Annotated in this window: 56 protein-coding genes, 1 tRNA gene and 2 pseudogenes; 22 read left to right on the top strand and 37 right to left on the bottom strand. The window is 71.8% G+C overall.

What is annotated here, in order from left to right; translation table 11 throughout:
- The first annotated feature begins 125 nt into the window (after positions 1-125).
- Complete coding sequence (locus OG373_RS21990; RefSeq protein ID WP_405439828.1) at positions 126-644, top strand: GNAT family N-acetyltransferase; 519 nt, start codon at positions 126-128, stop codon at positions 642-644.
- 51 nt (positions 645-695) lie between these two features.
- Here the strand turns inward: OG373_RS21990 and OG373_RS21985 are convergent, their stop codons facing one another.
- Together OG373_RS21985 and OG373_RS21980 are read right to left on the bottom strand one after the other, a co-directional pair.
- Entirely contained in the window at positions 696-2,108 is a 1,413-nt protein-coding gene (locus tag OG373_RS21985) for a M1 family metallopeptidase (protein ID WP_405439826.1), read from the bottom strand.
- Positions 2,109-2,140: 32 nt separating this feature from the next.
- On the bottom strand, positions 2,141-2,698 hold the full coding sequence (locus OG373_RS21980) for a heme-binding protein (RefSeq protein ID WP_405439824.1): 558 nt from the start codon (positions 2,696-2,698) through the stop codon (positions 2,141-2,143).
- Positions 2,699-2,967: 269 nt separating this feature from the next.
- Here OG373_RS21980 and OG373_RS21975 point away from each other — a divergent pair, with 269 nt between their 5' ends.
- The 3 genes from OG373_RS21975 to OG373_RS21965 are packed head-to-tail and all read left to right on the top strand — an operon-like array spanning position 2,968 to position 5,329.
- A complete protein-coding gene (locus OG373_RS21975; protein ID WP_405439822.1) occupies positions 2,968-4,164 on the top strand; it encodes a sensor histidine kinase in 1,197 nt (398 codons plus the stop codon).
- Positions 4,161-4,781 (top strand): response regulator, encoded by a 621-nt coding sequence (locus OG373_RS21970; RefSeq protein WP_405439821.1) that lies wholly within the window; start codon positions 4,161-4,163, stop codon positions 4,779-4,781. Before OG373_RS21975 ends, OG373_RS21970 begins: the two co-directional genes overlap by 4 nt.
- A 44-nt stretch (positions 4,782-4,825) precedes the next feature.
- Positions 4,826-5,329 carry a hypothetical protein gene (locus tag OG373_RS21965; RefSeq protein WP_405444150.1) on the top strand — a complete coding sequence of 168 codons (504 nt, stop codon included), beginning with the start codon at positions 4,826-4,828 and terminating at the stop codon, positions 5,327-5,329.
- Positions 5,330-5,338: 9 nt separating this feature from the next.
- Here OG373_RS21965 and OG373_RS21960 read toward each other — a convergent pair.
- Positions 5,339-6,364: pseudogene (locus OG373_RS21960) on the bottom strand (glycoside hydrolase family 26 protein); the annotation flags it as partial.
- Positions 6,365-6,682: 318 nt separating this feature from the next.
- Positions 6,683-7,330: a pentapeptide repeat-containing protein gene (locus tag OG373_RS21955; protein ID WP_405444149.1), complete on the bottom strand. Its 648-nt coding sequence runs from the start codon at positions 7,328-7,330 to the stop codon at positions 6,683-6,685.
- 131 nt (positions 7,331-7,461) lie between these two features.
- Here OG373_RS21955 and OG373_RS21950 point away from each other — a divergent pair, with 131 nt between their 5' ends.
- The 5 genes from OG373_RS21950 (at position 7,462) to OG373_RS21930 (ending at position 10,684) form a co-directional block, all read left to right on the top strand.
- Entirely contained in the window at positions 7,462-8,454 is a 993-nt protein-coding gene (locus OG373_RS21950; protein WP_405444148.1) for a zinc-binding dehydrogenase, read from the top strand.
- A 269-nt stretch (positions 8,455-8,723) separates the two neighbouring features.
- Positions 8,724-9,035 (top strand): DUF6879 family protein, encoded by a 312-nt coding sequence (locus OG373_RS21945; protein ID WP_405439819.1) that lies wholly within the window; start codon positions 8,724-8,726, stop codon positions 9,033-9,035.
- Positions 9,032-9,874: a helix-turn-helix domain-containing protein gene (locus OG373_RS21940; RefSeq protein WP_405439817.1), complete on the top strand. Its 843-nt coding sequence runs from the start codon at positions 9,032-9,034 to the stop codon at positions 9,872-9,874. The genes OG373_RS21945 and OG373_RS21940 overlap by 4 nt, the downstream gene beginning before the upstream one ends.
- An 87-nt stretch (positions 9,875-9,961) precedes the next feature.
- Positions 9,962-10,165, top strand: coding sequence for a hypothetical protein (locus OG373_RS21935; RefSeq protein WP_405439816.1), 204 nt, complete (start codon positions 9,962-9,964; stop codon positions 10,163-10,165).
- A gap of 372 nt (positions 10,166-10,537) precedes the next feature.
- Positions 10,538-10,684: a hypothetical protein gene (locus tag OG373_RS21930; RefSeq protein ID WP_190344470.1), complete on the top strand. Its 147-nt coding sequence runs from the start codon at positions 10,538-10,540 to the stop codon at positions 10,682-10,684.
- 388 nt (positions 10,685-11,072) lie between these two features.
- On the opposite strand, the gene OG373_RS21925 is transcribed toward OG373_RS21930, so the two are convergent.
- Together OG373_RS21925 and OG373_RS21920 are read right to left on the bottom strand one after the other, a co-directional pair.
- Positions 11,073-11,549: a GNAT family N-acetyltransferase gene (locus tag OG373_RS21925; RefSeq protein WP_405439814.1), complete on the bottom strand. Its 477-nt coding sequence runs from the start codon at positions 11,547-11,549 to the stop codon at positions 11,073-11,075.
- A 25-nt stretch (positions 11,550-11,574) separates the two neighbouring features.
- On the bottom strand, positions 11,575-12,471 hold the full coding sequence (locus OG373_RS21920; protein WP_405439812.1) for an aminoglycoside phosphotransferase family protein: 897 nt from the start codon (positions 12,469-12,471) through the stop codon (positions 11,575-11,577).
- Between the two features lie 615 nt (positions 12,472-13,086).
- Between OG373_RS21920 and OG373_RS21915 the strand changes: the two genes are divergently transcribed.
- The gene (locus OG373_RS21915; protein WP_405439810.1) at positions 13,087-14,472 is read left to right on the top strand and encodes an NAD(P)/FAD-dependent oxidoreductase; all 1,386 of its coding nucleotides are present in this window, start codon (positions 13,087-13,089) and stop codon (positions 14,470-14,472) included.
- Between the two features lie 714 nt (positions 14,473-15,186).
- Here OG373_RS21915 and OG373_RS21910 read toward each other — a convergent pair.
- Complete coding sequence (locus OG373_RS21910) at positions 15,187-16,611, bottom strand: beta-propeller fold lactonase family protein (RefSeq protein WP_405439809.1); 1,425 nt, start codon at positions 16,609-16,611, stop codon at positions 15,187-15,189.
- A gap of 187 nt (positions 16,612-16,798) precedes the next feature.
- Between OG373_RS21910 and OG373_RS21905 the strand changes: the two are divergent.
- Positions 16,799-17,875, top strand: a pseudogene (locus OG373_RS21905) (tyrosine-type recombinase/integrase); the annotation flags it as partial.
- Between the two features lie 16 nt (positions 17,876-17,891).
- Here OG373_RS21905 and OG373_RS21900 read toward each other — a convergent pair.
- Positions 17,892-17,966: transfer RNA gene (locus OG373_RS21900), tRNA-Thr, on the bottom strand.
- A 223-nt stretch (positions 17,967-18,189) separates the two neighbouring features.
- Between OG373_RS21900 and OG373_RS21895 the strand changes: the two genes are divergently transcribed.
- The 3 genes from OG373_RS21895 (at position 18,190) to OG373_RS21885 (ending at position 20,702) form a co-directional block, all read left to right on the top strand.
- Positions 18,190-19,278, top strand: a complete 1,089-nt coding sequence (locus OG373_RS21895) for an ABC transporter ATP-binding protein (RefSeq protein ID WP_405439807.1) — start codon at positions 18,190-18,192, stop codon at positions 19,276-19,278.
- 214 nt (positions 19,279-19,492) lie between these two features.
- On the top strand, positions 19,493-19,906 hold the full coding sequence (locus OG373_RS21890; protein WP_030387294.1) for a hypothetical protein: 414 nt from the start codon (positions 19,493-19,495) through the stop codon (positions 19,904-19,906).
- Positions 19,907-19,934: 28 nt separating this feature from the next.
- Positions 19,935-20,702: an NDP-sugar synthase gene (locus OG373_RS21885; RefSeq protein ID WP_397737005.1), complete on the top strand. Its 768-nt coding sequence runs from the start codon at positions 19,935-19,937 to the stop codon at positions 20,700-20,702.
- A 156-nt stretch (positions 20,703-20,858) separates the two neighbouring features.
- Here OG373_RS21885 and OG373_RS21880 read toward each other — a convergent pair whose 3' ends face one another.
- From OG373_RS21880 to OG373_RS21855, 6 genes are all read right to left on the bottom strand, one after another.
- Entirely contained in the window at positions 20,859-22,367 is a 1,509-nt protein-coding gene (locus tag OG373_RS21880) for a DoxX family membrane protein (protein WP_405439805.1), read from the bottom strand.
- 149 nt (positions 22,368-22,516) lie between these two features.
- Entirely contained in the window at positions 22,517-23,488 is a 972-nt protein-coding gene (rlmB, locus tag OG373_RS21875) for a 23S rRNA (guanosine(2251)-2'-O)-methyltransferase RlmB (RefSeq protein WP_189973141.1), read from the bottom strand.
- A 112-nt stretch (positions 23,489-23,600) separates the two neighbouring features.
- A complete protein-coding gene (gene cysS, locus OG373_RS21870) occupies positions 23,601-25,007 on the bottom strand; it encodes a cysteine--tRNA ligase (protein ID WP_405439804.1) in 1,407 nt (468 codons plus the stop codon).
- A 93-nt stretch (positions 25,008-25,100) separates the two neighbouring features.
- Positions 25,101-25,622 (bottom strand): 2-C-methyl-D-erythritol 2,4-cyclodiphosphate synthase, encoded by a 522-nt coding sequence (ispF, locus tag OG373_RS21865; RefSeq protein WP_405439803.1) that lies wholly within the window; start codon positions 25,620-25,622, stop codon positions 25,101-25,103.
- The gene (gene ispD / locus OG373_RS21860; RefSeq protein ID WP_405439801.1) at positions 25,612-26,358 is read right to left on the bottom strand and encodes a 2-C-methyl-D-erythritol 4-phosphate cytidylyltransferase; all 747 of its coding nucleotides are present in this window, start codon (positions 26,356-26,358) and stop codon (positions 25,612-25,614) included. The genes ispF and ispD overlap by 11 nt, the downstream gene beginning before the upstream one ends.
- 279 nt (positions 26,359-26,637) lie before the next feature.
- On the bottom strand, positions 26,638-27,120 hold the full coding sequence (locus tag OG373_RS21855) for a CarD family transcriptional regulator (protein WP_003953493.1): 483 nt from the start codon (positions 27,118-27,120) through the stop codon (positions 26,638-26,640).
- A gap of 613 nt (positions 27,121-27,733) precedes the next feature.
- Between OG373_RS21855 and OG373_RS21850 the strand changes: the two genes are divergently transcribed.
- The gene (locus OG373_RS21850) at positions 27,734-28,435 is read left to right on the top strand and encodes a DUF461 domain-containing protein (RefSeq protein WP_405439799.1); all 702 of its coding nucleotides are present in this window, start codon (positions 27,734-27,736) and stop codon (positions 28,433-28,435) included.
- 262 nt (positions 28,436-28,697) lie between these two features.
- On the opposite strand, the gene OG373_RS21845 is transcribed toward OG373_RS21850, so the two are convergent.
- Together OG373_RS21845 and OG373_RS21840 are read right to left on the bottom strand one after the other, a co-directional pair.
- Positions 28,698-29,378: a response regulator transcription factor gene (locus tag OG373_RS21845; protein WP_030387286.1), complete on the bottom strand. Its 681-nt coding sequence runs from the start codon at positions 29,376-29,378 to the stop codon at positions 28,698-28,700.
- Between the two features lie 40 nt (positions 29,379-29,418).
- The gene (locus OG373_RS21840) at positions 29,419-30,621 is read right to left on the bottom strand and encodes a sensor histidine kinase (RefSeq protein WP_397737020.1); all 1,203 of its coding nucleotides are present in this window, start codon (positions 30,619-30,621) and stop codon (positions 29,419-29,421) included.
- A gap of 225 nt (positions 30,622-30,846) precedes the next feature.
- Here OG373_RS21840 and phoU point away from each other — a divergent pair, with 225 nt between their 5' ends.
- Positions 30,847-31,524 (top strand): phosphate signaling complex protein PhoU, encoded by a 678-nt coding sequence (phoU, locus tag OG373_RS21835; protein ID WP_030387284.1) that lies wholly within the window; start codon positions 30,847-30,849, stop codon positions 31,522-31,524.
- Between the two features lie 128 nt (positions 31,525-31,652).
- The gene (locus OG373_RS21830) at positions 31,653-31,802 is read left to right on the top strand and encodes a hypothetical protein (RefSeq protein ID WP_184791560.1); all 150 of its coding nucleotides are present in this window, start codon (positions 31,653-31,655) and stop codon (positions 31,800-31,802) included.
- A gap of 157 nt (positions 31,803-31,959) precedes the next feature.
- Here the strand turns inward: OG373_RS21830 and OG373_RS21825 are convergent, their stop codons facing one another.
- Entirely contained in the window at positions 31,960-33,729 is a 1,770-nt protein-coding gene (locus OG373_RS21825) for a hypothetical protein (RefSeq protein WP_405439797.1), read from the bottom strand.
- A gap of 122 nt (positions 33,730-33,851) precedes the next feature.
- Positions 33,852-34,613, bottom strand: coding sequence for a phosphoglyceromutase (locus OG373_RS21820; protein WP_030012610.1), 762 nt, complete (start codon positions 34,611-34,613; stop codon positions 33,852-33,854).
- A gap of 161 nt (positions 34,614-34,774) precedes the next feature.
- Between OG373_RS21820 and OG373_RS21815 the strand changes: the two genes are divergently transcribed.
- Entirely contained in the window at positions 34,775-36,058 is a 1,284-nt protein-coding gene (locus OG373_RS21815; protein ID WP_405439796.1) for an MDR family MFS transporter, read from the top strand.
- A 58-nt stretch (positions 36,059-36,116) separates the two neighbouring features.
- Here OG373_RS21815 and OG373_RS21810 read toward each other — a convergent pair whose 3' ends face one another.
- Together OG373_RS21810 and mshA are read right to left on the bottom strand one after the other, a co-directional pair.
- The gene (locus OG373_RS21810; protein ID WP_189973148.1) at positions 36,117-36,602 is read right to left on the bottom strand and encodes a YbjN domain-containing protein; all 486 of its coding nucleotides are present in this window, start codon (positions 36,600-36,602) and stop codon (positions 36,117-36,119) included.
- Complete coding sequence (mshA, locus tag OG373_RS21805; protein ID WP_405439794.1) at positions 36,595-37,965, bottom strand: D-inositol-3-phosphate glycosyltransferase; 1,371 nt, start codon at positions 37,963-37,965, stop codon at positions 36,595-36,597. The genes OG373_RS21810 and mshA overlap by 8 nt, the downstream gene beginning before the upstream one ends.
- A 216-nt stretch (positions 37,966-38,181) precedes the next feature.
- Between mshA and OG373_RS21800 the strand changes: the two genes are divergently transcribed.
- The 3 genes from OG373_RS21800 to OG373_RS21790 all read left to right on the top strand — a co-directional run bounded on the left by OG373_RS21800 (position 38,182) and on the right by OG373_RS21790 (position 42,117).
- The gene (locus OG373_RS21800) at positions 38,182-39,003 is read left to right on the top strand and encodes a class I SAM-dependent methyltransferase (protein WP_405439792.1); all 822 of its coding nucleotides are present in this window, start codon (positions 38,182-38,184) and stop codon (positions 39,001-39,003) included.
- Positions 39,004-39,266: 263 nt separating this feature from the next.
- Positions 39,267-40,316, top strand: a complete 1,050-nt coding sequence (locus tag OG373_RS21795) for an NlpC/P60 family protein (protein ID WP_405439791.1) — start codon at positions 39,267-39,269, stop codon at positions 40,314-40,316.
- 385 nt (positions 40,317-40,701) lie between these two features.
- On the top strand, positions 40,702-42,117 hold the full coding sequence (locus OG373_RS21790; protein ID WP_405439789.1) for a PP2C family protein-serine/threonine phosphatase: 1,416 nt from the start codon (positions 40,702-40,704) through the stop codon (positions 42,115-42,117).
- 18 nt (positions 42,118-42,135) lie between these two features.
- Here OG373_RS21790 and OG373_RS21785 read toward each other — a convergent pair whose 3' ends face one another.
- The 7 genes from OG373_RS21785 to OG373_RS21755 form a co-directional block, all read right to left on the bottom strand.
- A complete protein-coding gene (locus OG373_RS21785; RefSeq protein ID WP_397738802.1) occupies positions 42,136-42,480 on the bottom strand; it encodes a DUF2516 family protein in 345 nt (114 codons plus the stop codon).
- A 141-nt stretch (positions 42,481-42,621) separates the two neighbouring features.
- Positions 42,622-43,164, bottom strand: a complete 543-nt coding sequence (locus tag OG373_RS21780) for a hypothetical protein (RefSeq protein WP_397738804.1) — start codon at positions 43,162-43,164, stop codon at positions 42,622-42,624.
- Between the two features lie 24 nt (positions 43,165-43,188).
- Complete coding sequence (locus tag OG373_RS21775; protein ID WP_052875667.1) at positions 43,189-43,572, bottom strand: helix-turn-helix domain-containing protein; 384 nt, start codon at positions 43,570-43,572, stop codon at positions 43,189-43,191.
- A 122-nt stretch (positions 43,573-43,694) separates the two neighbouring features.
- On the bottom strand, positions 43,695-44,042 hold the full coding sequence (locus OG373_RS21770) for a DoxX family protein (RefSeq protein ID WP_397738806.1): 348 nt from the start codon (positions 44,040-44,042) through the stop codon (positions 43,695-43,697).
- A gap of 139 nt (positions 44,043-44,181) precedes the next feature.
- A complete protein-coding gene (locus OG373_RS21765; RefSeq protein ID WP_405444147.1) occupies positions 44,182-44,952 on the bottom strand; it encodes a putative protein N(5)-glutamine methyltransferase in 771 nt (256 codons plus the stop codon).
- A 63-nt stretch (positions 44,953-45,015) separates the two neighbouring features.
- Complete coding sequence (locus OG373_RS21760) at positions 45,016-46,260, bottom strand: GNAT family N-acetyltransferase (protein WP_405439786.1); 1,245 nt, start codon at positions 46,258-46,260, stop codon at positions 45,016-45,018.
- A 45-nt stretch (positions 46,261-46,305) separates the two neighbouring features.
- Positions 46,306-46,905: an AmfC protein gene (locus OG373_RS21755; protein ID WP_405439784.1), complete on the bottom strand. Its 600-nt coding sequence runs from the start codon at positions 46,903-46,905 to the stop codon at positions 46,306-46,308.
- A 136-nt stretch (positions 46,906-47,041) separates the two neighbouring features.
- On the opposite strand from OG373_RS21755, the gene dtd reads away from it, so the two are divergent.
- Positions 47,042-47,467: a D-aminoacyl-tRNA deacylase gene (gene dtd, locus OG373_RS21750; RefSeq protein ID WP_030387269.1), complete on the top strand. Its 426-nt coding sequence runs from the start codon at positions 47,042-47,044 to the stop codon at positions 47,465-47,467.
- 58 nt (positions 47,468-47,525) lie between these two features.
- Here the strand turns inward: dtd and OG373_RS21745 are convergent, their stop codons facing one another.
- The 10 genes from OG373_RS21745 to OG373_RS21700 form a co-directional block, all read right to left on the bottom strand.
- A complete protein-coding gene (locus OG373_RS21745) occupies positions 47,526-48,494 on the bottom strand; it encodes a YgfZ/GcvT domain-containing protein (protein WP_405439782.1) in 969 nt (322 codons plus the stop codon).
- Between the two features lie 21 nt (positions 48,495-48,515).
- Positions 48,516-48,971 carry a Fur family transcriptional regulator gene (locus OG373_RS21740; RefSeq protein WP_397738816.1) on the bottom strand — a complete coding sequence of 152 codons (456 nt, stop codon included), beginning with the start codon at positions 48,969-48,971 and terminating at the stop codon, positions 48,516-48,518.
- Positions 48,972-49,040: 69 nt separating this feature from the next.
- Positions 49,041-49,613 (bottom strand): FABP family protein, encoded by a 573-nt coding sequence (locus OG373_RS21735; protein ID WP_037924640.1) that lies wholly within the window; start codon positions 49,611-49,613, stop codon positions 49,041-49,043.
- A 283-nt stretch (positions 49,614-49,896) separates the two neighbouring features.
- Positions 49,897-50,913, bottom strand: a complete 1,017-nt coding sequence (locus tag OG373_RS21730; RefSeq protein WP_405439779.1) for a hypothetical protein — start codon at positions 50,911-50,913, stop codon at positions 49,897-49,899.
- Positions 50,910-51,863 (bottom strand): hypothetical protein, encoded by a 954-nt coding sequence (locus tag OG373_RS21725; protein ID WP_405439777.1) that lies wholly within the window; start codon positions 51,861-51,863, stop codon positions 50,910-50,912. The genes OG373_RS21730 and OG373_RS21725 overlap by 4 nt, the downstream gene beginning before the upstream one ends.
- Positions 51,860-52,651 carry a hypothetical protein gene (locus OG373_RS21720; RefSeq protein ID WP_405439776.1) on the bottom strand — a complete coding sequence of 264 codons (792 nt, stop codon included), beginning with the start codon at positions 52,649-52,651 and terminating at the stop codon, positions 51,860-51,862. The genes OG373_RS21725 and OG373_RS21720 overlap by 4 nt, the downstream gene beginning before the upstream one ends.
- Before the next feature lie 113 nt (positions 52,652-52,764).
- Complete coding sequence (locus tag OG373_RS21715) at positions 52,765-53,028, bottom strand: DUF3099 domain-containing protein (protein ID WP_189973161.1); 264 nt, start codon at positions 53,026-53,028, stop codon at positions 52,765-52,767.
- A gap of 113 nt (positions 53,029-53,141) precedes the next feature.
- A complete protein-coding gene (locus OG373_RS21710; protein ID WP_030011783.1) occupies positions 53,142-53,432 on the bottom strand; it encodes a DUF1416 domain-containing protein in 291 nt (96 codons plus the stop codon).
- Between the two features lie 64 nt (positions 53,433-53,496).
- A complete protein-coding gene (locus tag OG373_RS21705; protein WP_397738826.1) occupies positions 53,497-54,342 on the bottom strand; it encodes a sulfurtransferase in 846 nt (281 codons plus the stop codon).
- Between the two features lie 176 nt (positions 54,343-54,518).
- Positions 54,519-54,602 (bottom strand): putative leader peptide, encoded by an 84-nt coding sequence (locus OG373_RS21700; protein ID WP_350206375.1) that lies wholly within the window; start codon positions 54,600-54,602, stop codon positions 54,519-54,521.
- Positions 54,603-54,712: the final 110 nt, after the last annotated feature.

The following is a 54,712-nucleotide window of genomic DNA, read 5'->3' as shown; positions in this document are numbered from 1 at the left end:
ACTCCACGGTGAGTCCGCGGCCGGGTCGGGCAGGTCCGGCACCGCCGGGACCTGCCGGGCGCCAGCGCCGGCGAAGCCCCCTCCCGGCCGTCCGGGGAGGGGGCTTCTTCGCTACCGTTCGACGGGTGATCCTGCAACTGCTCGTCCCCGTCGACGGTGCCCTCCCCGGCCCGGTCCTCACCGAGATCGCCGCCCTCTACTCGACGAACCACGCGTTCTTCGAACTCAGCGGCGACTTCCCCGACCCGGACCGCATCACGGTCGAACAGGTCGCCGCAGCGCTCGCCGGCGAACTGGCCCACGACAGCGCCGAGGTACTCCTCGCCCGCTCGGCCGGCCGCCTCGTCGGCCTGGCCGCCACCCTCGCGCAGGCACCCGCCGCCGACGACCCGGACCCGTGGATCGGCCTGCTGCTCATCGACGCCACCGCCCACCGGGAGGGGTACGGGCGGGCCGTCGCCACCCTGGTCGAGGACCGCTTCCGCACCGCCGGACGCGCGGGCGTGCGGATCGCCGTACTGGACAACAACCCCGAGGCCCTGGCCTTCTGGCAGTCCCGGGGGTACGTCCCGCTGCGCAAGGCCGAGGACCGCAAAATGGGCCGCGCCTGCACCGTGCTGCGCAAGCCGCTCGAAGCCCCGTAGCGGAGCGGAGCGCAGCCGCGCGGGACAGTGGCGCGACGCAGCGGCGCGGCGCTACTCGGAGCGGTCCTTCCCGTACAGCCACACGTCCCAGACCTGCTTCAGGTCGTGCCCCGTCTTCTTCTCGGCGTAGGCGGTGAAATCGGCCGTGCTCGCGTTCCCGTGGCGGTGGTCGGCGACCCAGCCGCGCACCAGGGCGAAGAACTTCTCGTCGCCCACCTCCTGGCGGATCCGGTGCAGGACCATCGCGCCGCCGTAGTACACCGGCTCCGCCGAAATGTCCTCGGGCCCCGGCGGAGCGGCCGGCGGGAAGGCCCGCCAGTCGACGTCGGCGTCCCGGTCGACGTCCGTGTCACCCGTCCGGAAGGCCTCGAAGTACTCCTGCGCCGTGGGCCCGTTGTGTTCCTCGGCCCACAGCCACTCGGCGTAGGTCGCGAATCCCTCGTTGAGCCACATGTCCTTCCAGGACTTCGGCGACACCGAGTTGCCGAACCACTGGTGGGCGAGCTCGTGCACGACGAGCTCCTCCTCGGTCGGCGCTCCGGGGAAGACGGGCCGGCCCTGGGTCTCCAGCGCGTAGCCGAGGGTCCCCGCGGGCACCACGATCGCGCCCGCCGTCGCGAAGGGGTACGGACCGAACCGGCCGCTGCCCCACTCCACCATCTCCGGCAGCCGCGCGAGCGGCCCCGAACCGGCGGCCCCCTCCCCCGGCGCCACGGCGCTGTAGAGGCCGATCCCCGAGGGCGTCCGCCCCGTCGTCACCTTGTACGGCCCGATCACGGCGGTCGCCAGATAGCTCGCCATCGGCTCCGGGCTGTGCCACGCGAAGGCGGTCCGCCCGTCCGCGTCCTCGGTACGGGAACGCAACTCGCCGTTCGACACGGCCTCGTAGCCGCGCGGAACGGTCAGCGTGATGTCGTACGCGGCCTTGTCGCTGGGGTGGTGATTGCCGGGGAACCAGGTCATCGAACCGACCGGCTCGCCGACGGCGACCGCGCCGCCCTCGGTGGTGATCCAGCCCTCCCTGGAACCGTCCGGATCCACGAGGGGCTTCGGCTTCCCGCTGTAGTCGACCTCCGTACGGAAGACCTCGCCCTTCTTCAGGTCCTCGGCGGGGCGCACGGTCAGCTCGTTGCCGGTCCGGTTGTAGCGGGCCCCCGCCCCCTGGACGGTCACGCCCTCGACGTTCAGACCGCTGAAGTCCAGGTTGAAGGAGCTGAGCCCCTGCTCGGCGCGGGCGGTGATCACGGCCGTACCGTGCAGCTGCCCGTCGGCGGGGTCGTAGTCCAGGTCCAGCGCGTAGTGGTCGACCTGGTAGCCGCCGTTCCCGGCCCGCGGGAAGTACGGATCGCGCAGCCCCGACGCACCCGGCCGCCCCTGCACGGTGTCGCCCGTACACCCCGTGGTGAGGGCGAGCAGGGCGGCGACGGCGGGGGCGGCGAGGCGGGAGAGAGCACGGTGTTCCACGCACTCGATCCTAGGGCGGGCGATCGCGCGGGCTACTTGTTCAGCGCGTCCACGCCGGCCTTGGCGAACTTCTCGTCCAGGTCACCGCTCGGGGCGCCGGCCACACCGATGCCCGCAACGGGCGCGCCGTCCGCCTGGACCGGGGTGCCGCCACCGAGGAAGAGGGTGCCGGGGATGTCCTTCAGGTTCGGGGTCTGGGCGAGCCGGCCCACGAGCACCGAGGTCGGGGCGTTCCAGGACACGGCGGTGAAGGCCTTGCGCTGGGCCGACTCGTAGGACTGCGGGCCGGCGCCGTCGCCGCGGAGGGTGACGATGGTGTTGCCGTTGCGGTCGACGACGGCGACGGTCACCTTCTGATTCTCGGACTCGGCGGCCTTCAGCGCGGCCTGGGCGGCGCGGGTCGCGGCGTCGACGGTGAGGTGCGTCGTCGTGGTGAAGTTCTTGCCGCCCGGGCCGTCCTTCTTCCCGGCCACGGAGACCTGGGCGGTCTCGGCGGTGGTAGTCGCGCTGGCGCTCACGGCACCGAAGGCTCCGGCGCCCAGGGCGACGGCGAGGGCGGTACCGGTGAGAACGCGGGTGCGGGTCTTCATCTCTGCTCCTGAGAACGGTGCCGCGGTGACGGCTTCGAGTCGGTCGGGGCCGGGCCGGTGGGACCGGCTCCTGCACTGCTCCAAGCCTCGGCCCGAAACCCCCCGCGCCCCGTCCCCGTACCGGCTCGCCCCACCCACCGGACCGGCTGACCCGAGGGTCATCCGATCGGTCGATGCGCACCGCCTCCGGCGACGGAACCATCAGCCTGGCCGGCGTTCGAGGCGCGGGATCCGGAGCGGCGCCCCGACGGCAGCGCCCGCGGGCGACAATGAACGCACCCTTCGCAAACCAGGAGCAACCGGTGAGCCACCCCGCCAGCAGGCCGGACACCCGAACACTGGCCACGGTCGCCCACACCGCCTTCTTCCTGCTCCTCGGCGCCTCCGTGGTCCGCTTCCTGCTGCGCCACCCCGGCGAACCCCGCACCCCGTGGATCATCGCCCTCAGCATCACCCTGGCCCTGCTCTACGTCCTCGGCCCCGCGCTCGGCGCCGCCCCCACCGCCCGGCGGCTCCTGTGGCTCGGCCTGGTCGTCACCACCTGGATGGTCCTGGTCGTCCTCGCGCCGAGCTTCGCCTGGTGCGCCGTACCGCTGTTCTTCACCGCCCTGCGCACCCTGCCGCCGCGCGCCGCCATCGTTCTCGTGGCCCTCCTCACCACCTTCGTGGTGATCGCCCAGCTCCAGCTGGCCAAGTCCTTCGACCCCAACCTGCTGCTGGCACCGCCCGCCGTCGCCGCCCTCGCCACCGCCGTCTTCGTCCACATGGAACGCCAGGCCCAGGCCCAGCGCACCCTGATCGACGACCTGATCCGCACCCGCCGGGAGCTGGCCGCCACCGAGCGCCGCGAAGGCACCCTCGCCGAGCGGCAGAGGCTGTCCATGGAGATCCACGACACCCTCGCCCAGAACCTCTCCAGCCAGCAGATGCTGCTCCAGGCCGCGGACCGCACCTGGGAGACCGACCCGGCCACCGCCCGCGCGCATGTCCGTACCGCCACCGGCATCGCCGCACACGGCCTCTCCGAGGCCCGCCGGCTCGTCCACGACCTGGCCCCGCCCGAGCTCGCCGACGGCGCCGGCCTCGCCGACGCCCTGCGCTCCCTGGACGCCGGCCCGGACATCGAGGTCCGCTTCCACCTCGAAGGCACGCCGACCCCGCTCCCCGACCGGGTCCAGTCCGCCCTGCTGCGCATAGCCCAGGGCGCGCTGGCCAACGTCCGCGAGCACTCCGGCGCCCGTACGGCCGCACTCACCCTGAGCTTCCTGGGCGACCAGGTCGTCCTGGACATCGCCGACGACGGCCACGGCTTCACCGCACCCCGCACCGACGCCGCCGAGCGCGGGCACGGGCTCCCGGCCATGCGCGCCCGCGTCCGCCAGCTCGGTGGCACCCTGACGATCGAATCCACGCCGGGCGAGGGCACCGTGCTCTCCGCGGCCATCCCCCTGGAGCCGGCCCCATGACGACGATCCTCCTCTGCGACGACCACGTCGTGGTCCGCGCCGGACTGCTGGCCCTGCTCGGCAGCGAGCCCGACATCGAGGTCCTCGGCGAGGCGGGCAGCGGTGAGGAGGCGGTCGCCCTCGCCGCGAAGCTCCACCCCGACGTGGTCCTGATGGACCTCCAGCTGGGCGAGGGCATCGACGGGGTCGAGGCCACCCGCCGCATCACCGTGCTCCCACGGCCCCCGCACGTCCTGGTCCTCACCACCTACGACACGGACGCGGACATCACCCGGGCGATCGGCGCGGGCGCCACCGGTTACCTCCTCAAGGCCGAACGCCCGGAGGAGCTCTTCGCCGCGATCCACTCCGCGGCCCAGGGCCGCACCACCCTGTCCGCGCCGGTGGCCAGCCGGGTGATGGCCCACATGCGCGGCACCCGCCCCACCCTGACCGACCGCGAACTGGACATCCTCGGCCAGCTGGCCCGGGGCCTGGGCAACCGCGACATCGCCCGCGCCCTGTTCATCAGCGAGGCCACGGTCAAGACCCACCTGGGCCGCATCTACGACAAGCTCGGCGTCGACACCCGCGCGGGCGCGGTCTCCGTGGCCAAGGAACAGCGCCTGCTGCCCTGACACCGGAGGTGAGCGGCCCCGGCGCGCGTGACACCATCAGCTACGTGCTCGACATCGGCTACTCCCTCTCCCGGCGCTTCCCCGACCCCCCGCAGACCGACTACCGCTCCGCGGACGTCCACACCCTGCGGCACGACCTGTTCTGCGGGGACGTGTACCTCGCCGACACCAACGCCGACCGGGAAGTGTCCACAGCCTGGGGATGGGTGCCCGTGCTGGACTTCGCCTGGGCCCTGTGCGACATCGTCGAACAGCTCGACAAGGACCCCCGCGGCAACCGCTCCGCCAACCGGCAGTACGCCGAGCTCGACTTCACCGAGTCCGCGGACCGGATGCTCTTCGAACGCCGCTTCGGCTGGGTCGACGTCGAGGCCGACTGGATGCCGGCCGAGGAGGCTCCGCTGACCTTCAGCCACCGCCTGCTGCGCCGCGAGGCCCGCGACTTCCTGCACGACCTCATCGCGGACCTGATCGACATGCACGACGGCCTGGCCGACAACCCGGCCATCTGGACCCTTCAGGCCCGTTTCCCCCGCGTCCCGGCGTAGACCGCCTCAGGGCCGCGGTTCGCCGCCCGGTCCGGCGGACAGGAACTCCCGGAACACCTGCGTGGAACGCGGGTTCTGCCCGCACTGCCACACGCCGTGCGGGCAGTAGTCGGTGATGCTGTGGTAGACCGGCTCGTGCTCCGCGAACCAGGCCAGCATGCGCCGCATGTACTCGGGATTGTCGCCGTGCCGGAACAGCCCCCATTCGGGGTACGAGATCCGCTTGCCGTGCGCCTTCGCGAAGTCGACCTGCTGCTGGAGTCCGTAGGGCTGGGTGACCTGCTCGTCGAAGGTGGCGCCGGGCTCCTGGTCGTAGGAATCCATCCCGACGATGTCGACCACGTCGTCGCCGGGATAGCAGCTGGTCCAGGCGATCGCGTCACCCCCGCGGTTGGGGGCGTAGTCGAAACGGAACCGCTGCCCCTCCACCGAACGCATGGAGGCCACGATGCGCCGCCAGTACGTCTTCCAGTTCTCGGGGTCGGGGCGACAGCGGTGGGTGTAGTTGAAGCCGTTCATCTCCCAGCCGAGCACGATCACCGTGTCCGGCACCCCGAGGTCGACCAGACGCCTGGCCAACTGCCGGAAGTGATGGTCGTTCGCGCCCTGTGCGCCGGAGCGGATCAGCTCTGCGACCCGGCCGTCGGGGACACCGGCCTCGTTGCGCTCCTGCATGGGCACGTTCAGGACGAACAGCCGATCGGCCCTCTCGTTGCGCCACCGTGCCCAGGTGCGCAGGGAATCGGGGGCGCCCTCGATGTTCGACCAGGTGTCGCCCGGCAGATAGGTGTGCCCGGCGCGCAGCTCGGTACCGCCGAGCCAGCGCGAGAGCTCCTGCATCCGCTCGACGCCGGGCGAGCCGTAGTGGAGGTAGGCGCCCACGGCGGCCTCGCCGAACTCGCCGGCCTCGGTCCCCGCGCTGCCCCCGGACCCTTGCCGCGGCGGCGGTGTGCCGAGGATGCCCCCCAGGAGGAGCAGGCCGACGGCGACCGTACTCGCGCAGGCGCCCGCCAGGCGGCGGCCCCGATCGGACATGACACCTCCACAGGCCTCGTGCACCGGTGTATCTGCCTGCGACGTTAGGCACCTAGTCCGAGGACTGCCCGTCCAGGTACCCGGATGCTCAGCCATTCGCCGCAGCCACCCGTCTCCGCCCGCCCCGGCTCCCTCGCCCCCGCGGCATGCGAAGCACGGGTCCGGGCCGACGCCCGGCAGGTCCGGGCCGACGCCCGGCAGGTCCGGGCCGACGCCCGGCAGGTCCGGGGCAGCGCCCGGCAGGTCCGGGGCAGCGCCCGGCAGGTCCGGGGCAGCGCCCGGCAGGTCCGGGGCAGCGCCCGGCAAACGGCGCCGAGGCTACGGAACCACCCGCACCCCCAGCTGCGCGGCCATCGCCGGAGCCAGCTCGAACAGCTGCCCCGGACTGATCACCGCCCCACCCAGCGCCTCCACCCCCCGCGCGATCTCCAGCACCGAAACGCCCCGCAGATCCACATCCGCCATCCGGACCCCGCTGAAGTCCACCCCCCGCAGCCCGCAGTCCCGGAACTCCACGCGCTCCAGCACCGCCCCCGCGAAGTCCGGCTCCACCAGCACGCACCCCTCGAAGACCACGTCCTTGAGCCGCGCCTTCCGCAGGTTCAGGTAGTCGATCTTGCCCCCGCGCACCACCACCCGCTCCAGCACGGCCCCGTGCATCTGCACGCCGCCCATCCGCGCGTCCACCAGCTCCACGTCCCGCAACGAAGCCCCCGACAGGTCGGTCCCCACCCCCCGGACCCCCTCCAGCACCGAATCCAGGATCCGCGCCTTCGCCAGCCCCGCCTCGTCCAGCGCACACCGCCGCAGCGCGCAGTCCATGAACCGGGCCCCGATCCCCTCCTGCCCCGCAAGGTCCAGGTCCGCGAACTCCAGGCCGTCGTAGTCCCCGTCCGGCTCCAGCTCGCCCCCGTCCCACGCGGTCAGCTCCGGCAGCCGCAGCTCCGGCCGCCGCGCCGCCTTCACCGTCTGCTGCTGCCCCTGCTGTCCTTTGCGCACCATCCCCCCATCGTGAACCAGCCCACTGACAACGGCCGCCAACGGCCGCCCTTGACCTCAACCCCGCTCGAGGTCGCACCGTGGTCGCCATGCCCACCATGCGCGCCATCCGCCTCCACGCCTTCGGCCCCGCCGAGAACCTCTCCTACGAGCGCACGGACATCCCCGTCCCCGCCCCCGGCCAGGTCCGCATCGCCGTTGCCGCCGCCGGTGTCCACCTCCTCGACACCAGCCTCCGCCGGGGCATCCAGGGCCCGCCCGCCCCGCTCCCCGAGCTCCCCACCGTCCCCGGCCGCGAGGTCGCCGGCACCGTCGACGCGCTCGGCCCCGGCACCGACCCCGCCTGGCTCGGCCGCGCCGTCGTCGTCCACCTCGGCTTCGCCCCCGGCGGCTACGCCGAGTACGCCGTCGCCGACGCCGACCGCCTGCACCCCGTACCGCCCGGCCTGGACCCCGCCGAGGCCGTCGCCATGATCGGCACCGGCCGCACCGCCCTCGGGATCCTGCAGTTCGCCGACCTCGGCCCGGACTCCGTCGCCCTGGTGCCCGCCGCCGCGGGAGGCATCGGCACCCTGCTCGTCCAGGCCGCGGTGAACGCCGGCGCCACCGTCATCGCCCTCGCCGGCGGCTCCGCCAAGACCGCCCGGGCCGCCGCGGGCGGCGCCCACCTCGCCCTCGACTACACCGACCCCGGCTGGGCCGACGCCGTACGCGCCCACCACCCCGGCGGCGCCACCGTCCTCTTCGACTCCGTCGGCGGCGAAACCGCCCGCACCGCCCTCGGCCTGCTGGCCCCCGGCGCCCGCCACCTCGTCTTCGGCTGGTCCGGCGGCCCCCTCGACCTCACCGACGCCGAACGCGCCGACCTCGCCGCCCGCTCCATCACCACCCGCGGCGTCCTCGGCCCGGCCATGCTCCAGCAGGTCGGCGCCCCCGACCCACTGCGCGTCCTGGAGACCCGCGCCCTCACCGAAGCCGCCACCGGCCGCCTCCGCCCGGCCCTCACCCGCTACCCACTCGCCGAAGCCGCCGCGGCCCACCACGCCCTGGAAACCCGCGCCACCACGGGCAAGGTCGTCCTGGAACCCTGAAGGAGGGACCCGAGCCGAAGGGGACGGGCCGGCTAGGCCTCTGGCCTGCGAATACTCGCTCTCGAAGGGGCCGCGCCCCCTCTCCGACAAACCACCATTTCGGCTCACCGTTCGCCGCAACCAACCCGGCCCCCACTCCTCGGCATGTGCCAGGGAGCTGGGGGCCTTTTTGCGTCGGTCCCGAGAATCATTGCGAATCACGCAGGACAGGGAGGCTGCGCCCGTCCCATCCTGGTCGGGACTTGTCCGCTGGTGGGAGGGGAACGGCAATGGCACGGCGACTCCGGTTCATCGGTACCAACTCCGGCAACGACGGATGCCCGACCCTGTACGAGGACCTGGACACCGGGGAGGTCCTGGTCCAGGGCGACGCGGTGACCGACCCCCAGGACGTGGCGCAGCTCCGGAACGTCAAGGATGGGGAGGGGTTCGTCCACTTCGATGACGACGACGTGATGACCGGCGTCGAGCTGGTCACGAACCCCGTCGAGGTGGCCCGCGCGTGCCAGGTCCGGGACGCCGCGTGGCACCACGCCGTCCCGTACGAGACCTTCGCGGAACAGGTGCCGTCCGCCGAGTGAGCACCGACTTCCAACAAGCAAGGGTTGCCCTCGGTGCGCGGCTGCGCGAGCTGCGCACCGATCGGCGGCTCACCGGCCGCCAGTTGGCGGTCCTGCTCGGCTGGACCCAGTCCAAGATCAGCAAGCTGGAGACCGGCCGCCAGACCGCGACGTCGGACGACCTGCTGGCGTGGGCGGACGCCACCGGCCATCCGCAGGCGGCGGAGGAGCTGATCACCCGGCTCGGGAGCCTGGAGTCCCGGTCCCGCGCGTGGCGCAGACAGCTCGCGGCGGGCCACAAGCCGGTACAGGACACGCTGACGGCCGAGTACGAACGCACGAGGACGTTCCACGTCTGGCAGAGCTCCACGGTCGTGGGCATGCTCCAGACCGCCGAGTACGCCCGTCACGTCTTCACCCGCTACGCCGACCTCCACCAGTCCGTCCGGGACACCGAGGAAGCCGTACGCGCCCGCGTGAAGCGTCAGGAGATGCTGTACGAGCCGGGGCGCACGTTCCACATCGTGATGTGGGAGGCCGCGCTCCGGGCGCTCGTATGCCCTCCTCCCGTACTGGCCGGCCAGCTCGACCGCCTGACGGGCGTCCTCGGGCTGGACACCGTCTCCCTGGGCATCGTCCCCTTCGGCGCTTCCCTGAAGATCCCGCCGGCCAACGGCTTCTGGCTGTACGACGACCGCCTGGTGATCGCGGAGGACTGGCACGCGGAACTCTGGCTGGACGACGCGGACAGCGTGGGCGTGTACCGGAATGTCTGGCAGGCACTCTCCGATTCCGCGGTCTACGGGGCGGACGCCCACCGCGTGATCGCCCGCGCCCGGCGGGCTCTCGACACCGCCTGAGAATCCACCGGAAGATCACGGATCAGCCCGAGAATCCCGGCGAATCAGCCCCGACAGGACCGGGCACCCGGCCCTAGCGTCCCTCTCATGGACAGCTCGCACGAACTGGAGACAGTGACCCCGAGCACGGTCGTGGAGTCGCTGCGCGAATCGCTGATGGCCGCCGGAATCGTTCTTCCCTCGCTGGGCATCGACCCGGCACCGCCCGGACCGGGGCTGGTGAGGCTGGGCAGTGTCCGCCCCGACGTCGCCATGAAGCTGGCGCAGGTCGTGAAGCGGGGGACCGGATGAGCGCACGCGACAGCCATCCGGACGGTACGGAACCCGGTTGGGCACGGTTCGAGGGCCCGGACCTGAGTCCCGGCAACGCCTTGAAGTGGCGTCCGTGCGAGTGCGGCCGACCGTTCTGTCCCGACTCCGCCCGGCCACCGGCAGCACCCAGCGGCTGAACGCCAAGGTGACCTGACCCTGGGAAGTCTCCTTCTGGAGTTCCTGGCAGAGGCCGGAGAACGGCAGATGCAGGCCCGGCCGCAGCGCACTCCCAGGGCCCTCACCCCAAGGTCCGACTGACCCCACCCCTCAGACTCCGCCCCGGTGACCGATCCACCGTTCAGCCGGGGCGGCCCACAGCACCACTCATCCATCACGAGAAGGAGCACGTTCATGGGCGGACAGCACGGCGGAGGCACTGGCTCGGGCCAGGGCGGAAGCCAGCAGGACGACGGCCAGTCGGGCGCCGGTCACGGCGGAGGCGGCTCGGAGGGCCAGGACTCCGGTCACAGCGACACGAAGGGCAGCGGCACCAAGTGACCGAACGCGCCACGCCGGAGGCCGGCCCCCAGGGGTTGGCCTCCCGGCTCATGGATGCCGGTGCCCTGACCTCCGACTGGCTCCCCGCCTACCAAGCCGTGCTCCGGGAGTCGTTCCTGGGCGTCGATCGACTTCGTACCCGACGCGGAGGAGTTCGAGGTCTACCAGTCCGGTCCGCGGGAGCTGTGGAGCGAACTCACGGCCGCCCACGCCTGGTGGGACGACCAGGGCCGTGCGGACTTCGAGCGGTTCGGACTCACCGTGAAACCCGACGGTACCGCCTGGGCCTGGCTCGACTCCCCGGAGCACCCGGTCCCGGCCGTCGGATAGACGTACAGCCAACCCGCCCGGTGCCGCCTTCTCACGGTCCCGGGCGGGCGTCCGGCGGCTACTCCGCCCCGCCCAGCTTTCGAAGCGCGTCGTCCGTCAGGCGGTTCACCGTCCACTCGTCCATGGACACCGCTCCAACTGATCGATAGAAGTCGATGGCAGACAAATTCCAGTCGAGGACCGACCACTCCAGCCGCTCGTAGCCCCGCTCCACGCACGTGCGCGCCAGCTCCCGCAGCAGCGCCTTGCCGTGACCGCCGCCGCGCACGCCCGGCCGTACGTACAGGTCCTCCAGGTAGATCCCGTGCACCCCGCGCCACGTCGAGAAGGACAGGAACCACATCGCGAAGCCGACGACCTCCCCCTCCTCCGTCTCCGCGACGTGCGCGAACACCGCCGGGTGCGCCCCGAACAGCGCCTCCCGCAGCTGCTCCTCGGTGGCCCGCGCCTCGTGCGGCACCTTCTCGTACTCCGCGAGCTCGCGGATCATCGTCTGAAGGGCGGGGACGTCGGTGACTTCAGCACTACGGATCATGCCCGCAGCCTAGAACGGCGGCCGATCAGCGCTCCAGCAGCACCTCGGCGACCGTCAACTGGTCCTCGTCCAGGCGCTCTTCCCCGTCCGCCACGTCCCACAGGCAGTTCTGGAGCACCCGGCCCAGCGTCCAGGCCCGCGCCCGTTCCCGGTCCCGCTCCAGCCCGACCGCCTCCGCCAGCAGGTCGAACCGCCACCGCACGTCCCCGGCGCGGAAGTTGTTGACGATCGCCGGCAGCAGCTCGAAACCCGGATCGCCCGCCAGCGGCTTCGGGTCGATCGCCAGCCACGGCTCCCGGCCGCCCGCCAGCACGTTGCCGTAGTGCAGGTCCCAGTGCAGCAGCCGGTCCCCCGGCTCCCCGGCGACCTCCGCCACCGCCGCCGCGCAGTCCGCCAGCACCCGCCGTTCCCGCTCCTCCACCAACCGCCCCAGCGCCTGCGGCACCTCCTCCAGCATCCCGGCGGCCATCTCCCCGAGCTCCCGCAGCCCGGCCGGGGCCGGCACCGCCGTCAGCCGCGCCAGCAACTCCCCGACCACCGCCACCGCCCGCCGCGCGTCGGTCCGCGCGAGCGCCGCCAGGTCCCGCCCCTCGTCCAGCCGTTCCAGCAGCAGAGTGCCGGTGTCCACGTCGTGCGCCAGCAGCCGTACGCAGCCCCGCCCGGCCCACGCGCGCAGCGCGACCGGCTCCCCCGCGCTCTCCTCGTCCACCGCCACCAGCTTCAGCACGGCCGCGCTCCCGTCGGCCCGCACCACCGGCAGCACCAGGGCCGTCATCCCGTGCATCGCGGGCCCGGCGCGCCGCAGGCCCCACTGCTCCAGAAAGCGCGCTGCCCGCGCGGGCAACTCGGCGATGAACTCCCGCCCGGCATCACCGTTGTACGGAATCTGCGCCTCGATGAGCCCATCCGGAATCTCGACCATCCCCCGACGGTAACCATTGCGGGCGGCCCGGCGGTGCGGCTGTCCCTGCCCGGGGCGGGCGCCTCAATCGCCGGCGAGGCTCAAAGAGCGGGCCGGTGCCCCGCGCGGGGTGCCCTGCGGGCCGCTCGGGCTGTGGGTCGGGGCCCCGCACGAGGGTCTCCTCGGCTCGGCGCGCGCGGGCACGGTCCAGCCGTACGGGGTGGTCGCGCCTCGTCCTGCGGGGACCCTCCTGCGTGTCCCCGCCCCACGCCCGGGCTTCGGCAGTACTGGGCATCCCCGACACCGCGGCTGGGACGGCGGAGGGGAGTGGGGACGTGCCGGGGTGTCCCCGCAGGACGAGGCGCGACCACCCCGTACAGCCCGGGAGATGCCCGCGCGCGCCGAGCCGAGGAGACACCCCGGCACGGCCCCACGCACCGACCCCCACCGACCCCGCCGCACCATCCAGCCTCGCCGGCGATTGAGGCGCGGGTCCGGGCAGAACCCGGCACACAGTGCGAGCCAGCACGAGCCACACCACCGCGGCCGCATCAACCATCCCGCCACCCAAACGGCCCGTAGCCGCGACATCCCGTCCCTGGACACCCTTCCGGAACGAGGTGTACCAACTCCCCCATGACGATCAACGGCGGTATTTCCTTCTGGTACGCGTCCGAGCGAGGCGGCACCCCGCCCGCCCCACCCCGCGCACCCCTCACCGGTGACGCCACCGCCGACGTCGTCGTCATCGGCGGCGGCTACACCGGCCTGTGGACGGCCTATTACCTGAAGAGCGCCGCCCCCGACCTCCGCGTCACCGTGCTGGAACAGAAGTTCTGCGGCTACGGCGCCTCCGGCCGCAACGGCGGCTGGCTCTACAACGGCATCGCCGGCCGCGACCGCTACGCCGCCCTCCACAGCCCCCACGCCGCCCGCCGCCTCCAGCACGCCATGAACGAGACCGTCACCGAGGTCATCGACGTCGCCGCCAAGGAGGGCATCGACGCCGACATCCACCGCGGCGGCGTCCTCGAAGTGGCCCGCACCCCCGCCCAACTCGCCCGTCTGAAGGCCTTCCACGCCCACGAGGTCGACTTCGGCGAGAGCGACCGCGAACTCCTCGACGCCCCCGCCACCCGCGCCCGCATCGACATCGCCGACGCCGTCGGCTCCAGCTGGAGCCCGCACGGCGCCCGCATCCACCCCCTGAAGCTGGTCAGGGGCCTGGCCGCCGCCGTCGAGGCCCTCGGGGTGGTCATCCACGAGTCCACGCCGGTCACCGAGATCGCCCCGCGCCGCGCCGTCACTCCGTACGGCACGGTCCGTGCCCCCTACGTACTGCGCTGCACCGAGGGCTTCACCGCCGCCCTCAAGGGCCAGAAGCGCTCCTGGCTCCCGATGAACTCCTCGATGATCGTGACGGCCCCCCTCCCGCCCGAGACCTGGTCCCGGCTGGGCTGGTCGGACAGCACGCTCCTCGGCGACATGGCCCACGCGTACATGTATGCCCAGCGCACCGCCGACGACCGGATCGCGATCGGCGGGCGCGGGGTCCCGTACCGCTTCGGCTCCCGCACCGACAACGACGGCCGCACCCAGCCGGCCACCGTCTCCGCGCTGACCGCCCTCCTGACCTCCTTCTTCCCGCAGCTCGCCGGTACGGAGATCAGCCACGCCTGGTCGGGCGTGCTCGGCGTGCCCCGCGACTGGTGCGCCACCGTCACCCTGGACCGCGCCTCGGGCCTGGGCTGGGCGGGCGGCTACGTCGGCTCGGGCGTCGCCACCGCCAACCTCGCGGCCCGCACCCTGCGCGACCTGGTCCTCGGCGAATCCACCGAACTGACCACCCTCCCCTGGGTGAACCACCGCGTCCGCCGCTGGGAGCCGGAGCCCTTGCGCTGGCTCGGCGTCCAGGCCCTCTACGCCGCCTACCGCGAAGCGGACCGCCGCGAGACCGCCGGCCACACCCCGACGACCGCCCCCCTGGCCCGCCTGGCCGACCGCATCTCGGGCCGCCACTGACCCCGGGAACGCGAAAACCCCGGCTCACGGATCTGAGCCGGGGTTCCGATGGGGCCCCCTGTCGGATTCGAACCGACGACCTACGCATTACAAGCTGTCCGGGCTTGTTCCACGACGGTCCGGGGGTGTCCAGGAGGGGGCTCGCCTCGCAGGTCAAGTGATGTGGCGGACGTTCGTGGACGGGTACAGACCACGTCGGATCAGGTAGCAATCGAGACTAGAACTGAGACTGACCCATGTGCGGCCGCCGTTGCGTCACGGCCCGCGGACGGCCCAGCACGGCGAGTGCCCCGGGAAGCGCCCGAAACCGAATCGGTCTGCCGGCGTGCCGACGGACTGCCCCTACGACCTCTTCGTGCCGAACGCGATGAGGCCCTACGCGACCTTGGTTCGGCGCGCTGTGCTCCGTGTGTTCACTCCGCGGCAGTCCACTGGCGTCCGGGATGGTCCCTGCCCGGCTTCACTGTTTGGCCCCCCGTTTGGCCCCCACGGCGAAGGTCGGTAGATCTACCTGAGCCGGCCGGGTTCTCTCCGCCCCGTTCGGGGGCGGCTGCTGGGTTGCGGTACTTCACTGCTGAACGCCTGCCGCTGGACTTGGCTCCGCGTGCGAGCAGGCTTACTTGCCTCGGATGGACAAAGCGTTGATGCGGGCCCCGTGCGTCGGTCGCCGTTGCGGCGGGGGACGTGCCGGGGCCCGCTTCTGGTGATCGTTGGTCAGGTGTTGCAGCCGGGTCCGGTGGTGGGGTTGGTGCAGCTGTTGTGGCCGGGTCCGCCGTCGTTGGTGTTGGTCCCGGAACCGCCGTTGAGGGCGTCGTTGCCGGGGCCGCCGTCGTTGGCGTCGTTGCCGGCGCCGCCGGACAGGGAGTCGTTGCCGTTGCCGCCGATGAGGTTGTCGTTGCCGTTGCCGCCGGTGAGGGTGTCGTTGCCGTTGGCCCCCTCGACGCGGTCGTTTCCGTCACCGCCGGTGAGGGTGTCGTTGCCGTCGGCGCCGCAGATCAGGTCGTTGCCGCCGCGTCCGTCGACCACGTCGTTCCCGGCAAGGGCGAAGATTACGTCGTCGCCGGGGGTGCCGGTCAGGACGTCGTTGCGGTTGGTGCCGGTGATGGTGGCCGTGGCGGTCGCGCAGGTCAGCGCCGGCGCCGGCACGATCCCGATCGCCACCCCGAACGGGAGGTCGCCGACGGGGACGGTGGCCACGACGGTGTTGGTGGCGGTGTTGATCACGGACACCGTGTCGGCGTTGGCGTTGGTGACGTAGGCGCGGGTGCCGTCCGGCGACACCGCCACCTCTCGAGGTGCATCGCCGACGGGGATGGTGGCGACGACCGTGTTCGTCGCCGTGTTGATCACGGACACCGTGTCGGCGTCGGCGTTGACGGCGTAGGCGCGGGTGCCGTCCCGCGACACCGCCACCCCCTGGGGCACATCGCCGACGGGGATGGTGGCGACGACCGTGTTCGTCGCCGTGTTGATCACGGACACCGTGTCGGCGTCGGAATTGGTGACGTAGGCGCGGGTGCCGTCCGGCGACACCGCCACCCCGAACGGGAAGTCGCCGACGGGGATGGTGGCGACTACCGTGTCGGTGGCGGTGTTGATCACGGACACCGTGTTGGCGCTGAAGTTGGTGACGTAGGCGCGGGTGCCGTTCGGGGACACTGCCACCCCGAGGGGAGCATCGCCGACGGGGATGGTGGCGACGACGGTGTTGGTGGCGGTGTTGATCACGGACACCGTGTCGTCTCCGCCGTTGGTGACGTAGGCGCGGGTGCCGTCCGGCGACACCGCCACCCCCAGGGGCTCAAGGCCGACGGGGACGGTGGCGACGACCGTGTCGGTCGCGGTGTTGATCACGGACACCGTGGCATCGGCGCGGTTGGTGACGTAGGCGCGGGTGCCGTCCGGCGACACCGCCACTCCCCACGGCGTATCGCCGACGGGAACCGTGACCACCACCGTGTTCGTCGCTGTGTCGATCACCGACACCGTGGCATTTTGGAAGTTGGCGACGTAGGCGTAGGTGCCGGGCGGCACGGCCTGGGCAGGCTGCGGGGCCACCATGGGCAGGGCCAGCCCGGCCACCAGGACGAGACCTGCCACCAGCGCCCGCAGCAACCCACCCCACCACGAGCGACGCACTCGAGGACCAGGCGGCGCCGACGACGGGAGGGCCTCCTGCGCGCCCACCCCCCTCACGGTTTGACAGATGGTCACAGCAATCCTCTCGACCGGGCTGACAGAATGGGACGTATTATGACATTTCGTCACATTCGGTATGGCGGAGACGCGCGGTCGCCCCGACCATGGGCCGGGGCGGCCGCCCGGCCCCGAGCACCTGGAGCAGATGTACGGGGCCATGCTCGATGCCGGGCACGCGCCGTCCCACGTGGTCAACGTGCACCGCAACCTGTCGCGGGCCCTGAGGATTGCCCACCGCCGCCGGATGATCGGCGAGAACGTCGCCACGCTGGTCGACCCGCCCGGCATCGACGAGACCGAGACGAACCCGTTCACCCAGGAAGAGGCGAAAGCGTTCCCGGAAGCGGCGGCCAAGCGGCCCACGTTCATGCGGTGGATCGTCGGCGTCGGCATGGGGTTCCGGCAGGGCGAGACCCTCGGTCTGCGGTGGCCGTACGTCGACCTACAGGCCGAGCTGTTCCACCCTCGGTGGCAGCTACAGCGGCTCACGTGGCGGCATGGTTGTGGCGACGCGCACGCCTGTGGGGCGCGCCTGCACCGCTTCGAGCACTGTCCGCCGGACTGCGCCACGCACCGGAGCTACAAGCGGGGCTGCCCAAAGCCGTGCACTGCGACCTGCGTCAAGCACGCGAGCATCTGACCCGACCGCAAGGGCGGAGGTCTGGCCTTCACTCGCCCCAAGACCAAGAAGAGCACGAACCCCGTGCCGATCCCGCCCGCGTTCATCCCCTATCTGATCGCGCACAAGGCGCAGCAGGACGAACTACGAGAGGCCGCCGGCGAACTCTGTCAGGAGCACCGGGCCGTGTTCACGCGGCCTGATGGCCGCCCCATCGACCCCCGCGACGACCGGGAGGAGTTCAAGGACCTACTTGCGGAGGCGGGCATCGGTGACCGTCGCCTCTACGACGGGAGCCGCCACACGGCGGGCACGATCCTGAACGAGCTGGGGGTGGACATGCCCACGATCATGGAGATCCTTCGGCACACCCAGATCAGTCAGACGCGCCGCTACGTCAAAGGCCGCTCGCATCTCTCGAAGGACGCCATGCGCCGCATGGGAGACACCTTCCTGCCCGCCCCGCAGCTGGCCCCTGAGCCCGCGACTGAGACTAGAACTGAGACCGGAGACCGTCGCGCGGCCCGCTCCCGCGCCCGCCGCCGCATCCGCCAAAAACAAAGGCCCAGCTCAGACGATGTCTGAGCTGGGCCTGACGTTGGGCCCCCTGTCGGATTCGAACCGACGACCTACGCATTACAAGTGCGTTGCTCTGGCCGGACTGAGCTAAGGAGGCACGGCACGCCCGTGTGTACTGCGCGCGAAGCCGCCATCACTCTACACAGCGCGCGAATCCCCGGGCCATCGCATTGAACGCGCCCACGTGAGCACCGACGCACGCCCCGGGTACTGACAGAAACCGTTCCGGCAGGTAGCGTCGTGCGGAAGTCCGATTACTGGACTAGACCTTCCACTCGGATCGTCCGGCACGTTCCTGCCGGTAGAAGGGATTCATCACCATGGCTTCTGTCACTTTCGACAAGGCGACCCGGCTGTACCCCGGCGGCGACAAGCCCGCCGTCGACCAGCTGGAGCTGGAGATCCACGACGGCGAGTTCCTCGTCCTCGTCGGCCCGTCCGGCTGCGGCAAGTCCACCTCGCTGCGCATGCTCGCCGGCCTGGAGGACGTCAACGGCGGCGCCATCCGCATCGGTGACCGCGACGTCACGCACCTGCCGCCCAAGGACCGGGACATCGCGATGGTGTTCCAGAACTACGCGCTGTACCCGCACATGACCGTCGCCGACAACATGGGCTTCGCGCTCAAGATCGCCGGTGAGGACAAGGCCACCATCCGCAAGAAGGTGGAGGACGCGGCGAAGATGCTCGACCTCACCCAGTACCTCGACCGGAAGCCGAAGGCGCTCTCGGGCGGTCAGCGCCAGCGCGTCGCCATGGGCCGCGCCATCGTGCGCAAGCCGCAGGTGTTCCTCATGGACGAGCCGCTGTCGAACCTCGACGCCAAGCTCCGCGTCTCCACCCGCACCCAGATCGCCGCGCTCCAGCGCGACCTCGGCATCACCACCGTCTACGTCACCCACGACCAGGTCGAGGCCATGACCATGGGCGACCGCGTGGCCGTGCTCAAGGACGGGCTGCTGCAGCAGGTCGACACCCCGCGCAACATGTACGACCGCCCGGCGAACCTCTTCGTCGCCGGCTTCATCGGCTCCCCGGCCATGAACCTGGTCGAGGTCCCGATCACCGACGGCGGCGTGAAGTTCGGCGACAGCGTCGTCCCGGTGTCGCGCGAGGCGCTGTCCGCCGCCGCCGACGCGGGCGACCGCACCGTCACGGTCGGCGTCCGCCCCGAGCACTTCGACGTCGCCGAGACCGGCGGTCTGACCATCGTCGTGAACGTCGTCGAGGAACTCGGCGCCGACGGCTACGTCTACGGCTCCACCGCGACCGCCGAGGGCTCGCAGGACCTCGTGGTCCGCGTGGGCGGCCGCCAGGTCCCGGAGAAGGGCTCCAGCCTCCACGTGGTGCCGCGCGCGGACGAGATCCACGTCTTCTCGACCTCCTCCGGCGAGCGGCTGTCCAAGTAGCAGCTCCCGCGGGGTTCAGCAGGTTTGGAGGGGCGTCCCGTCAAGGGGCGCCCCTTCGGCGTCCGTTGCCCGGTGTCCGCGGCGGCCGGAACCCCGGCAGACCGGGCCATTCGGCCCCAACCGTCAACCCCCAATTCGAAAAACCACGTCGAACCATCCCCCGACAGGGTGACTAAATGTCGCCAAATCTTCACCGAGCGCTACTCTCGCCCTCGTGACCCACACTGCCCGCCGTATCGGCCGTTCCCTCGCCCTGGTCCTGCCCGTCGTCCTGGTGCTGTCCGGGACCCTCGCGGTCACCATGGTCCCTTGGGCGGACACCTCGTCCTCCCAGGTCCTGACCGCCTCCGCCGAGGACGTCTCCGTCCCCGCGAAGCCGCGCGCCGCGCACGAGGTGCTGCGCGAGCAGCTCGTCGGCGAACTGCAGCAGGGCGGCCGGCCGGACGACGTCCTCACCCACCTCCAGCAGGAGGTGAACAAGCGGCCCTCGCTCGCCGAGCACTGCGTGGGGATCGCGCGGGCGCTGGGGCGGGCCGCCGTCGACGCGTACGGCCCGACGAAGGCCCAGTCCTTCGCCCGTCCCGTCTGCGACACCTCGTACGCCTCCGGCGTCGCCTCCATGGGCTGACCCGCGCCACCTCCCTACGCTGGCCGCCATGACCGACGACCACCGATCCGACCCGCCCGCCCCCTCCGCAGCCGCGTTCCCCGCCGCCCCCACCCAGGCCGTCGTCCTGGCGGGCGGCCAGGGTTCGCGGCTGCGCCCGTACACGGACGACCGTCCGAAGCCGATGGTCGAGATCCCCGGGACGGGCGTGCCGATCATCGGGCACCAGCTGGCCTGGCTGGCCTCCGAGGGCGTCACGGACGCCGTGGTCTCCTGCGGACACCTCGCCGAGGTGCTCCAGGAGTGGCTGGCCGGGGCCCGGTTGCCGCTCCGGGTGACCACGGTGGTCGAGGAGGAGCCGCTGGGCCGCGGCGGCGGCCTCAAGTACGCCGCGCGCCGTCTCCCGCACCCCGACCGGCCCTGGTACGCGACCAACGGCGACGTGTGGACCCGCTTCTCGCTCCGCGAGATGGCCGCCTTCCACGCCGAGCGGGACGCGGTGGCCACGCTGGCGCTGGCCCGGCCGCGGATCCCGTGGGGCGTCGTGGAGACCAATGAGTTCGGGCACGTACTGGACTTCATCGAGGCCCCGCCGTCGCCCTACCTCGTCAACGCCGGGGTGTACGTCTTCAGCGCCGAATTCGCCTCGCTGCTCCCGGACTTGGGCGACCACGAGCGTACGACCTTCCCGCGGCTGGCCCGTGAGCGGCGCCTCGCGGGCTTCCCGCTGCCGCAGGGGGCCTACTGGCGGGCGATCGACACGGCGAAGGACCTCACCGAAGCCGCACGGGAGTTGGCGGCGCAGACGGGCCCCTGAAGCCCTTCCCGGCCGCACCCCACCGCCCCCGCCCCGCCGCCCGTACGCGGCCTCGCGCGCCCGGCACACGCGGAGAAGCACGCGCGGAGGTCCCGGCACACGCGAAGGGGCCCGGCACGCTCCTGCGTGCCGGGCCCGCTCTCCCCGTACCCGGCGTCAGCCGATGAGGCCGCCGATCAGGCCCGGCTGCTTCGGCGCCGGAGCCCCGCCACCCGTGCTGCTGCCCGCGGAGGAGGACGGCTGCCGCGGCGAGGAGGACTGCCGCGGGGCGCTGCGCGGGGTCTGCTTGCCGGTGGTGCCCCGCGTCGCGGCGGGCGACTCGGAGCGCGTCCCCGAGGTCCCCTTGGTGGGGCTGCCGGAGGCCGTCTTCCCGGACTTCGCGGCGGGCTCGGTCGCGCTCGCCGAGGGCGACGCCGACTTGGTCGGCGGCTGCGAGGACTGCTGCTGTCCCGGCTTCTGCCGGGCCGGCTCCTGCGGCAGCGGGCGGCCCGGCAGGTAGTTGCTGGGGGCCTCGCCCGGCCCGGGCACGGTGACCACGGTGGAGGAACGGACGGCCCCGCCGAGGAGCGAGCCGATGAGCAGGGTCAGCCCGCACACCACGCTGGCCATGACCGCCCCGCGGCGCAGCACGCGCCGCCGCAGCCGCCAGATCTCGGAACGCGGCCCGAGGGTCCGCCAGGCCTCGCCGGCGAGCCGCCCGTCGAGGGAGTAGACCGGGGCGCCCGCGATGATCAGCGGGCTCCAGGCGGCGAGGTAGATGATGTCGGGCGCGTCGTAGGCCGGGACGGTCTTCCAGCTCACCGTCATCAGCAGCGCGGCGGACAGCAACGCCCCGAAGCAGGCGGCGAACCGCTGCCACAGGCCGAACACCGTCAGCACGCCCACGATGACCTGGACGAAGGCCACGCTCAGGCCCGCGCCCACCGGGTGCGCGAGCGCGAAGTCGCGCAGCGGCTCGGCGAGGGCCCAGGGGTTCAGCGTGTGCAGCCAGGTGACCATGGAGCCGCGCTCGCCGCCGTCGAAGTAGACGGGGTCGCACAGCTTGCCCATGCCGGCGTAGATGGAGATGAAGCCGAGGAAGACGCGCAGCGGGAGCAGCACGACGCCGAGGTTCATCCGGCGGCCCGGGTAGTACGAGGCCTGCCCGCGCGCGTCGGGGCCGGCCCGGCGGGAGTCCGCGCCGGACCCGGAGCCGGGCGGCTCCTGGTACGGCAGGTCCCGTACGGCGGCCAGCGGGCGCGTCTCGGACGGGTCCCCGTAGCTGCGCTGGCCGACGACGGTCGGCGTGACGACGGTGTCCTCGGCCAGGTCGACGCGCGGGATGACCTGGGTGGCGCCGCCGTCGTACTCGTCGTGCCCCCGGCCGGCCTCGCGGACGGCCTGGAGCAGTCCGCCCATGGCCGCGGCGTCGCCGGCGTCGGACTTGCCGCTCCAGACCACGGGGGTCCGGCGGCGGGTGGCCCCGGCGGCCGCCACCACGGCGCCACCCAGGACGGGTGCGCGGCCGGGGGCCTTCGCGGGCTTGGAACGCGCGCTCGGGCTCGGTGCGAGCCGCACGCGGAAGCTGGCGTGGTTGACGATGACCTGTGCGGGATCGCACGGCACCTTGACCATGCTCAGCGCGGGCTGGTCGTCGAACCCTGACGTTCTGGTGTCCACACTCATCTAACCGAGTGATCAGTGTTTAGGACACTGCCTTGACGTCAGTGATGTGTCCGAGACCCGTCAAGATCAAGCCACCCCGCCCGAATCGGGCGGGGTGACACGCTCACGGGTCACATTCCCTGAGCCAAGTGGATCAGTTGACCGGTGGATCAGACGCGGCCGCGGACGGCGCGGCGGCGGGCCGCCTCGTACAGCACGACGCCCGCGGCGACACCGGCGTTGAGCGACTCGGCGCCGCCCGGCATCGGAATGCGCACGAGGTAGTCGCAGTTCTCGCCGACGAGACGGCCCAGACCCTTGCCCTCGGAGCCGACGACGATGACGACCGGGCCGCCGAGCGCCTCCAGGTCGTTGACCGAGTGCTCGCCCTCGGCGGCGAGGCCGACGATGGTGATGCCGGCCTTCTTGTAGTCCTGGAGGGCGCGGGTCAGGTTGGTGACGCGCGAGACCGGGGTACGGGCGGCGGTGCCGGCCGAGGTCTTCCAGGCACCGGCGGTCATGCCGGCGGCGCGGCGCTCGGGGATGACCACGCCGTGACCGCCGAAGGCGGAGACGGAGCGGACGATCGCGCCGAGGTTGCGCGGGTCGGTGACGCCGTCGAGGGCGACGATCAGCGGGTCGTCGCCGTTGTCGTAGGCGGCCGCGGTGAGGTCCTCGGGGTGCGCGTACTCGTACGGCGGGACCTGGAGGACCATGCCCTGGTGGTTGAGCCCGTTCGTCATCCGGTCGAGCTCGGGGCGCGGGGCTTCCATCAGGTTGATGTTGCCGCGCTCGGCCGCGAGCTGGAGGGCCTCGCGGACACGCTCGTCGTTGTCGATGAACTGCTGGACGTACAGCGTGGTGGCGGGAACTCCGTCGCGCAGCGCCTCGAAGACCGGGTTGCGGCCGACGACCATCTCGCTGGTGCCCTTGGGGCCGCCGCGACGCGGGGCCGGGCGGCGCTTGGCGGCCTGCCGGGCCATGGCGTTGCTGATGCGGTTCGCCTTGTGCTTCTTGCGGTCCTCGGCCTTGGGCGTGGGGCCCTTGCCTTCCAGGCCCTTGCGCCGCTGGCCACCGCTGCCGACCGTCGCGCCCTTCTTGTTGGACGTGCGGCGGTTCCTGCGCTGGCTGTTCCCGGCCATGACTTCTACCTGTTTTCGTTGGTGCTGCGGTATGTACGTATGAAGAGTGTGCCGCCCGGAGCGCCGGGCGGCACACCAAGCTCAGTCGGCCGATCTCGGGCCGGGGCCGGGCTCAGCGGGGGCCGAGCGTCCAGCGCGGGCCCGTCGGGCTGTCCTCGATGACCAGCCCGGACTGCTGGAGCTGGTCGCGGATCGCGTCGGCGGTCGCCCAGTCCTTGCGGCCCCGGGCGGACTCGCGCTGCTCCAGGACGAGCCGTACGAGGGTGTCCACGGCGCCGTGGAGCTCCTCGCCGCGGTCGGAGCCGTTCCCGCCGTCCCAGTGGGGGTCGAGCGGGTCCAGGCCGAGGACGCCCAGCATGGCCCGTACCTCGGACAGGCGCGCGATGGCCGCGTCCTTGTCGTCGGCGGCGAGCGCGCTGTTGCCCTGGCGGACGGTGGTGTGGACGATGGCGAGCGCCTGCGGGACGCCCAGGTCGTCGTCCATGGCCTCGGCGAAGGCGGGCGGGACCTCGATCGCAGGCTCGACGGGACCGCCGGCCTTCTCGATGACGCGCTGGTAGAAGCCCTCGATCCGGGCGAAGGCCGACTCCGCCTCGCGCAGGGCCTCCTCGCTGTACTCGATCATCGACCGGTAGTGCGGGGTGCCCAGGTAGTAGCGCAGGACGATCGGGCGCCACTGCTTGACCATCTCGGAGACGAGCACCGAGTTGCCGAGCGACTTGGACATCTTCTCGCCCGACATGGTGACCCAGGCGTTGTGGACCCAGTACTTGGCGAACTCGTCGCCGAAGGCCTGGGCCTGGGCGATCTCGTTCTCGTGGTGCGGGAAGATCAGGTCGAGCCCGCCGCCGTGGATGTCGAAGGCCTGGCCGAGGTACTTGTGCGCCATGGCGGAGCACTCCAGGTGCCAGCCGGGACGGCCGCGGCCCCACGGGGTCTCCCAGGAGGGCTCGCCGGGCTTGACGGACTTCCACATGGCGAAGTCGCGCGCGTCGCGCTTGCCGGTCTCGCCGGTGCTCTCCGGCTGGCGGATGTTGTCGAGCTCCTGGCGGGAGAGCGAGAGGTAGCCGGGGAAGGACTTCACGTCGAAGTAGACGTTGCCCTCGGACTCGTACGCGTGACCGCGCTCGATGAGCCCGCGCATCATCTCGATCATCTCCGGGACGTGCCCGGTGGCGCGCGGCTCGTAGGTCGGCCGCAGGCAGCCGAGCGCGTCGTAGCCGGAGTTGAAGGCCAGTTCGTTCTCGTAGCCGATGGACCACCACGGGCGGCCCTGCTTCGCGGCCTTCGTGATGATCTTGTCGTCGATGTCCGTGACGTTGCGGATGAAGGTGACCTCGTAGCCCCGGTACTCGAACCAGCGGCGCATCACGTCGAAGTTGAGGCCCGACCGGATGTGCCCGATGTGCGGGGCGGCCTGCACCGTGGCGCCACAGAGGTAGATCGAGACGCAGCCCGCGGTGAGCGGGACGAAGTCGCGGATCTGCCGGGCGCTGGTGTCGTACAGGCGAATAGTCACGGCATCCAGGGTAGTGGCCCTGTAGCAGTGCCCCGCGACCCTTTCGGGACCCGGGGCACCTTTGTTGCGCAGATGTGCGGCCGCTACGGGGGTTCAGGCCCGGTTCGTCCGGTACACGAGGGCCGTGGCGATGGCGGCGAGACCCTCGGCGCGGCCGGTGAGCCCCAGCCCGTCGGTGGTGGTGCCGGAGACCGAGACGGGGGCGCCCGCCGCGGCCGCGAGCGTCTTCTGTGCTTCTTCGCGCCGCTTGCCGATCTTCGGGCGGACGCCGATCACCTGAATGGCGATGTTGCCGATCTCGAAGCCCTCGGCGCGGACGATACGGGCCGCCTCCGCCAGAAGGGTGACGCCGGCGGCGCCGGCCCACTCGGGGCGGGAGGTGCCGAAGTGCGCGCCGAGGTCACCGACACCGGCGGCGGAGAAGAGCGCGTCGCAGGCGGCGTGGGCGGCGACGTCACCGTCGGAGTGGCCGGCGAGGCCGTCCTCGCCCTCCCAGAGCAGGCCGGCGCACCACAGCTCGCGGCCGGTCTCGAAGGCGTGCACGTCCGTGCCGATGCCGACGAGCGGGATCAGCGGAGCGGCGGCAGCGGTCGAAGCGGTCGGCTCAGTAGCCATCGGTGGCCCTCCTGCGGGCGAGTACGGCCTCGGCGAGGACCAGGTCGAGCGGACGGGTGACCTTGAAGGCCTCTTCGTGGCCGGGGATCACCACGACGGTGACACCGAGCCGTTCCACCATGCCCGCGTCGTCGGTGGCGCCCTCGCCGTCGACGGCGATCTCGGCGTGCGCACGCAGGAGGGTGGCGAGGTCGAAGCCCTGCGGGGTCTGGACGGCGCGCAGCCGGGCCCGCTCGGGCGTGCCGAGGACCGGCTCCGCCTGGCCGGGCCTGCCGGGTTCGACCTCCTTGACCGTGTCGGCCAGCGGCAGGGCGGGCACCACGGCGGGCGCTCCCTTGCGTACGGCCTCCACGACCGAGTCCACGGTGTCCACGGGGACCAGCGGGCGGGCCGCGTCGTGGATGAGTACGGAGGTGACGTCCGCGGGCAGCGCGTCCAGTCCGGCGCGTACGGACTCCTGCCGGGTGTCCCCGCCGGGAACGACCAGCAGCTCGGTGCGCTCGGGCAGCGCGTGCTCGCCGAGCAGCAGGCGCACCTCGGCGGCCTCGGCGGGCGGGGCGACGACCACCACGAGGGAGACCGCGCGGGAGCGGGCCATCGCGCGGACGGCGTGGATGAGCATCGGGGTGCCGCCGAGGGCCCGCAGGGCCTTGGGGGCGCCCGGACCGAGGCGTACCCCCCGGCCGGCGGCCGGGATCACCGCGGCGGTGCGGTGGGGACGCGTTACGTCAGACATCAGTAGCTCCGAGCCAGGTTTGTGACTTCGGCCGACATGGGTATGGCCTGAAGGGTGCCGGGTGCGACGCCCTCGCCCCTTCCGTGACGACCGGTCGAGCAGGCTGCCCGGGCCCGGCACGCCATCGCGACGGCAGCGATGGTGACAATGAGGCAGTGGGGACAAGAGGTACGGATACAGACATGCCGCAGCGCCCGGCAACAGGCCTCTCGTGGAGGAGAGACCTTGTCATCGGGCACCGCGGCAAGCTGTGCACCAAACTGTGCACGGGGCCTCGCGTCAGGACGCGAGCACCTCGTCGAGGAGGGCCTCGGCCTTGTCCTCGTTCGTGTTCTCAGCGAGCGCGAGCTCGCTCACCAGAATCTGGCGTGCCTTCGCGAGCATGCGCTTCTCGCCCGCGGAAAGCCCGCGCTCACGCTCACGACGCCACAGGTCACGCACCACTTCGGCGACCTTGATGACATCGCCAGAAGCGAGCTTCTCCAGATTTGCCTTGTAGCGCCGGGACCAGTTCGTCGGCTCTTCGGCATACGGTGCACGAAGCACCTCGAAGACCCGGTCCAGCCCGTCCTGGCCGACTACGTCGCGAACGCCGACGAACTCCGCATTGTCCGCAGGCACACGAACCGTCAGGTCGCCCTGAGCGACCTTGAGCACCAAGTAGGTCTTGTCCACGCCTTTGATCTGACGAGTCTCAATGGCCTCGATCAGCGCGGCCCCGTGATGGGGATAGACCACGGTGTCGCCAACCTTGAACGTCATGTGACAGGTACCCCTTCCGTGGCTATCCAGGGTAACACGAGAACTGACTGTTATGAATGGCGTTTTCGCAGGTCAGGGCACATCTCGGGGCTTGACAACAGCAACAGGAACGTGCTGCGGAGGGCTTCCGGAAGGGGGTATTCGCAGGTCGGGGGCGCTGCGCGGACCAGGCGAAAGGGCCACGCTACACCTGCCCGGCACCCCCATCCGTGTGACGTACGTCCCGTTTTGCCGGTTTCCGAGTCGAGAAACCGAACTACTCCGTTCGACTGGCGACCGCCCCTGCCGGGCGGGTTCCGGCCCAATCCCGAATTGATCACGGAGAGGCGTTCGAGGGAATCCGGAAATTGATCAACGGGGGTCCGGCGCACGATATGCGAGCGACCCAAGATCGGCGCGGTGGACGAGATGGTGGACGGGGTGGTGAACGGCGAGCGGAATGCAAGATCGCGGGGCGCCGCCAGGGTGGCGGCTCCGCTGCGGAGGGTCGGGTGCGGGGGCGGGGCGGCGGCTCGGTAACCTAAGCGCGCTGACACACCCTTAGAGCGGCTTTACCTCGGCCGTTCCGAGCGACCACCCGCCCCTTCCGTTCGTCCAAGGAGTTGCCGCCGCCGTGAGCCGCAGCCTTCGACGCGGCGCCCTCGCCGCCACTGCCGTCGTGTTCTCGATCGCCTCGCTGGCCGCATGCGGTGCGGGCAACGACGCGCAGACCCTCCAGATCAAGCCGGACAACGCCGCCGCCGCCAAGGGCGACATCGAGGTCCAGAACGCGCTGGTGATCACCCAGGGCCAGAAGGGCGAGAAGGGCCCCGCGGTCGTCTCGGCGACGCTCTTCAACAACGGCACCACGGCGCAGACCCTGGACGCCATCACCCTTCCGGGTGGCAAGGGCAAGGTCGCGCTGAAGCCCGCAGGAGGCTCCGGCAAGATCACCGTGCCGCCCCTCGGCTACGTGGTGATCGGCGGCAAGGGCAACGCCTCCGCCGTGATCGAGGACGGTTCCGTGGCCGCCAGGGACGGCGAAGTGCAGGACGTCGTCTTCCAGCTGAGCAGCACGGGCGGCATCGGGCTGCAGGCCTTCGTGGTCCCGGCCACCGGCGCATGGGCCCCGTTCGGCCCGACCGCGGCACCGGCCACGGGCGCCTCCCCGTCCGGCTCCCCCTCGGGCACGCCGTCGGGCTCCCCGTCCGGGTCCCCGTCGGGCTCCCCGTCGGCCGGCGCCTCCGGTTCCGCCTCGGGCTCCCCGTCCGGGTCCCCCTCGGGCAACGCGGGCGCTTCCCCGTCGGGCTCCGCCTCGCACGCCGCGGGCCACTGACGTACGCAAACGGGAAGGGCCCCCACCCGCTGACGCGGGTGGGGGCCCTTCCCATTGCTCCGGCGGCCCGGCGGCCGGGTCCGGCCTACGGCTCGAACCTGTAGCCCAGGCCGCGGACCGTGACCAGGTAGCGCGGCGCGCCCGGGTCCGGCTCGAACTCCTCCCGCGTGCGCCCCTCGCACGGTGAGGCCCCGGGGCCTCACCGGCTTCGAGACGCTGCGCCGGCCTCCGGCCGACCCGGGACCGCGGCGATGCCGTCGGCCTACGGCTCGAACTTGTAGCCCAGGCCGCGGACCGTGACCAGGTAGCGCGGCGCGCCCGGGTCCGGCTCGATCTTGGCGCGCAGGCGCTTGACGTGGACGTCCAGCGTCTTGGTGTCCCCGACGTAGTCGGCGCCCCAGACCCGGTCGATGAGCTGCATACGGGTCAGCACGCGGCCCGCGTTGCGCAGCAGCATCTCCAGCAGGTCGAACTCCTTCAGCGGGAGGTCCACCTTGCCGCCGGCGACGGTGACCACGTGGCGGTCGACGTCCATCCGTACGGGGCCGGCCTCCAGCGCTGCCGGGGTGACCTCCTCCGGTTCGCCGCGGCGGCGCAGGACCGCGCGGATGCGGGCGACCAGCTCGCGGGAGGAGAAGGGCTTGGTGACGTAGTCATCTGCTCCTATCTCCAGCCCGACGACCTTGTCGATCTCGCTGTCCTTGGCAGTCACCATGATCACGGGCACGTTGGACCGGCCGCGCAGCTGCCGGCAGACCTCGGTGCCGGGCAGGCCGGGAAGCATCAGGTCGAGGAGGACGAGGTCGGCGCCGTTGCGCTCGAACTCGTCCAGCCCGTCGGGCCCGGTCGCGGCGATGGCGACCTCGAAGCCCTCCTTGCGGAGCATGTAGGACAGGGCGTCGCTGAAGGATTCCTCATCCTCGACGACGAGCACTCGGGTCACGGAAGGACCTCCGGGGCAGGAATGGCTGGAGCGGTTTGGTTCAGGCAGGGGTCGGGTGGGTGGCGGGAGCCGCCGCCGGCGTGGCCGGCGCGGCCGCTTCGGGGAGTCGCAGGGTGAACGTGGAACCCTGTCCCTCCGAGCTCCAGACCGACACCTCCCCGCCGTGCGAGGCGGCCACGTGCTTCACGATCGCAAGGCCGAGGCCCGTTCCTCCCGTGGCGCGGGAGCGGGCCGGGTCCACGCGGTAGAAGCGCTCGAAGATGCGCTCGCGGTCCTTTTCCGGGATGCCGATGCCCTGGTCGGTCACGGCGATCTCGATCAAGTCTCCCCCAGGAGCCGCCACCCTGCGTCCGGCGATGCCGACGCGGGTGCGGGCGGGGCTGTAGTTGACGGCGTTCTCGACCAGATTTCCGAGGGCGGCCGCGAGCTGTCCGCGGTTGCCCCATACCCGCAGGTCGGCGGTGCCGCCCGCGGCCATGGTGATCTGCTTGGAGGACGCCGTGTGGCGGCAGCGGTCGATGGCCTCGGCGACGAGCGTGTCCACGCGCACGGGCTCGGCGTCCTCCAGCGGGTCGTCGTTCTGTACCCGGGAGAGGTCGATGAGCTCCTGCACGAGGTTGATCAGCCGGGTGGACTCGATCTGCATGCGTCCGGCGAAGCGGCTGACCGCCTCGGGGTCGTCCGCGGCGTCCATGACGGCCTCGGACAGCAGGGAGATCGCCCCGACCGGGGTTTTCAGCTCGTGCGACACGTTGGCCACGAAGTCGCGGCGGACGGCCTCGATGCGACGGGCCTCGGTGAGGTCCTCGACGAGGAGGAGCACCAGGCGGGAGCCGAGCGGGGCGACGCGCGCCGAGACCGCGAGGGCCTCTCCCCGGCCGGTACCGCGCCGGGGCAGGTCCAGCTCGACCTGGCGTATCTCTCCGTCCCGGCGGGTGTCGCGGGCCATGTGGAGCATGGGCTCCACCGCCAGCTTGCCGCCGCGGACCAGCCCGAGGGCGTACGCCGCCGAGCTGGCCTTGACCACCGCGTCGCCCTCGTCCAGTACGACCGCCGAGGAGCGCAGCACGGAGAGGACGGTGTCCACTCCGGGCGGGAGCACCGCATTGATGTCGGGGCGCATGGAGCTCCGGGTGGGGCGGGCCTGGTCGCGCTCGCTCCAGCGGAACGCCAGCATCGCGATCACACCGGTGCAAAGACCGGCGATCGCTGCAGCTGCGGCGACCGCCGCGTTCACGTCCATGGATCCAGGTTAAGCAGGCCGGACAACACTTCCACAGCCGTTCGGGTGGCACCTCGAACACTCGTCGCCCAGAGTTCACCCTGACGACCGGGTTGATTCACTTGGGATGCCGGAGTCGGACGCGTTTGCGGCTCACCGTGTCAACGTGGGGGCCGATGGTCGCCCCGGCCCGCCCAGGGCAGTGCTTGCAGTAGGCAGTAGTAGGTCGAGAGAGGGACACGAGACATGCGCGACGCGTACCACGAGGAACTGGACTCGATCGGGGAAGGCCTCGTCGAGATGGCCCGGCTGGTCGGTTCCGCGATCGGGCGGGCCACGACGTCCATGCTCGACGCCGACCTGAAGCTCGCCGAGAGCGTCATCGCCGCCGACCAGAAGGTCGACGACCTCCAGCACGACCTGGAGGCGCGTGCCATCGCCCTGCTGGCCCGCCAGCAGCCCGTCGCCACCGACCTGCGCATCGTGGTGACCTCGCTGCGGATGAGCGCCGACCTGGAGCGCAGCGGGGACCTGGCCCAGCACGTGGCGAAGCTCGCCCGGCTGCGCTTCCCGGACACGGCCGTGCCGCGCGACCTGCACGCCACCATCCTGGAGATGGGGCAGCTGGCGCAGCGCCTGATGGCCAAGGCCGCCGAGGTCATCATCACGAAGGACGTCGACCTCGCCCTCCAGCTGGAGCAGGACGACGACGAGATGGACCAGCTGCACCGCACGCTCTTCCAGCACCTGATGGACGACCGCTGGAAGCACGGCATCGAGACGGCGGTGGACGTGACCCTGCTGGGCCGCTACTACGAGCGCTTCGCGGACCACGCGGTGTCGGTGGCCAAGCGCGTGGTCTACCTGGTGACGGGTGAGCACGCGGACGACCTCCAGCAGCCCACCCAGGTCGACGGAGTCTGAGCCGGGCATCCCGTCCGAGCCCCAATGCGCCGTTGACGCGCCGGTACGGCTGGGCATGAATGAGGGCGAGAGCGGTCGTCGTACGAAGTCCCGTATGCCGCGGGGCACCGCCTCTACGAGGAGGAACCATGCCCGATTCCCCCGTCCCCATCACCCCGGAGCAGGCGGAGCCGCCGCGGCCGGAGCCGTTGCGGCTGCCTCTGCTCGCGGCCTGCGGCTGCGGCTCGGGCTGCGGCTGCGGCTGCCAGTCCGGCGCCCCCTGCCAGTGCGGCGGCTGACCGCCGCCACCGGCTGCACGCGCACGAAGGCCCCGTCCGAGTCCCCTCGGCCGGGGCCTTTCGCGTGTCGCGGGTCGAGGACGTGTGGGCGCTGTCGTCGCCGGGCCGGCCCGGCGGCGGCAGCGCCCGGGAACGCCGCAGGAATCGCCGGGCAGGGTCAGTCCTGGAGGAAGTAGCCGCTCACGTCGGCGATCACGTCCACGGAGCCCTCGTGGTTGTAGATGCTGACCGCGTCGGCCCAGATGTTGCCGCCGCAGTAGTTCAGCTCGGGGACCTGGCCGGTCACCGCGTTCGCGATGGTCTGCCCGGCGGTGAAGTTGAGGTTCGAGTACTGCGGCCACATGCCCTGGTAGCGCTCGCAGCCCGAGCTGGGGGCGGCCGACAGGTGGCTGCCGGCCGTGCCGTTGGTCGCGGTGACGTTCATGGTCACGCCGGTGACCCCGAACGGCGGGATGCCGTGCTTCCACGAGTTGGGCTGGATGTCCAGCTCCTTGTGCTCGCCGAGCGGCTTGCCCGGGGCCTCGCGGGTGTCCAGGACCCGGGTGGGGCCGGTCGGGACGAACTTCGCACCCGTGGCGGAGTAGTAGCCGCTGATGTCGGCGATCAGCCCGACCGTCCCGGAGTGGTTGTAGAACTCGACCTTGCCGTCGGCCCCGACCGGGACGGTGACCTGGTTGGGCACGGTCTGCCCCGCCGTGAAGTTGAGGTTCGAGGCGGTCGGCCTCGCGGCGCCGTGCGGGTAGGCGGTGACGAAGCTGCCCGCGGTCGGGTTGGTGGCCGTCACGTTCAGGGTCACCGCCTTGGCGCCGGGGTACTTGCCCGCGACGTCCAGGGTGATGGTCCCGCCCGACCCGACCGGTCCGAACGGCCTCTCCGGGGTGCCCGGGTTGAGCCAGGGGTCGCGGGTGTCCATCAGCCGCTTCGGGCTCACGCCGGTGAACCGCAGCCCGCTGTCCCCTTCCACGTAGTAGCCGCTGATGTCGGCGATCAGATCGACCGTGCCGGAGTGGTTGTAGAGGTCGACCGTGCCGTCGGCCCCGACCGGGACGGTGACCTGGTTGGGCACGGTCTGCCCCGCCGTGAAGTTGAGGTTCGAGGCGGTCGGCCTCGCGGCGCCGTGCGGGTGGGCGGTGACGAAGCTGCCCGCGGTCGGGTTGGTGGCCGTCACGTTCAGGACCACCGCGGTGACACCGGCGGCGGGCACACCGGCCCGGCCCGCGATCCCGACGTTGACCGACCGGCCGGAACCGACCTTGGCCGTCGGCGCCCCGAGGCCGCTGCGGGTGTCCAGCAGCCGGGCGGGCGTCACCGGCACGAAGGTGCCGGGGGTACCGAAGGCGACCGGCTTGGTGCCCGCGCGGCCGAAGTAGTCGAACGACATCGGCATCGGGGTCGGGTCGTAGCCGGAGCCGGTGGCCCTCAACTGGGCCTTCAGCTCGGCGCCACCTTCCCGGGGCGCGCCGGACAGCTGGAGGAACACCCCGGTGCAGTTGTTGGTGCAGGCCGGGATCCGCACCGTCATCGCACCGTCCCGGTGGACCGTCCAGTGGCGCACGGTCCAGTCCTCGCCCCACTCGGTGGCGGAGTAGTTGGTGCGGACCAGCAGCATTCGGGCGAGCTGCTGCGGGGAGTACCCGGAGGCGGCCACCGACTCGGCGGTGAGCGTCAGCTGCAGGTCCGTGCCGGTCCAGTTCTTGCCGGAGTCGGGGCTGGTGAAGTTGATCCAGCAGCCCGAGCCGGCGTCCTCGCCGCCCGGCACGGTCACCGGCTTCTCCGCGGGATCGAACAGCGACCCGCCCGAGCCGTTCGTGCAGAAGTTCCAGAGCTTGGGCAGCTCGGTGGCGGCCAGGGCGCTCTGGAACGGCAACAGTCCGGAGAGCAGAAGCGCCCCGGCCGTCGCGGCCAGGGCGCGGTTGGTCTTTCGCATAAGGATCCCCCAAAAAAGCGGACCGGCTCCCCCTGAGCCGATCTTCATAAATCCTATGCGCCGGAGCAGACGAAATCCCCCGACCCGCACATGCGTGCAGGTCAGGGGCCGGATCATGCTTGTTACTTCTTCTTGCCCTGGTTCTTGACCGCCTCGATGGCCGCCGCCGCGGCGTCCGGGTCGAGGTAGGTGCCGCCCGGGGTCAGGGGCTTGAAGTCGGCGTCCAGCTCGTAGACGAGCGGGATGCCGGTCGGGATGTTCAGGCCCGTGATGTCGGCGTCGGAGATGCCGTCCAGGTGCTTGACCAGACCGCGCAGGGAGTTGCCGTGCGCGGCGACCAGGACCGTGCGGCCGGCCAGCAGGTCCGGGACGATGCCGTCGTACCAGTACGGGAGCATGCGCTCGACGACGTCCTTGAGGCACTCCGTGCGCGGGCGCAGCTCGTTCGGGATCGACGCGTAGCGCGGGTCCGCGGACTGCGAGAACTCCGTGCCGTCCTCCAGGACCGGCGGCGGGGTGTCGTACGAGCGGCGCCACAGCATGAACTGCTCCTCGCCGAACTCCGCGAGGGTCTGCGCCTTGTCCTTGCCCTGGAGCGCACCGTAGTGGCGCTCGTTCAGGCGCCAGGAGCGGTGCACCGGGATCCAGTGGCGGTCGGCGGCCTCCAGCGCGAGCTGCGCGGTGCGGATGGCGCGCTTCTGGAGGGAGGTGTGCAGCACGTCGGGCAGCAGGCCGGCGTCCTTGAGCAGCTCACCGCCGCGGACCGCCTCCTTCTCGCCCTTCTCGGTGAGGTTGACGTCCACCCAGCCGGTGAACAGGTTCTTCGCGTTCCAGTCGCTCTCGCCGTGGCGGAGGAGGATCAGCTTGTACGGTGCGTCGGCCATGCGCACGAGCCTAATGGACGCCCGGGCGGGCTCGCGCGCGGTGCCGGGTCCCGCCGGATTGACGGCCCGCGTCAATCGGGTGGCGCTCGGATCCCCGGCAATCGTAATGTGCCCACTGCAAGAGAGCCGCTTACATACTGATGTCCCGGGGGGAACCTTCCATGTCCGCTGCCCGTATCGGACAAGCCGCCCGGGAGAGCGTCTCGGGGCTGCCGCCCGCGTTCTGGTGGCTCTGGACGAGCACCCTCGTGAACCGGCTCGGGGCCTTCGTCGCCACCTTCATGACCCTGTACCTGACCGTCGACCGCGGCTACTCCGCCTCCTTCGCGGGACTCGTGGTCGCCCTCCACGGACTGGGCGGGGTGATCTCCTCCCTCGTCGCCGGTGTGATGACCGACCGGCTGGGGCGCCGTCCCACGCTGCTGGCCGCCCAGGCCTCGACCGCCTTCTCGGTGGCACTGCTGGGCTTCATGGAGCACCCGGCGGCGATCGCGGCCGTGGCCCTGCTCGTCGGTATGACCTCGAACGCCTCCCGGCCGGCGGTCGCCGCGATGATGGCGGACATCGTCCGCCCCGAGGACCGCGTACGGGCCTTCGCGCTCAACTACTGGGCCATCAACCTCGGCTTCGCCATCAGCTCCATGGTGGCGGGCCTGATCGCACAGCACAGCTACCTGGCGGGCTTCCTGGGCGAGGCGGCCCTGACGCTGACCTGCGCGGTGCTGGTCTTCGTCAAGCTGCCCGAGTCCCGCCCGGAGAAAGCAGCGGCGCAGACGGCCGCCGAGGCCGAGATCGGCCTGGGCACGGTGCTGCGCGACGGGCGCTACATGGGCGTGGTCGGGCTGTCCTTCCTGATCTCGCTGATCTACATGCAGGGGGCGTTCGGGCTGCCGCTGGCGATGGGGTCGGCGGGCTTCTCCACCACCGACTACGGCCTGGTCGTCGCCGTCAACGGCATCCTGATCGTGCTGCTCCAGATCCCGGTCACCCGGTTCATCGAACACCGCGACCCGCAGAAGCTGCTGGTGCTCTCGGCGCTGCTGGCGGGGTACGGATTCGGCCTCACGGCCTTCGGCGGCTCGGTCGGGGCCCTCGCCCTGACCGTCTGCGTCTGGACCCTGGCCGAGATCATCAACTCGCCGACCCAGATGAGCCTGGTCGTCCGGCTCTCCCCGCTGCACGGGCGCGGCCGCTACCAGGGCGTGTACACGCTGTCGTGGGCGGTGGCCTCGCTGGTGGCCCCGCTGCTGGCGGGCACGGTCATCGACCGCTTCGGCGCGGCCTGGCTGTGGGGGACCACGGCCGGCCTCGGCACGGTCGCGGCGGTCGGCTACTGGCTGCTGATGCGGAACCTTCCCGGGGGTGACGGGGGCGCGGCCGGGGCCGCGGCCGCGGGTGCTCCCGCACCGGTGTCCGCGCCGACTCCGGCCGCCGCGGAGGGGTGAGCACCGCTCCGACCCCGCGGCGCCGCTCCCGCCACCGCCGGCGCGTGAGAGCGCCGGGTCAGGACGGGCGCGTGAGGTGCTTGAAGGCGTCGAGGTTGAAGGTCGGCTCGCCGCGCGAGACCCGCCATTCGTACTCGCGCCTGATCGCGCTCGCGAAACCCAGCTCCAGCAAGGTGTTGAAGGAGCCGTCCGCCGCCTCCAGGACCGTGCCGAGCAGCCGGTCCAGCTCCTCCGGGTCGACGACCGACAGCGGGAGCCGGGCCGTCAGGTAGATGTCGCCGAGGCGGTCCACCGCGTACGCCATGCCGTACAGCTTGAGGTTGCGCTCCAGCAGCCAGCGGTGGACGCCCGCCTCGTTCTCGTCGGGGTGCCGGATCACGAAGGCGTTGACCGACAGCGAGTGCCGGCCGACCTTGAGCGAGCAGGTGGTGCTCAGCTTGCGGGTGCCGGGGAGCTGGACGACGTAGGACCCCTTCTCGGGGCTCTCCCAGCTCAGCTCCGCGGCGGTGAGCGCGCTCTCGATGATCTCGGCGGTGTCAGCCATGGTGGGAGCGTACGCGACGACGATGATCATGCATGGCTGCGGTGTAGACGTCGGCCGTGCCGCTCGCCGCGGTGTCCCAGCCGAAGAACTGCGCGTGCCGCGCCGCCTCCGCGCCCATCCGGTCCGCGAGCCCGGGCTCGTCCACGAAGCGCCGCAGCTCGCGCGCGTAGTCCACCGGGTCGTGCCCGGGTACGAGGATTCCCGTGACCCCGTCGTTGACGGCGACGGGCAGCCCGCCGACCTCGGCGGCGAGCACCGGCGTGCCGGCGGCCTGGGCCTCTATGGCGACGAGCCCGAAGGACTCGCTGTAGGAGGGCATGACCAGCACGGACGCCGCCCGGAACCAGTCGGCGAGCCCGTCCTGCGCGACGGGCGGGTGGAAGTGCACGAGGTCGGCGATGCCGAGCTTCGCGGCGAGCTTCTGCAGGCCCTCCGGCTTGGCGAGGCCGCTGCCGGACGGGCCGCCGACGACGGGGACGAAGAGGCGGCGGCGCAGCGAGGGGTCCCGGTCGACCATGACCGCGACGGAGCGCAGCAGGATGTCGGGGGCCTTCAGCGGCTGGATCCGCCCGGCGAACAGCGGGATGACGGCGTCCTGCGGCAGGCCGAGGCGGGCGCGGGCGGCGGCCCGGCCGTCGCCGACCGTGAAGCGGTCGAGGTTCACGCCGGGGTGGACGACGGCCACCTTGGCGGGGTCGGCCTCGTAGTGCCGGACGAGCTCGTCGGCCTCCTCGGCGGTGTTCGCGATGAGCCGGTCGGCGGCGGCCACGATCTGGGTCTCGCCTATGACGCGGGCGGCGGGCTCGGGCGTGTCCCCCTCGGCCAGCGCCGCGTTCTTGACCTTCGCCATGGTGTGCATGGCGTGCACGAGGGGGACGCCCCAGCGTTCGGCGGCGAGCCAGCCCACGTGGCCGGAGAGCCAGTAGTGGGAGTGGACGAGGTCGTAGTAGCCGGGGCGGTGGCCGGCCCAGGCCTGCATCACGCCGTGGGTGAAGGCGCACAGCTGGGCGGGGAGCTCCTCCTTGGCGAGGCCCTCGTAGGGCCCCGCGTCCACGTGCCGTACGAGGACGCCGGGGGCCAGGTCGACCACGGGCGGCAGCCCGCCGGTGGTGGCCCGGGTGAAGATCTCGACCTCGATGTTGATCGCGGCGAGCCGCTTGGCCAGCTCCACGATGTAGACGTTCATGCCGCCCGCGTCGCCGGTACCGGGCTGGTGCAGCGGTGAGGTGTGCACGCTGAGCATGGCCACGCGGCGCGGCTTGCGGTGGTGGCCGACGGCCGGAAGACGCAGGCGGGGCGTCTCGTACCGGGTGGCACGGGCAGCGGCGAGGCGACCACTGAGGCGGGACACGTACTGGCTCAAGGGACCAGTCCTCTCGGCTCGGACGGCGCGCGCACGACGCTCGGACGGCATGCCGGACGGCATGACGGCGGGAGCGCGGAAGGCGCCCTGCAAGGAGTGCAACCCGGATGGCCGTCCCCCGCATTCCGGGGTGCCCGGTTTTCCTGCGGGTTTCCTCGTGTCCATAGGTGCGTCGCGATTTTCATGGTGTGCGGACCCTCCGCTTACCCTCGGCTCATGGCCTCCCGCAGTACCCCGCCCTCCAGCCGCGCGCCCGGCCGCCCCGTGGGCTCGGTGACGCGCGGGACGACGAATCCGAACCGGTTGCGCCGGATGGACCGCTGGATCGCGGCCACCCACGGTGCCGCGCTGCGGCGCGCGGAGGCTCCGGTCGCGGTCGACCTCGGCTACGGGGCCGCGCCCTGGACTGCGGTCGAGCTGCTGGCGCGGCTGCGGGACGCGGCGCCGCGGGTGCGGGTGGTCGGCATCGAGATCGAGCCGGCTCGGGTGGCGGGGGCGAAGCCGTACGAACGGGAGGGGCTGAGCTTCCGGCACGGCGGCTTCGAGGTGCCGCTGGACGGCGGGACCCGGCCGGCGCTGATCCGCGCGGCGAACGTACTGCGCCAGTACGACGAGGAGCAGGTCGCGCAGGTGTGGGCGCGGCTGTGCGCGCGGCTGGCCCCGGAGGGGCTGCTGGTGGAGGGGACCTGCGACGAGATCGGGCGACGGCACGTGTGGGTGGCGCTGGGGCCGGAGGGGGCGCGCACGGTGACGTTCGCGACCCGGCTGGGTTCTCTTGAGCGTCCCTCGGACCTGGCGGAGCGGCTGCCGAAGGCGCTGATCCACCGCAACGTGCCGGGCGAGCCGGTGCACGCGTTCCTGCGGGACTTCGACCGGGCGTGGGCGGCGGCGGCCCCGTACGCGGCCTACGGGGCGCGGCAGCGCTGGATCCGGACGGCGCGGGCGCTCGCCGGGGACTGGCCGCTGGTGGACGGTCCGCGGAGGTGGCGGCAGGGGGAACTGACGCTGCCCTGGGAGGCGTTGCGCCCGCTGGGGTGAATGCGGCGGGGTGGGGAACCGGCGGCTCGGGTGAGCCGTTGAGCTGTGAGGGGCCGGGGACGGGCGTCCGTTGGGGCGGACAAGATCGGAACGCCGTCCACAAGGGTGTCGGAATTCATCGACTCGTGGCACCATCCCGATGGCAGTGACAAGTTACTGATGAATAGTCAGATCTGATACGAGGTCTGGCTCGGGTGCCTGGGGGGACCATGAGAGCCGTAAGGCGACGACGCGGCGCGAGCTCGCTCGTACTGTTGTGCACGATGGCCGTGCTGACGGCGCCGGGCCTCGCGACCGGCATGGCGTACGCGGCTCCGGCGGCCCCCGTGGCCCCGGCCTCACCGGCCGCCCCTGCGGCGCCACTGCCCGAGCCCGGCGGCAAGTCCCTGGAGCAGGTCCGCAAGGAGATCGAGGAGCTGTACCGGCAGGCGGGCACCGCCACCGACGCCTACAACCTCGCCGAGGCCGAGACCAAGGCCCAGTCCGACAAGATCGTCGAGATCGCCAAGCTCGTCGTCGCCGGCAAGGAGAGGATCGCCGCCCTGAAGAACCGGGCGGGCGCCGCCGCTCGCGCCCAGTACCGCTCGGGCGGCATGCCGCCGGGCGCGCAGCTGGCACTGAGCGACGACCCGAACCAGTTCCTCGACGGGGCGGGCCGGCTGCGCCAGGGCGAGAAGGCCACCTCGGGCCTGCTCTCCGAACTGGACCGGACCCAGGCGGACTTGCAGCGTTACGCCACGGAGGCGAGCGAGCGCTGGGCCACCCTGGAGGCCAACCGCATCAAGTCGGAGGAGTCCAAGAAGCAGATCGAGGAGAAGATCAAGGCCGCGGAGGGGCTGGAGAGCAAGCTGGAGGCCGAGGAGAAGGCCCGGCTGATCCAGCTGGAGCAGGAGGCCCAGTACAAGGCGCAAACGGCGTGGCTGTCGACGGGCGCGATGAAGGACGTCAACGGCAAGGCGACGGAAGCCGGCAAGCTGGCCGTGCAGTTCGCCACCGCCCAGATGGGCAAGCCGTACAAATGGGGCGCCGTGGGTCCGGACTCCTACGACTGCTCCGGGCTGACCTCGCAGGCCTGGCGCGCGGCGGGCAAGGGCATCCCGCGCACCTCGCAGGAGCAGCTGCGGCTGCTGCCGAAGGTCGCGCTGAAGGACATGCGGCCGGGCGACCTGATCATCTACTTCGACGACGCGAGCCACGTCGGCATGTACGTCGGCGACGGCGCGATGGTCCACGCGCCGCGGCCCGGCCGGAACGTGACGATGGCGGGTGCCGGCTCGATGCCGATCAAGGCAGTGGTCCGCCCCGACGCGTAGCCCCTGCGGGGTCGCTCGGCGGTCCCGTACCGTGCGGCCCCGTTCCGGGCGCGGCCCGGACCCCCACCGGAGCTCCGCCCCGGACCCCGCTCCTCGAACGCCGGAGGGGCTGGAGAGTGCGCGGCGGGGCGAAAATCCAGCCTCGCCGGCGTTTGAGGCGCAGGGTCCGGGGCGGAGGCAACCTCCGGGGGGTTCGGCACGTCTCGATGGACGGGACTGAAAGCGGCCCCGCCGTGACCTTTGTCATCAGTGAGGCCGATTTTCCCCCGCGATAGCCGCATATGCCGGAGGCGCTCACCAACAACGGCATTCCGTTCGCCGGGCCGGGACCGCTAGGGTCTGCCGGACGAGCGCACCCTCGGGGGGAGGGAAGGAACCGGAGACGATGCCCGTACCCGTACCGCGGCAGAGGGACACCCCGGCCACGGAGAGCGGTCAGGCCGTTCTGTACACCGCCGCCCCGGCCGCAACCGGCACGGGCGACGCGCAGGCGACCCCTCGGCCCGCCCAGCCCCCGCACCCCCACCCCACGCAGCCCCCGGCCCCGCAGACCCCGGCCGCGGCCCCGCACACGAGCCAGCTGACCCTCCTGGTCATCGAGGACGACCCGGCCGGCGGCCTCACCGTCCCCGAGATCCTCGACGCGGACGGCCACCGCATCCGGCTCCGCACCGCCCGCAACCTCACCGAGGCCGAGCGGCTGCTCACGCCCGACGTGCACTGCATCCTGCTGGACCTGTCCCTCCCGGACACCGGCGCCCGGCTGCCGGGAGCCCCGGCCACCGTCACCGCCACCGGCACGGCCACCGCCACCGCCACCGCCGTGGACCAGCTGCTCGCCCTCCGCCAGGTGCTGCGCCTCGCCCCGCACCACGCCGTCCTCGTCCTCACCGGCGAGGACGACGCCGAGCGCGCCGCCGAGGCCGTCCAGGTCGGCGCCCAGGACTTCCTCTTCCGGGACGAGCTGGACGGCCGGCTGCTGAGCCGCGCCATCCGCTACGCCGTGGAGAGAAAACGGGCGGACATCGCCCAGTACAAGCTCGCAGAATCGAAACTGCGCGCCCAGGAGAACGCCCGCCTCGAACGCGGTCTGCTCCCCACGCCCCTCCTGGAGGGCTCCGACCTCCGCTTCGCCGCGCGCTACCGCCCCGGCCGCAGCCGGGCCCTGCTCGGAGGCGACTTCTACGACACCGTCCGCACCCCCGACGGCACCGTCCACGCCATGATCGGCGATGTCTGCGGCCACGGCCCCGACGAGGCCGCGCTCGGCGTCGAGCTCCGTATCGCCTGGCGCGCCCTGACCCTGGCGGGCCTCTGCGGCGACGACCTGCTGGCCACCCTCCAGGAGGTCCTGGAGGTGGAACGGCCCTGCGAGGAGATCTTCGCGACGCTGTGCACGGTCGACATAGCCCCGGACGGCCGCCGCGCCGGCCTCTGCCTGGCCGGCCATCCGGCACCGCTGATCGCCCGGCCGGGCCGCCGTGCGCGGCTGCTCCCGTACGAGAACAGCGGACCGGCCCTCGGCCTGCTGCCCCGGGCCCGCTGGCCGCGCCGCCAGGTCGAGCTGGGCGGCAGCTGGAGCCTGATGCTCTACACCGACGGGCTGATCGAGGGCCGCATCGGCGAGGGCAAGGAACGCCTGGGCCAGGACGGGATGGTCGACATGATCAACCGGCACCTGGACCGCGGCCTGAGCGGTGAGGGCCTGCTGGAGGCCTCCGTCACCGAGGCCCGCCGGCTCAACGGCGGCGAGCTCACGGACGACGTGGCCGTGGTCCTGCTCTCCCGCGCCGAGGGCTGAGCCGCCGGGGGCGGGCGGCTACCGTCCGCCGTTGTAGGGCCCGTACGGGCCGTCACTGCTGCTGCCGCCGCGCCGGCCGCCACCGCCGCCGCCCGAGACCTGCTTGAGGGCGGGGCGCACGTCGACGAAGAACACGATGGTCGCGACGAGGCCGGCGATCTGCAGGAACAGCATCCCCAGGAAGAAGTCCACGGCCACGGTGACGCCGAGGATGACCAGCCAGAAGGTCTTGCTCTGCTTGTCGGCCGCCCGGTACGCGTCGTCCCGCGCCAGCAGCGCGAACACGAAGGCCACGACCGCGAGCACCAGCATGGCGAGCCCGAGGAACGGGATCACGCCTCGATCGAACCCTTCCATCAACATCGCTTCGACCGCCTTCTCAGCTTCTTCTTCGCACTTCGGATGCCGCCCGTCTCCACGCTACCGGCACGGACGCCGTCATGAACCACAACGGGCCGGGCACCTGAAGGGTGCCCGGCCCGCCGTCGCTCATGCGGCTGCGCTTCAGCTCGCGTCGTCCGCCGTGACCGCGGCCTTCTTGGCCGTGGTCCTGCGCGCGGGGGACTTCTTGGCCGCGGGCTTCTCGTCGGCGGCGGCCTCGGCCACCGGCTCCTTCGCCGGCTCCGCCCCGGCCTCGGGCTCGACGGCCACGGCGATGTCGACGATCTCCGCGGAGACCTCGCCGCGCCAGCTCCGCACGGCCTGCTCGCCGTGCTCGGCGACCTTGTCGTAGGTCTCCTTGGCGCGCACCGCGTACTCGGCGGCCACGCCGACACCGCGCAGTGCCAGGTCCTGGGCGGTCTCCCCGAGCTTCTTCGGGTCGATCGCGCCGAGCACCTCGGCGACCTTGGCGGTGACCGCTTCCTGTACGGCCTTCGGGTCCGTGTTCTTCACGGCCTCGATGCGCGCGGGGGCCTCCGCGCGCAGCTGCTCGATCAGGTCGGGCACCTTCTTGGCCTGCTGCACGGCCAGGTCGGCGGTGCCCGCGGCGAAGTAGAGGGGAGTGGGGTCGGTGAGGGTCTTCTTCAGGTCATCGGCGATGGCCATGCTGCTGGTCCTCCCGGATCAACTTCAGTTCGTCTTCGACGGCATCTCGTCGGCGGGCGCTTCGAGCGCGTTCTCCTTGCGGAACGACTCGTAGATCTGGAGCAGCACCTGCTTCTGCCGCTCGTTGATGGACGGGTCGGCGAGTATGACGGCTCGCGTCTCCACCTCGTCCGGGTCCCGCTCATCCAGGATCCCGGCCTGCACGTACAGCGTCTCCGCGGAGATCCGCAGCGCCTTGGCCAGCTGCTGCAGGATGTCCGCGCTCGGCTTGCGCAGCCCGCGCTCGATCTGGCTCAGGTACGGATTCGACACCCCCGCCTGCTCGGCCAGCTGGCGCAGCGAGAGCTGAGCCTGCCGCCGTTGCTCACGGAGGTACTCGCCGAGATTTCCGACGTTGAGCGATGCCATGCTGTGATCCTGCCCGACTCTGCTAACTATTGCAAGCGCCCTGCTTGCAACATCTCCCACCGACGCCCGACCCCGACCTCCGACCCCGACCTCCGACCCCCGTGCCGCACCCCGCCCCGGGCTCAGCCGCCCAGGGCCAGGGCCAGGGTGGCCGCCGCCGGGGCCGCGTAGATCAGCGGAAAGGCCACGTGGGCGTAGGACTTCGCCCGGAGCACCGTGAGCACCGCCCCCGCGAAGTAGAGGGTGATCCCGACGGCCGCCGCGATGCCGATCGCCGGGACGAAGATTCCCGCCACCAGGCCCGCCGCCCCCGCGGCCTTCGCCACGCCGAGCCAGGTCCACCACGTACGCGGGACCCCGTACGCGGCCAGCGGCTCGACGACCCACTTCGCCCCGAGGAAGACCGAGGCCGCCGAGAACCCGACCATGAACGCGCCGACCAGGGCAAGGACAACAGCGGTGGTGGACATCTGACGCTCCCCTCGGGCGGGCCCCGGGGCGGACTCGCCCCGGTCGGTTTCCCGCCTGCTTCACTCCACTGACCCGCCCCGCCCCGCACATGTGACAGCCCGCGCGAGGAAATTCGCGAGGAATCTCGCGGGCCGCGCGTCAGGCCGTTCCGATCACCACCGTCGCGTACAGCTCCTCCGACGTGACCGCCCGGACCGCGAGGCCCGCCGAGGCCAGCGCCGAGGCCGTCGACGGGGACTGGCGGGCGCTCGTCTCGATCAGCAGCCTGCCCCCCGGGGCCAGCCAGGGCAGGGCGCCCGCCGCCACCCGGCGGTGGATGTCCAGGCCGTCGGCCCCGCCGTCCAGGGAAACCAGCGGCTCGTGTTCCCGCGCCTCCGCCGGCATCAGGCCGATCTCCTCCGTCGGCACGTACGGGGCGTTGACCACCAGCACGTCCACCCGGCCGCGCAGCGACGACGGGAGCGCGGCGTACAGGTCGCCCTCCCACACCCGGCCGCCGTACGGGGCCACGTTGCGCCGCGCGTACGCCAGCGCCGCCGGGTCGATGTCCGCCGCGTGCAGCTCCACGCCGCCGGCCAGCTGCGCGGCCACCGCCGCGCCCAGGGCGCCGACCCCGCAGCACAGGTCCAGCACCACCGCGCCGGGCCGGGCCGGCGCCACCGCCTCCTGCACCAGGAACTCGGTGCGCCGGCGCGGCACGAAGGCCCCCGCGCCGACCTCCATGCGCAGCCCGCAGAACTCCGCCCAGCCCACGACGTGCTCCAGCGGTTCGCCGCCCACCCGGCGCTCCAGCAGCTCCGCCAGGTGATCCGCGTCGGCGGCGGCCCCGGTGAGGAGCTCGGCCTCCTCCTCGGCGAAGACGCAGCCGGCGGCGCGCAGGGATTCCACAAGTGACGTCAAATTGCTCAGTCCTCGGTCATCAGTGATCAGTCATCAGTCATCGGGCCTCGGTCGGTGATCGAGGATCCGGGATCAGAAGATGTCCGGGCACCACGGGCGGCGCGCGGTACGGAACACCGCGTCCGCCAGTGCCACCGCCCCCGGCCGCTCCTCGCCCACCCGGCCCAGCGCGGCCAGCCGCGCCGCCGACGTGTCGCCCAGGTACAGGGAGCCCAGCGCGGCCACGTCCAGCCGCAGGTCCGCCGCCTCCGACGTCCGCTCGCACGTGCCGGCGCCCGCGTCCAGCCGGTAGCGGCCGGCTGCCGGGCCCCCCTCGTCGGTCACCTCCAGGACGAGCACCCCGGGCACCTCGTACGTCCGCGCGCCCAGCGCCCGTACGACGTCCAGCACCCGCACCCACAGGAAGTCCACGGCGGCGACGACCCGGGCCGACCGCGGATCGGGCAGCAGCTGCGGGCAGAGGTCGTCGGGGGCCCGGTGGCCGGTGCGGACCTTCTGCACCCAGTCGATGGAGCACAGGAACTGCCACAGGGCCCGCTCCGCCTGCGGGGTGAGCGCCACCAGGTCCCGGACCCGCACGGTGTTCATCGGGACCTTCGCGTCCGCCCACTGGTCGTCGGCGGTGTAGACGACGAAGCCGGCCACCTCCCCGTCCGCCGTCCGGTACACGGCGTGGAACTTGTCCTTGTAGGGGCGGTACGACCACTGCTCCAGGCCCGTCGCCAGGCTCCACCAGCGCTCGTCGCGGCTCACGACCCCGGGCGTGAGCGCCCGCAGCCGCTCGTGCAGCCCCGGCCCCACCCGCCGCAGTTCCTCCACGTCCACCAGCTCGATCCGCCCGCCGTCCACGGGCGCCGACAGCCTCCGGTCCAGCCCGGTGCGCGGTACGTCGATCTCCCACTCCACGAAGGAGGTGGCGGGTCCGAAGCCGTAGCGCCCGTAGATCGGGTACTCGGCGGCGATCAGCGTGGCCAGCGCGTCGCCGCGCGCCGCGGCCGCGGCGAACTCGGCGGCCATCATCCGGGTCAGCAGACCCTGGCGGCGGTGGGTGGGCAGCACGCCCACATTGGAGACGGCGCTGGTACGGACGGCCGCCCCGCCGGGCACCGTCAGTTCCTGCGGGAAGGAGCGCAGGGCCGCCACACAGCGTCCGCTGTCGGAGTCGAACGCTCCCAGCATCCGGGAGAAGTCGCTGTACTTGGCCCGCTGCGCGATATCGGCATCGGTCACGCGGTTCGCGGTCAGGAAACCGGTGTGCACCGTGCGCAGCCAGTCGGGAAGCTCGGATTCGGCGATCGGCCGGACGTCAGCAGTCATAGCCGCCCACGCTAATCTTCCGACCGCCGCCGGTCGCCCGATTTTCTACGCCAGCAGGTCGTCCACCTGCGCCTCGCCCTCCCGGTACCGGCGGGTGATCTCGACGCTGCAGTCGTCGACCGTGCGCTGGAGCTGCTGGCGGCGCCGCGAGACCTGCTGCTCGTAGCGCACCAGCCGGCCCATCCCGTCGTGCAACTCGTCGTCCGTGCGGGCGCCGAGGTCCGAGAGCTCCACGTCGGCCAGCATCTCCGCCGCCAGCAGCCGGTACTCCTCGCTGTGCGGGGTGCCCAGCGTGACGTGCCGGGCGGAGGCGCTGCGGCTGGAGGGTGCGTCGGCGAGGATCACCGAGAGCCGGTCCACCACCGGCGCCTCGGGGTCCGTCCGCCGGGCCGCCTCCGGGTCCGCCCGCCGGGCCAGCTCGGCCCGCAGGATGTCGATGCGGCCCTGGAGCAGTCTGCGTACATAGCTCAGATCGGCCTCGTCGCGCTGCGCGTCGCGGCGCAGCGCGCGCAGCTCCGGCAGTCCGAGCGCGGTGGCCGGGGCGGGCTGCCCCTGCGTCTCGGCCGTGCGCTGCGCGGGTGGTCTTGCCGCGGCAGCTACGACGGAGGCGGGTGATGCAGGTACGGAGGTACCAGAAGTATTCATACGAACGAGTCCGTCCCCTCGACCGGTGCGGCGCACCCGCACCGCCTGCGTGCATCGTGCCACTCTCCGTGGTCCGGGTGCAGTCCCACGCCACCCGATCGGCCCCGGACGGGTGCAAGCCTGGTACACAGGTGGTATGCGAGCAGTGGTGCAGAGGGTGGACGGCGCGAGCGTCGTCGTGGACGGCGCGACCGTGGGCGAGATCGTCGGCGAGGGGCTGTGCGTGCTGGTGGGGGTGACCCACGACGACACCCCGGAGAAGGCGGCGGTGCTGGCGCGCAAGCTGTGGTCCGTACGGATCCTGGAGGGCGAGAAGTCCTGCAGCGACAACGGCGCACCGCTGCTGGTGATCTCCCAGTTCACGCTCTACGGCGACGCCCGCAAGGGCCGCCGCCCCACCTGGAACGCGGCGGCTCCCGGCCCGGTCGCCGAGCCGCTGGTCGACGAGGTCGTGGCGCAGCTGCGCGCGCTGGGCGCGACGGTGGCGACGGGCCGGTTCGGCGCGGACATGCGGGTCTCGCTGACCAATCACGGCCCGTTCACCATCGTCATCGACGTCTAGGAGGTCCGGACGTCCGGACGTCCAGGGCGTCCAGGGCGTCCAGGGCGTCCAGGGCGCCTCACGGGGCTACGACGACCTCCTGGGCGGCAGCAGTCGACCCGGCCAGCAGCGGCGCGTCGACCGGCACGTTCCGCTTGACCAGTGCCAGCGCGATCGGGCCCAGCTCGTGGTGGCGGACGGCGGTGGTCACGAAGCCCAGCTGGCGGCCCTCCTCCCCGTCCGCGGCGAGCCGCAGCGGGGTGCCGTGCGCCGGAAGCAGCACCTCCGAGCCGTCCAGGTGCAGGAAGACCAGGCGGCGCGGGGGCTTGCCCAGGTTGTGGACGCGGGCCACCGTCTCCTGGCCGCGGTAGCAGCCCTTCTGCAGGTGCACGGCCGTGCCGATCCAGCCCAGCTCGTGCGGGATCGTCCGGTGGTCGGTCTCCAGGCCCAGCCGCGGCCGGTGCGCCTCGACGCGCAGGGCCTCGTACGCGAGGAGTCCGGCGGCCGGGCCGTGCCCGGCGGCGAAGGACTCCAGCTCGGCGCGGGGCAGGAAGACGTCCCGGCCGTGCGCGGTCTCCCGTACGACGTGCTCCTTGGCGACCTCGGCGATGGCGCCGGCCGGCAGGTGCACGACCGCGAACTCCTCGGTGCGGTCGGCGACTTCGACTCGGTAGAAGAACTTCATGGACTCCAGGTAGGCGATCAGCTCGCCCTGGGTGCCCGGTTCCACGTGCGCCCACGTGGTCTCGCCGTCGTCGACGAGGTAGAGCGCGTGCTCGATGTGGCCGTTGGCGGAGAGGATCAGCGCCTCGGTGGCCTGCCCGGCCGGCAGCTCGGTGAGGTGCTGGGTGAGCAGCAGGTGCAGCCAGCTCAGGCGCTCGGGCCCGCTGACGGTGACGACCCCGCGGTGGGACAGGTCGACGAAGCCGCGGCCCTCCGCGAGGGAGCGCTGTTCGCCGTACAGCTCGCCGTAGTGGGCGGCGACGCCCTCGTCACGGCCTTCGGCCGGTACGGCGCCGGGGAGATGGAGCAAGGGGCTGCTGGTCATGGGACCAAGCGTACGACCCTGCTACGGCTGAGCGGCACGCTGCTTGGCGGCGCACTCGCGGCACAGACCGAAGATCGCGAAGTGCTTCATGTCGGTCTCGAAACCGAAGGTGGTGCGGAGCTTCGCCGTGAACTCGGCGGCCACGTCCACATCCGCCTCGATGACCTCGGCGCAGTCGCGGCAGACCAGGTGGATGTGGTGGTGCCGGTCGGCGAGGTGGTAGGTGGGGGCCCCGTGCCCGAGATGGGCGTGCGAGACCAGCTTGAGCTCCTCCAGGAGCTCCAGCGTGCGGTACACGGTGGAGATGTTGACTCCGGAGGCGGTCCTGCGCACCTCGACGAGGATCTCGTCCGGGGTGGCGTGCTCCAGGGCGTCGACCGCTTCCAGCACGAGCTGGCGCTGCGGTGTCAGCCGGTATCCGCGCTGCCGCAGGTCGCTCTTCCAGTCAGAGCCTTCGGTGTCCACGCTGCTCCCCACCCGGTCAGTGTATGCGCGCGAAGGGGACCCCGGGCGATCCCGCGGTCCCCTTTCGCACAGCCTGTGGACTCAGCGGAAGAAGGCGATGCCGTCGTCCGGCATGTCCGGGAGGTTGCGCGCCATCTCGGCGACCTCCTCGGGCGTGACGACCTTCTTCAGCTGGGCCGACATGTACGGACGCAGCTCGACGTCCGGCGTGGCCTTCTCGCCGACCCACATGAGGTCGCTCTTCACGTAGCCGTAGAGCCGCTTGCCGCCGCTGTACGGGCCGGAGGCCGCGGTACGGGCGACCGCGTCGGTGACCAGGTCGATCTGCGGCTTCTGGTCGGCGAGCTCGCCGTACCAGACCTCGACGACGCCCTGGTCACGGACCATGACGATCTCGACCTTGCGGTCCTTGTCGATGCGCCAGTAGCCCGACTCGGACTCCAGCGGGCGCACCTTGTTGCCCTCGGCGTCCAGGACCCAGGAGCGGGAGGTGTACTCCAGGAAGTCCCGGCCGTCGTGGCTGAAGACGACCTCCTGGCCGAAGTTGCACTTCTCCTCACCGGGGAAGTCGAAGACTCCCGCACCCTCCCAGTTGCCGAGGAGGAAGGCGAGGGGGACGAGGCCCGGGTTCAGGTCGGACGGGATCTGAATCATGAATGGCTGCTCAGGCGATCTGTGGGAGGGGTTCCGGGGCGGTCTGCTGGGCGGACGCTCAGCGCTGACCCTGGTACAGCTTCTTGACGGCCAGGCCGGTGAAGGCCATGACGCCGACGCAGACCAGGACCAGCAGGGAGGTGAAGACTGCCTCAAGCACGGGGTGCTCCTCGGAATTCGTTCGGGGGGTACGGGCCGGTTCCCAAGCCTACTGGCCCGGGGTCGGGCGCACTGTGTGAGGTGGGCCGTACCGGTCGGCCCGTACCCGTCGGCCCCCCGGCGGTCAGCTCAGGAGCTGACTCTGCAGGATCACGGTCTGGTGGAACGGAACGGGGGCCACCTCGCCCTTGCGGGTCTGGACGACCATGCCCAGGACGTCACCCGTCCGGAGGCACCCGATCTTGCTCTGCTCCTCGCCGAGGAAGGGCTTCAGCTCCTGGTACACGCTGAGCTCGGTGCCGTCGAAGTTGGCCGCCCCCGGGAAGTCCAGCGTGGTGCTGTTCATCTGGGTGCCCTTGGCCTTGCTCCACACGTCGTCCAGGTCGAGGGCCGAGACCCCGTTCAGCCGCATGTTGCTGTCGCAGCCCTTGAACGCGTCCACGAAGCCGGACGAGTGGAAGCGCAGCAGGTACACGTGCGTACGCGTGCCGTCCGCCGTCGTCCAGCCCCGTCCGGCGATCTGCCGCAGCCCGTCCCACTCGAGGGACCGCTTCAGCTTCTCGCGGGTGTCGGGCGTGTACTCCTCCAGGAAGGTGTCGACCGACACCGTCCCGTCCTTGTCCGCCTTGACCGCGTCGTCGGCCTTGGCGCCCACGGGAGCGGGCAGCAGCAGACCGCTGAGGGGCGCGTAGTGCGTCCCGTCCTTGTTGTCCGGCCCCTGGGGCAGGGGGGCACCCGCGGGCAGGGCCGGCTGGGACAGCGCCGGGAACGTCCAGCGGCCGTCCCCCTCGGTGGCCAGGCCGGGGACGTCGGTGCGCTCGGGCACCGTGATCCCGTACGCGACCCCCGTGCCGACGGCGGCGAAGACGGCGACGGCGGCGGTCCACCGCAGGGCGGCGAACAGCTTGCGCCGGTCCTTGGGCGGGACCGGCACGGCCTCGGGGGCCTCGACGGTCGCGGGGGCCTCGACGGTCTCGGCGCCCGCGTCGGTGACGGTCTCGGCGGCGGTCTCGGATGCCGTCCCGGTGGCGGTCTCGGCGGCCGTCCCGGTGACGGTCTCGGCGGCCTCCGCAGCGGGCTCGGGCGTCGCCGCGGGCACGGGCTCGGGCTCGGTGGCCGCGGTGGTGGTCTGCTCGCTCACGCGGACTCTCCGGGGGACTTGAGGTGGTCGAGTTGCTGCTTGAACAGGCCCGCGGCGTCCTTCACCACGAACCCCTCGCTCCCGTACATCCGGAAACTCACCATGACGTCTCCTTCGACGGCCAGGCAGTCGAGGGCGTCGATCTTGTTCTTCTTGTCCTTCTTCTCGATGACGATGGTGCTCACCGAGCACTTGGCCTGCGGGTGGCCGTCCACCTTCGGCGCCTCGCCGTCGGAACCGGCGAGCGCGATCAGCTTCCCGGCGAACTCACCGAACTTCGCGAGCTGTGCGGGGTCGGCCTGGACGAGCTGGATCTCGGCGACGACACCGCCGCCGACGCCGTCCTTGCGCGAGTAGCTGCGCCCGGCCAGGCCCTTGAGCTTCAGGTCGGCGAGCACCTTGTCCCGTTCGGCGCGCTCGCTGCTGGACAGGCCCTTGCGGGCGTCCTTGAAGCTCTCCAGCGCCCGCTCGCCCGAGAGGGAGTAGAAGTTGCCCTCCTTGTCGATGTCGGGGCCGGGCCAGTAGTCGTTGGGCATCGGCAGCAGCTTGCCGGTGAGCGCGTTCGGGGGCACGGACGGCACCGGGGCCGCCGTACCACTGGTCGTGTGGTCCGCGGCCAGCCAGTACCGCGTCGGCGAGGTCCGGTCGGCTCCGGCGAGCGCGGCCGCCGCCCCGACGCCGGCGCCCACGAGGACGACGACGCCCACGGCCGCCGCCACCAGGGTGACCACCTTGCGGTTCACCTTGCGCGCGGGCGCGGCGGTGACCGGCTGCTCCTGCTCCACCGTGACGTCGGTCCGGGTCCCGGCCTCGGTCCGGGTCCCGGCCTCGGTCCCGGTCCCGGCCTGGGGCGCGGTCTTGGCCTGGGGCGCGGTCTTGGCCTCGGTCCCGGTCACGGCCTTGACCTCGGCGTCGGCGTCGGCGCCGGACACGTTCTGCTGCTCGGTCACAACCGCTCCATCTGTCGCTTGGCCAGGTCGACCAGGGCGCTCTCGTCGACCTCGCCGCGGTTGTTCATGTACTGGATGCTCATCACGATGTCGCCGCGGCGGACGACGGCACGGCCGCTGCGGAGCGGGTGGTAGCCGGGCTTCTCGCTGGCCTTCGAGTCGACCCACATGTGGCCGAACTCCTCGGGCACGCCCGGAATCTCCTGACCCGCGTTGCCCGCGTACTCCTTGGTGGGCATGTAGTGCTCGATGCCCAGCTGGAAGTCCTCGGCCTGGTTGCGGTCGCTGAACTGGAGCAGGTTGATCTCGACGAAGTTCCGGTCGGACTCGGACCAGTCCGCGGTGGCGATGCTCCGGACCCGGTCGGTGATGAGGCCGCCGAGACCCTCGGAGGCTTCCTTGTAGTACCCCACGGCGAACATGTCCACGGAAGCGGCGCCCGAGAAGTCGCTCTTCGCTCCGCCCGGAACGTCCAGCAGCTTCTTGGCCAGTTCCTCGTCCGCCTTGTGCCAGCGGTTGGCGTTGATCGAGTGCCGGGTCGTGGCGTCGGTCATCGCCTGCGGCTTCGCCGCGGCCATCTCCTGCTGGGCCAGCGGCGGCAGCGGGGTGGGCTCGCGGTGGTACTGGACCGCGTAGCCGGTGATCGTCCCCGCGAGGACTCCGAGTGCGGCGGCGCCCGCGATCAGGAGGGTCGTGCGGCCCGTCCGGCGGCGCGGGGCCGACGTGTCCGACTCCGGTGCACTCTCCTCCCCTTTCCGCTGCTCGGGAATGGTCTGTTCGTGTTCCAAAGTGGCCCCCCACAGGACTGCAGGCGCAGGTTGATTACCCGCGCGTACCCCATGACCCGCACCGGCGGGGAGCAGTTGTACGAACGAAGATCACATTCTCGTCTCATGAGGTTTCAATCCTCGTGACGCCGCTTTCCGTCCAGTTCGTCCCACCACTCGTCGGACTTCGGATCGCCCGAGGGGTCGTCCCACCAGCGGTCGTCCGGGCCGCGCCGGTTGGCGATCATCGCCGCGACCGGCGGGATGACCATGGCGACCACGCACATGGCCACCGCGGCCTCGACCGACCACAGGCGCACGAAGGCCCAGGCGGAGACGAAGAGGACCAGGCATCCGCCCATGAGCAGGAAATAGGCGCGCCGGCGCCGGGCGTACATGCCTCCAGAGTAGGACCGGGACGGCACGAAGGGCCGCACCCCGTTCCAGTGGCGTCCAACCCCCGGGGGTGCGGCCCTTCGGCCGATCGATCAGGCGATCACATGTGCGGTGCTCAGACCGCGATCGCCACGTCCGTCACGCCGCCGGCCTCGGCGACGACCACGGCACGGTCCGCCTGGGCACCCGGGACGAGCGCGCGCAGCGTCCAGGAGCCGGTGGCGGCGTAGAAACGGAACTGGCCGGTGGCCGAGGTCGGGACCTCGGCGGTGAACTCGCCGGTCGAGTCCAGCAGGCGGACGTAGCCGGACACCGGCTCGCCGTCCTTGGTGATCTGACCCTGGATCGCGGTCTCACCGGGCTTGAGGGTCGCGAGGTCGGGCCCGCCGATCTGTGCTCCACACATGTTCTCTGTCCTGTCCTAGAGAGGTCGTACTACGAGGGCGTCGCGTGCCCGGTCGTTCGTCTGGTTACTTGTTGGGGCCGAGCTCGATCGGCACGCCGACCAGCGAGCCGTACTCGGTCCACGAACCGTCGTAGTTCTTGACGTTCTCCTGGTTCAGGAGCTCGTGGAGCACGAACCACGTGAGCGCGGAGCGCTCACCGATGCGGCAGTAGGCGATGGTGTCCTTGGCGAGGTCGACCTGCTCCGTCTCGTAGAGGGCGGTCAGCTCCTCGTCCGACTTGAAGGTGCCGTCGTCGTTGGCGTTCTTCGACCACGGGATGTTGCGGGCGCTCGGCACGTGGCCGGGGCGCTGCGACTGCTCCTGCGGCAGGTGCGCCGGGGCGAGCAGCTTGCCGGAGAACTCGTCGGGCGAACGGACGTCGACCAGGTTCAGGGAGCCGATCGCGGCCACGACGTCGTCGCGGAAGGCGCGGATGGAGGTGTCCTGGGCCTTGGCCTTGTACGCGGTGGCCGGGCGGTTCGGGACGTCCTTGCCGTCGACCAGGTCGCGGGAGTCGAGCTCCCACTTCTTGCGGCCGCCGTCGAGGAGCTTCACGTCCTGGTGGCCGTAGAGCTTGAAGTACCAGTAGGCGTAGGACGCGAACCAGTTGTTGTTGCCGCCGTAGAGGACGACGGTGTCGTCGTTGGAGATGCCCTTGGCGGAGAGGAGCTTCTCGAAGCCCTCCTGGTCCACGAAGTCGCGGCGTACCGGGTCCTGGAGGTCGCTCTTCCAGTCGATCCGGACGGCGTTGGTGATGTGGTTCTTGTCGTACGCGGACGTGTCCTCGTCCACCTCGACGATCACGACGTTGGCGTCGTTCAGGTGGGCCTCGACCCAGTCGGCGTCTACGAGGACGTCGCTGCGGCTCATGGTGTTCTCCTCCGGGGCAGTGTGCGGCGGGGCTGTGCGGGTAACGCGTGCTGCGTGCCTACGGGTGCGCTCGAGGTCCTGCGCGGGGAGGCGTCAGGGAATCAGGAGGCTGGTGCGGTCACGCGGGAAGGGCCGTGGGGCCGTCGTCCGGTCGATGGAGCGGATGCGCTCACAGGTCACATGGATCGACAGAGCATGGCGGCGACGCGACACAGGTCTACTGCCCGTCGCTTCGTGAGGTCCGCCTGCTGATGCTTCATAGCCATGGATCGTAGGGACGAATCGGCCGCCCTGTCACCGGTGTGTCATATGTCGAGACAGGATCGTCCGAATTCTGGGACGCGAGTGCCCCGGACGGCCGCCGCGCCGC

Source organism: Streptomyces avidinii, from assembly GCF_045161815.1.
GTDB classification, from domain to species: Bacteria; Actinomycetota; Actinomycetes; order Streptomycetales; family Streptomycetaceae; genus Streptomyces; species Streptomyces avidinii.
This window is presented reverse-complemented; position numbering and strand designations above follow the sequence as displayed.

Bases quoted from the DNA above. Each gene is read 5' to 3' on its own strand.
- OG373_RS21980 (WP_405439824.1), bottom strand. From the start codon at position 2,698: ATGAAGACCCGCACCCGCGTTCTCACCGGTACCGCCCTCGCCGTCGCC.
- OG373_RS21975 (WP_405439822.1), top strand. From the start codon at position 2,968: ATGAACGCACCCTTCGCAAACCAGGAGCAACCGGTGAGCCACCCCGCC.
- OG373_RS21970 (WP_405439821.1), top strand. From the start codon at position 4,161: ATGACGACGATCCTCCTCTGCGACGACCACGTCGTGGTCCGCGCCGGA.
- OG373_RS21950 (WP_405444148.1), top strand. From the start codon at position 7,462: ATGCGCGCCATCCGCCTCCACGCCTTCGGCCCCGCCGAGAACCTCTCC.
- OG373_RS21945 (WP_405439819.1), top strand. From the start codon at position 8,724: ATGGCACGGCGACTCCGGTTCATCGGTACCAACTCCGGCAACGACGGA.
- OG373_RS21935 (WP_405439816.1), top strand. From the start codon at position 9,962: ATGGACAGCTCGCACGAACTGGAGACAGTGACCCCGAGCACGGTCGTG.
- OG373_RS21930 (WP_190344470.1), top strand. From the start codon at position 10,538: ATGGGCGGACAGCACGGCGGAGGCACTGGCTCGGGCCAGGGCGGAAGC.
- OG373_RS21925 (WP_405439814.1), bottom strand. From the start codon at position 11,549: ATGATCCGTAGTGCTGAAGTCACCGACGTCCCCGCCCTTCAGACGATG.
- OG373_RS21920 (WP_405439812.1), bottom strand. From the start codon at position 12,471: ATGGTCGAGATTCCGGATGGGCTCATCGAGGCGCAGATTCCGTACAAC.
- OG373_RS21915 (WP_405439810.1), top strand. From the start codon at position 13,087: ATGACGATCAACGGCGGTATTTCCTTCTGGTACGCGTCCGAGCGAGGC.
- OG373_RS21895 (WP_405439807.1), top strand. From the start codon at position 18,190: ATGGCTTCTGTCACTTTCGACAAGGCGACCCGGCTGTACCCCGGCGGC.
- OG373_RS21885 (WP_397737005.1), top strand. From the start codon at position 19,935: ATGACCGACGACCACCGATCCGACCCGCCCGCCCCCTCCGCAGCCGCG.
- OG373_RS21880 (WP_405439805.1), bottom strand. From the start codon at position 22,367: ATGAGTGTGGACACCAGAACGTCAGGGTTCGACGACCAGCCCGCGCTG.
- rlmB (WP_189973141.1), bottom strand. From the start codon at position 23,488: ATGGCCGGGAACAGCCAGCGCAGGAACCGCCGCACGTCCAACAAGAAG.
- ispF (WP_405439803.1), bottom strand. From the start codon at position 25,622: ATGGCTACTGAGCCGACCGCTTCGACCGCTGCCGCCGCTCCGCTGATC.
- ispD (WP_405439801.1), bottom strand. From the start codon at position 26,358: ATGTCTGACGTAACGCGTCCCCACCGCACCGCCGCGGTGATCCCGGCC.
- OG373_RS21855 (WP_003953493.1), bottom strand. From the start codon at position 27,120: ATGACGTTCAAGGTTGGCGACACCGTGGTCTATCCCCATCACGGGGCC.
- OG373_RS21840 (WP_397737020.1), bottom strand. From the start codon at position 30,621: ATGGACGTGAACGCGGCGGTCGCCGCAGCTGCAGCGATCGCCGGTCTT.
- phoU (WP_030387284.1), top strand. From the start codon at position 30,847: ATGCGCGACGCGTACCACGAGGAACTGGACTCGATCGGGGAAGGCCTC.
- OG373_RS21830 (WP_184791560.1), top strand. From the start codon at position 31,653: ATGCCCGATTCCCCCGTCCCCATCACCCCGGAGCAGGCGGAGCCGCCG.
- OG373_RS21825 (WP_405439797.1), bottom strand. From the start codon at position 33,729: ATGCGAAAGACCAACCGCGCCCTGGCCGCGACGGCCGGGGCGCTTCTG.
- OG373_RS21820 (WP_030012610.1), bottom strand. From the start codon at position 34,613: ATGGCCGACGCACCGTACAAGCTGATCCTCCTCCGCCACGGCGAGAGC.
- OG373_RS21815 (WP_405439796.1), top strand. From the start codon at position 34,775: ATGTCCGCTGCCCGTATCGGACAAGCCGCCCGGGAGAGCGTCTCGGGG.
- OG373_RS21810 (WP_189973148.1), bottom strand. From the start codon at position 36,602: ATGGCTGACACCGCCGAGATCATCGAGAGCGCGCTCACCGCCGCGGAG.
- OG373_RS21800 (WP_405439792.1), top strand. From the start codon at position 38,182: ATGGCCTCCCGCAGTACCCCGCCCTCCAGCCGCGCGCCCGGCCGCCCC.
- OG373_RS21795 (WP_405439791.1), top strand. From the start codon at position 39,267: ATGGCCGTGCTGACGGCGCCGGGCCTCGCGACCGGCATGGCGTACGCG.
- OG373_RS21790 (WP_405439789.1), top strand. From the start codon at position 40,702: ATGCCCGTACCCGTACCGCGGCAGAGGGACACCCCGGCCACGGAGAGC.
- OG373_RS21785 (WP_397738802.1), bottom strand. From the start codon at position 42,480: ATGTTGATGGAAGGGTTCGATCGAGGCGTGATCCCGTTCCTCGGGCTC.
- OG373_RS21780 (WP_397738804.1), bottom strand. From the start codon at position 43,164: ATGGCCATCGCCGATGACCTGAAGAAGACCCTCACCGACCCCACTCCC.
- OG373_RS21775 (WP_052875667.1), bottom strand. From the start codon at position 43,572: ATGGCATCGCTCAACGTCGGAAATCTCGGCGAGTACCTCCGTGAGCAA.
- OG373_RS21770 (WP_397738806.1), bottom strand. From the start codon at position 44,042: ATGTCCACCACCGCTGTTGTCCTTGCCCTGGTCGGCGCGTTCATGGTC.
- OG373_RS21760 (WP_405439786.1), bottom strand. From the start codon at position 46,260: ATGACTGCTGACGTCCGGCCGATCGCCGAATCCGAGCTTCCCGACTGG.
- OG373_RS21755 (WP_405439784.1), bottom strand. From the start codon at position 46,905: ATGAATACTTCTGGTACCTCCGTACCTGCATCACCCGCCTCCGTCGTA.
- dtd (WP_030387269.1), top strand. From the start codon at position 47,042: ATGCGAGCAGTGGTGCAGAGGGTGGACGGCGCGAGCGTCGTCGTGGAC.
- OG373_RS21745 (WP_405439782.1), bottom strand. From the start codon at position 48,494: ATGACCAGCAGCCCCTTGCTCCATCTCCCCGGCGCCGTACCGGCCGAA.
- OG373_RS21735 (WP_037924640.1), bottom strand. From the start codon at position 49,613: ATGATTCAGATCCCGTCCGACCTGAACCCGGGCCTCGTCCCCCTCGCC.
- OG373_RS21715 (WP_189973161.1), bottom strand. From the start codon at position 53,028: ATGTACGCCCGGCGCCGGCGCGCCTATTTCCTGCTCATGGGCGGATGC.
- OG373_RS21710 (WP_030011783.1), bottom strand. From the start codon at position 53,432: ATGTGTGGAGCACAGATCGGCGGGCCCGACCTCGCGACCCTCAAGCCC.
- OG373_RS21705 (WP_397738826.1), bottom strand. From the start codon at position 54,342: ATGAGCCGCAGCGACGTCCTCGTAGACGCCGACTGGGTCGAGGCCCAC.
- OG373_RS21700 (WP_350206375.1), bottom strand. From the start codon at position 54,602: ATGAAGCATCAGCAGGCGGACCTCACGAAGCGACGGGCAGTAGACCTG.